The organism is Isoptericola halotolerans, from assembly GCF_003003075.1.
Classification (GTDB): Bacteria; Actinomycetota; Actinomycetes; order Actinomycetales; family Cellulomonadaceae; genus Isoptericola; species Isoptericola halotolerans_A.
Genome location: NZ_PVTX01000008.1, coordinates 172,174 through 226,792 on the forward strand (window position 1 = coordinate 172,174; position 54,619 = coordinate 226,792).

The 54,619-nt window shown below is 72.8% G+C and carries 57 protein-coding genes and 3 tRNA genes (1 of these 60 cut by a window edge); 25 read left to right on the top strand and 35 right to left on the bottom strand.

The genetic code is table 11. The features are described from left to right. Window position 1 precedes the first annotated feature (1 nt). Complete coding sequence (locus BCL65_RS12735) at window positions 2-1,186, top strand: N(5)-(carboxyethyl)ornithine synthase (RefSeq protein WP_106268593.1); 1,185 nt, start codon at window positions 2-4, stop codon at window positions 1,184-1,186. Between the two features lie 30 nt (window positions 1,187-1,216). Here the strand turns inward: BCL65_RS12735 and BCL65_RS12740 are convergent, their stop codons facing one another. The 4 genes from BCL65_RS12740 to BCL65_RS12755 form a co-directional block, all read right to left on the bottom strand. Next, window positions 1,217-1,957 (bottom strand): alpha/beta fold hydrolase, encoded by a 741-nt coding sequence (locus BCL65_RS12740; RefSeq protein ID WP_165800017.1) that lies wholly within the window; start codon window positions 1,955-1,957, stop codon window positions 1,217-1,219. Window positions 1,958-2,046: 89 nt separating this feature from the next. Further along, complete coding sequence (locus tag BCL65_RS12745) at window positions 2,047-2,562, bottom strand: SRPBCC family protein (RefSeq protein ID WP_106268597.1); 516 nt, start codon at window positions 2,560-2,562, stop codon at window positions 2,047-2,049. Then, on the bottom strand, window positions 2,559-2,927 hold the full coding sequence (locus BCL65_RS12750) for an ArsR/SmtB family transcription factor (protein ID WP_106268598.1): 369 nt from the start codon (window positions 2,925-2,927) through the stop codon (window positions 2,559-2,561). Before BCL65_RS12750 ends, BCL65_RS12745 begins: the two co-directional genes overlap by 4 nt. Beyond that, a complete protein-coding gene (locus tag BCL65_RS12755) occupies window positions 2,927-3,652 on the bottom strand; it encodes a DUF998 domain-containing protein (protein ID WP_165800018.1) in 726 nt (241 codons plus the stop codon). Before BCL65_RS12755 ends, BCL65_RS12750 begins: the two co-directional genes overlap by 1 nt. Window positions 3,653-4,075: 423 nt before the next feature. Between BCL65_RS12755 and BCL65_RS12760 the strand changes: the two genes are divergently transcribed. After that, on the top strand, window positions 4,076-5,722 hold the full coding sequence (locus BCL65_RS12760; RefSeq protein ID WP_106268601.1) for a GH39 family glycosyl hydrolase: 1,647 nt from the start codon (window positions 4,076-4,078) through the stop codon (window positions 5,720-5,722). Here the strand turns inward: BCL65_RS12760 and BCL65_RS12765 are convergent. Genes BCL65_RS12765 through BCL65_RS12775 form a run of 3 tightly spaced genes read right to left on the bottom strand, consistent with a single transcriptional unit; the run spans window position 5,712 to window position 8,923 of the window. Further along, entirely contained in the window at window positions 5,712-6,587 is an 876-nt protein-coding gene (locus tag BCL65_RS12765) for a carbohydrate ABC transporter permease (RefSeq protein WP_106268603.1), read from the bottom strand. The two genes, BCL65_RS12760 and BCL65_RS12765, sit on opposite strands and share 11 nt — an antisense overlap. Next, on the bottom strand, window positions 6,584-7,597 hold the full coding sequence (locus BCL65_RS12770) for a carbohydrate ABC transporter permease (RefSeq protein ID WP_106268605.1): 1,014 nt from the start codon (window positions 7,595-7,597) through the stop codon (window positions 6,584-6,586). The genes BCL65_RS12765 and BCL65_RS12770 overlap by 4 nt, the downstream gene beginning before the upstream one ends. A gap of 6 nt (window positions 7,598-7,603) precedes the next feature. Continuing rightward, window positions 7,604-8,923 carry an ABC transporter substrate-binding protein gene (locus BCL65_RS12775; protein WP_106268607.1) on the bottom strand — a complete coding sequence of 440 codons (1,320 nt, stop codon included), beginning with the start codon at window positions 8,921-8,923 and terminating at the stop codon, window positions 7,604-7,606. Between the two features lie 128 nt (window positions 8,924-9,051). On the opposite strand from BCL65_RS12775, the gene BCL65_RS12780 reads away from it, so the two are divergent. Continuing rightward, window positions 9,052-10,053 (top strand): LacI family DNA-binding transcriptional regulator, encoded by a 1,002-nt coding sequence (locus BCL65_RS12780; RefSeq protein WP_106268609.1) that lies wholly within the window; start codon window positions 9,052-9,054, stop codon window positions 10,051-10,053. Between the two features lie 192 nt (window positions 10,054-10,245). Here BCL65_RS12780 and lpdA read toward each other — a convergent pair whose 3' ends face one another. Then, on the bottom strand, window positions 10,246-11,649 hold the full coding sequence (lpdA, locus tag BCL65_RS12785; protein ID WP_106268610.1) for a dihydrolipoyl dehydrogenase: 1,404 nt from the start codon (window positions 11,647-11,649) through the stop codon (window positions 10,246-10,248). Window positions 11,650-11,729: 80 nt separating this feature from the next. Continuing rightward, a complete protein-coding gene (gene rnhA, locus BCL65_RS12790) occupies window positions 11,730-12,164 on the bottom strand; it encodes a ribonuclease HI (protein ID WP_106268733.1) in 435 nt (144 codons plus the stop codon). A gap of 107 nt (window positions 12,165-12,271) precedes the next feature. Between rnhA and BCL65_RS12795 the strand changes: the two genes are divergently transcribed. From BCL65_RS12795 to BCL65_RS12805, 3 genes are all read left to right on the top strand, one after another. Further along, on the top strand, window positions 12,272-13,135 hold the full coding sequence (locus BCL65_RS12795) for an LLM class flavin-dependent oxidoreductase (protein WP_106268612.1): 864 nt from the start codon (window positions 12,272-12,274) through the stop codon (window positions 13,133-13,135). A 68-nt stretch (window positions 13,136-13,203) separates the two neighbouring features. After that, a complete protein-coding gene (locus BCL65_RS12800; protein ID WP_106268614.1) occupies window positions 13,204-14,139 on the top strand; it encodes a hypothetical protein in 936 nt (311 codons plus the stop codon). Further along, window positions 14,136-14,567, top strand: coding sequence for a GntR family transcriptional regulator (locus BCL65_RS12805; RefSeq protein ID WP_106268735.1), 432 nt, complete (start codon window positions 14,136-14,138; stop codon window positions 14,565-14,567). The genes BCL65_RS12800 and BCL65_RS12805 overlap by 4 nt, the downstream gene beginning before the upstream one ends. Here BCL65_RS12805 and leuD read toward each other — a convergent pair. Both leuD and leuC read right to left on the bottom strand, forming a co-directional pair. Then, window positions 14,560-15,198: a 3-isopropylmalate dehydratase small subunit gene (gene leuD / locus BCL65_RS12810; RefSeq protein ID WP_106268616.1), complete on the bottom strand. Its 639-nt coding sequence runs from the start codon at window positions 15,196-15,198 to the stop codon at window positions 14,560-14,562. The genes BCL65_RS12805 and leuD overlap by 8 nt on opposite strands. Window positions 15,199-15,226: 28 nt before the next feature. Beyond that, complete coding sequence (gene leuC / locus BCL65_RS12815) at window positions 15,227-16,702, bottom strand: 3-isopropylmalate dehydratase large subunit (RefSeq protein ID WP_106268737.1); 1,476 nt, start codon at window positions 16,700-16,702, stop codon at window positions 15,227-15,229. A 130-nt stretch (window positions 16,703-16,832) separates the two neighbouring features. Here leuC and BCL65_RS12820 point away from each other — a divergent pair, with 130 nt between their 5' ends. From BCL65_RS12820 to BCL65_RS18350, 3 genes are all read left to right on the top strand, one after another. After that, window positions 16,833-17,552 carry an IclR family transcriptional regulator gene (locus tag BCL65_RS12820; protein ID WP_106268618.1) on the top strand — a complete coding sequence of 240 codons (720 nt, stop codon included), beginning with the start codon at window positions 16,833-16,835 and terminating at the stop codon, window positions 17,550-17,552. 101 nt (window positions 17,553-17,653) lie between these two features. Then, window positions 17,654-17,821, top strand: coding sequence for a hypothetical protein (locus tag BCL65_RS18025; RefSeq protein WP_165800019.1), 168 nt, complete (start codon window positions 17,654-17,656; stop codon window positions 17,819-17,821). Window positions 17,822-17,823: 2 nt separating this feature from the next. Continuing rightward, window positions 17,824-18,678 carry a PH domain-containing protein gene (locus BCL65_RS18350; protein ID WP_106268620.1) on the top strand — a complete coding sequence of 285 codons (855 nt, stop codon included), beginning with the start codon at window positions 17,824-17,826 and terminating at the stop codon, window positions 18,676-18,678. Between the two features lie 72 nt (window positions 18,679-18,750). Here BCL65_RS18350 and BCL65_RS12830 read toward each other — a convergent pair. The 3 genes from BCL65_RS12830 to BCL65_RS12840 all read right to left on the bottom strand — a co-directional run bounded on the left by BCL65_RS12830 (window position 18,751) and on the right by BCL65_RS12840 (window position 19,121). After that, window positions 18,751-18,823 (bottom strand) — tRNA-Glu (locus tag BCL65_RS12830). Window positions 18,824-18,878: 55 nt separating this feature from the next. Further along, window positions 18,879-18,951: transfer RNA gene (locus BCL65_RS12835), tRNA-Glu, on the bottom strand. Between the two features lie 98 nt (window positions 18,952-19,049). After that, window positions 19,050-19,121: transfer RNA gene (locus BCL65_RS12840), tRNA-Gln, on the bottom strand. 188 nt (window positions 19,122-19,309) lie between these two features. On the opposite strand from BCL65_RS12840, the gene BCL65_RS12845 reads away from it, so the two are divergent. Further along, window positions 19,310-20,074, top strand: coding sequence for a class I SAM-dependent methyltransferase (locus BCL65_RS12845; RefSeq protein ID WP_106268621.1), 765 nt, complete (start codon window positions 19,310-19,312; stop codon window positions 20,072-20,074). Here the strand turns inward: BCL65_RS12845 and BCL65_RS12850 are convergent. Beyond that, window positions 20,043-20,942: a LysR family transcriptional regulator gene (locus BCL65_RS12850; RefSeq protein ID WP_106268623.1), complete on the bottom strand. Its 900-nt coding sequence runs from the start codon at window positions 20,940-20,942 to the stop codon at window positions 20,043-20,045. The two genes, BCL65_RS12845 and BCL65_RS12850, sit on opposite strands and share 32 nt — an antisense overlap. Before the next feature lie 69 nt (window positions 20,943-21,011). Here BCL65_RS12850 and BCL65_RS12855 point away from each other — a divergent pair, with 69 nt between their 5' ends. Continuing rightward, window positions 21,012-22,094, top strand: coding sequence for a YeiH family protein (locus BCL65_RS12855; RefSeq protein WP_106268739.1), 1,083 nt, complete (start codon window positions 21,012-21,014; stop codon window positions 22,092-22,094). Between the two features lie 54 nt (window positions 22,095-22,148). Here the strand turns inward: BCL65_RS12855 and BCL65_RS12860 are convergent, their stop codons facing one another. Genes BCL65_RS12860 through BCL65_RS12880 form a run of 5 tightly spaced genes read right to left on the bottom strand, consistent with a single transcriptional unit; the run spans window position 22,149 to window position 26,419 of the window. After that, window positions 22,149-22,898 (bottom strand): HAD family hydrolase, encoded by a 750-nt coding sequence (locus tag BCL65_RS12860; protein WP_106268625.1) that lies wholly within the window; start codon window positions 22,896-22,898, stop codon window positions 22,149-22,151. After that, on the bottom strand, window positions 22,895-24,346 hold the full coding sequence (gltX, locus tag BCL65_RS12865; protein ID WP_243401039.1) for a glutamate--tRNA ligase: 1,452 nt from the start codon (window positions 24,344-24,346) through the stop codon (window positions 22,895-22,897). Before gltX ends, BCL65_RS12860 begins: the two co-directional genes overlap by 4 nt. Window positions 24,347-24,399: 53 nt before the next feature. Then, the gene (locus BCL65_RS12870) at window positions 24,400-25,050 is read right to left on the bottom strand and encodes a class I SAM-dependent methyltransferase (RefSeq protein WP_106268627.1); all 651 of its coding nucleotides are present in this window, start codon (window positions 25,048-25,050) and stop codon (window positions 24,400-24,402) included. 3 nt (window positions 25,051-25,053) lie between these two features. Continuing rightward, entirely contained in the window at window positions 25,054-25,632 is a 579-nt protein-coding gene (locus BCL65_RS12875; RefSeq protein ID WP_106268629.1) for an NUDIX hydrolase, read from the bottom strand. A gap of 1 nt (window position 25,633) precedes the next feature. Further along, a complete protein-coding gene (locus BCL65_RS12880; RefSeq protein ID WP_106268631.1) occupies window positions 25,634-26,419 on the bottom strand; it encodes a fumarylacetoacetate hydrolase family protein in 786 nt (261 codons plus the stop codon). Between the two features lie 99 nt (window positions 26,420-26,518). On the opposite strand from BCL65_RS12880, the gene BCL65_RS12885 reads away from it, so the two are divergent. Together BCL65_RS12885 and BCL65_RS12890 are read left to right on the top strand one after the other, a co-directional pair. After that, entirely contained in the window at window positions 26,519-27,019 is a 501-nt protein-coding gene (locus BCL65_RS12885; RefSeq protein WP_106268633.1) for a DUF4190 domain-containing protein, read from the top strand. A gap of 100 nt (window positions 27,020-27,119) precedes the next feature. Continuing rightward, window positions 27,120-28,034: a DUF4190 domain-containing protein gene (locus tag BCL65_RS12890; RefSeq protein ID WP_106268635.1), complete on the top strand. Its 915-nt coding sequence runs from the start codon at window positions 27,120-27,122 to the stop codon at window positions 28,032-28,034. A gap of 64 nt (window positions 28,035-28,098) precedes the next feature. On the opposite strand, the gene BCL65_RS12895 is transcribed toward BCL65_RS12890, so the two are convergent. Next, window positions 28,099-28,917, bottom strand: coding sequence for a class I SAM-dependent methyltransferase (locus tag BCL65_RS12895; protein ID WP_243401043.1), 819 nt, complete (start codon window positions 28,915-28,917; stop codon window positions 28,099-28,101). 224 nt (window positions 28,918-29,141) lie between these two features. On the opposite strand from BCL65_RS12895, the gene BCL65_RS12900 reads away from it, so the two are divergent. After that, window positions 29,142-30,275 (top strand): heparan-alpha-glucosaminide N-acetyltransferase domain-containing protein, encoded by a 1,134-nt coding sequence (locus tag BCL65_RS12900; RefSeq protein WP_106268639.1) that lies wholly within the window; start codon window positions 29,142-29,144, stop codon window positions 30,273-30,275. Between the two features lie 15 nt (window positions 30,276-30,290). Here BCL65_RS12900 and BCL65_RS12905 read toward each other — a convergent pair whose 3' ends face one another. Both BCL65_RS12905 and BCL65_RS18035 read right to left on the bottom strand, forming a co-directional pair. Beyond that, window positions 30,291-31,130: a PhzF family phenazine biosynthesis protein gene (locus BCL65_RS12905; RefSeq protein WP_106268641.1), complete on the bottom strand. Its 840-nt coding sequence runs from the start codon at window positions 31,128-31,130 to the stop codon at window positions 30,291-30,293. A gap of 30 nt (window positions 31,131-31,160) precedes the next feature. After that, window positions 31,161-31,325: a hypothetical protein gene (locus BCL65_RS18035; RefSeq protein ID WP_165800020.1), complete on the bottom strand. Its 165-nt coding sequence runs from the start codon at window positions 31,323-31,325 to the stop codon at window positions 31,161-31,163. Between the two features lie 96 nt (window positions 31,326-31,421). Here BCL65_RS18035 and BCL65_RS12910 point away from each other — a divergent pair, with 96 nt between their 5' ends. After that, window positions 31,422-32,309, top strand: a complete 888-nt coding sequence (locus BCL65_RS12910) for a 3-methyladenine DNA glycosylase (RefSeq protein WP_106268643.1) — start codon at window positions 31,422-31,424, stop codon at window positions 32,307-32,309. An 18-nt stretch (window positions 32,310-32,327) separates the two neighbouring features. Here BCL65_RS12910 and BCL65_RS12915 read toward each other — a convergent pair whose 3' ends face one another. Beyond that, on the bottom strand, window positions 32,328-32,867 hold the full coding sequence (locus tag BCL65_RS12915; RefSeq protein WP_106268645.1) for a CGNR zinc finger domain-containing protein: 540 nt from the start codon (window positions 32,865-32,867) through the stop codon (window positions 32,328-32,330). A 39-nt stretch (window positions 32,868-32,906) separates the two neighbouring features. On the opposite strand from BCL65_RS12915, the gene BCL65_RS12920 reads away from it, so the two are divergent. The 5 genes from BCL65_RS12920 to BCL65_RS12940 all read left to right on the top strand — a co-directional run bounded on the left by BCL65_RS12920 (window position 32,907) and on the right by BCL65_RS12940 (window position 38,960). After that, on the top strand, window positions 32,907-33,875 hold the full coding sequence (locus tag BCL65_RS12920; protein WP_106268647.1) for an EamA family transporter: 969 nt from the start codon (window positions 32,907-32,909) through the stop codon (window positions 33,873-33,875). 20 nt (window positions 33,876-33,895) lie between these two features. Next, window positions 33,896-34,639, top strand: coding sequence for an aminoglycoside 3'-phosphotransferase (locus BCL65_RS12925; protein WP_106268649.1), 744 nt, complete (start codon window positions 33,896-33,898; stop codon window positions 34,637-34,639). Window positions 34,640-34,775: 136 nt separating this feature from the next. Then, a complete protein-coding gene (locus BCL65_RS12930) occupies window positions 34,776-35,501 on the top strand; it encodes a lytic polysaccharide monooxygenase (protein ID WP_106268650.1) in 726 nt (241 codons plus the stop codon). A gap of 116 nt (window positions 35,502-35,617) precedes the next feature. Beyond that, window positions 35,618-38,350: a DEAD/DEAH box helicase gene (locus tag BCL65_RS12935; RefSeq protein ID WP_106268652.1), complete on the top strand. Its 2,733-nt coding sequence runs from the start codon at window positions 35,618-35,620 to the stop codon at window positions 38,348-38,350. A 106-nt stretch (window positions 38,351-38,456) separates the two neighbouring features. After that, window positions 38,457-38,960 (top strand): hypothetical protein, encoded by a 504-nt coding sequence (locus BCL65_RS12940; protein ID WP_106268654.1) that lies wholly within the window; start codon window positions 38,457-38,459, stop codon window positions 38,958-38,960. A gap of 22 nt (window positions 38,961-38,982) precedes the next feature. Here the strand turns inward: BCL65_RS12940 and BCL65_RS12945 are convergent, their stop codons facing one another. Further along, on the bottom strand, window positions 38,983-39,735 hold the full coding sequence (locus BCL65_RS12945) for a sulfite exporter TauE/SafE family protein (RefSeq protein WP_106268656.1): 753 nt from the start codon (window positions 39,733-39,735) through the stop codon (window positions 38,983-38,985). 81 nt (window positions 39,736-39,816) lie between these two features. Here BCL65_RS12945 and ybaK point away from each other — a divergent pair, with 81 nt between their 5' ends. Together ybaK and BCL65_RS12955 are read left to right on the top strand one after the other, a co-directional pair. Further along, window positions 39,817-40,311: a Cys-tRNA(Pro) deacylase gene (ybaK, locus tag BCL65_RS12950; RefSeq protein ID WP_207767719.1), complete on the top strand. Its 495-nt coding sequence runs from the start codon at window positions 39,817-39,819 to the stop codon at window positions 40,309-40,311. Between the two features lie 4 nt (window positions 40,312-40,315). Continuing rightward, entirely contained in the window at window positions 40,316-40,852 is a 537-nt protein-coding gene (locus tag BCL65_RS12955) for a putative immunity protein (protein WP_106268658.1), read from the top strand. A 6-nt stretch (window positions 40,853-40,858) separates the two neighbouring features. Here BCL65_RS12955 and BCL65_RS12960 read toward each other — a convergent pair whose 3' ends face one another. Then, window positions 40,859-41,263, bottom strand: a complete 405-nt coding sequence (locus BCL65_RS12960; RefSeq protein WP_106268659.1) for a YccF domain-containing protein — start codon at window positions 41,261-41,263, stop codon at window positions 40,859-40,861. 80 nt (window positions 41,264-41,343) lie between these two features. Here BCL65_RS12960 and BCL65_RS12965 point away from each other — a divergent pair, with 80 nt between their 5' ends. After that, window positions 41,344-42,099 carry a YggS family pyridoxal phosphate-dependent enzyme gene (locus tag BCL65_RS12965; protein WP_106268661.1) on the top strand — a complete coding sequence of 252 codons (756 nt, stop codon included), beginning with the start codon at window positions 41,344-41,346 and terminating at the stop codon, window positions 42,097-42,099. On the opposite strand, the gene BCL65_RS12970 is transcribed toward BCL65_RS12965, so the two are convergent. From BCL65_RS12970 to BCL65_RS12990, 5 genes are all read right to left on the bottom strand, one after another. After that, complete coding sequence (locus BCL65_RS12970) at window positions 42,086-43,714, bottom strand: glycoside hydrolase family 3 N-terminal domain-containing protein (RefSeq protein ID WP_243401040.1); 1,629 nt, start codon at window positions 43,712-43,714, stop codon at window positions 42,086-42,088. The genes BCL65_RS12965 and BCL65_RS12970 overlap by 14 nt on opposite strands. A 4-nt stretch (window positions 43,715-43,718) precedes the next feature. Further along, on the bottom strand, window positions 43,719-44,561 hold the full coding sequence (locus BCL65_RS12975) for a carbohydrate ABC transporter permease (protein ID WP_374956681.1): 843 nt from the start codon (window positions 44,559-44,561) through the stop codon (window positions 43,719-43,721). Then, complete coding sequence (locus tag BCL65_RS12980; protein WP_106268665.1) at window positions 44,558-45,526, bottom strand: carbohydrate ABC transporter permease; 969 nt, start codon at window positions 45,524-45,526, stop codon at window positions 44,558-44,560. Before BCL65_RS12980 ends, BCL65_RS12975 begins: the two co-directional genes overlap by 4 nt. Window positions 45,527-45,529: 3 nt before the next feature. Beyond that, window positions 45,530-46,816 (bottom strand): sugar ABC transporter substrate-binding protein, encoded by a 1,287-nt coding sequence (locus BCL65_RS12985; RefSeq protein ID WP_243401041.1) that lies wholly within the window; start codon window positions 46,814-46,816, stop codon window positions 45,530-45,532. Between the two features lie 220 nt (window positions 46,817-47,036). Next, on the bottom strand, window positions 47,037-48,113 hold the full coding sequence (locus BCL65_RS12990; protein ID WP_106268747.1) for a lipoate--protein ligase family protein: 1,077 nt from the start codon (window positions 48,111-48,113) through the stop codon (window positions 47,037-47,039). Between the two features lie 57 nt (window positions 48,114-48,170). Between BCL65_RS12990 and BCL65_RS12995 the strand changes: the two genes are divergently transcribed. Then, the gene (locus BCL65_RS12995) at window positions 48,171-49,097 is read left to right on the top strand and encodes a MurR/RpiR family transcriptional regulator (protein ID WP_106268749.1); all 927 of its coding nucleotides are present in this window, start codon (window positions 48,171-48,173) and stop codon (window positions 49,095-49,097) included. 3 nt (window positions 49,098-49,100) lie between these two features. On the opposite strand, the gene cimA is transcribed toward BCL65_RS12995, so the two are convergent. Further along, window positions 49,101-50,756, bottom strand: coding sequence for a citramalate synthase (cimA, locus tag BCL65_RS13000; protein ID WP_106268668.1), 1,656 nt, complete (start codon window positions 50,754-50,756; stop codon window positions 49,101-49,103). A gap of 260 nt (window positions 50,757-51,016) precedes the next feature. On the opposite strand from cimA, the gene BCL65_RS13005 reads away from it, so the two are divergent. Then, a complete protein-coding gene (locus tag BCL65_RS13005; protein WP_125206544.1) occupies window positions 51,017-51,583 on the top strand; it encodes a hypothetical protein in 567 nt (188 codons plus the stop codon). Here the strand turns inward: BCL65_RS13005 and BCL65_RS13010 are convergent. The 3 genes from BCL65_RS13010 to BCL65_RS13020 form a co-directional block, all read right to left on the bottom strand. Next, window positions 51,570-52,691: a winged helix DNA-binding domain-containing protein gene (locus tag BCL65_RS13010; RefSeq protein WP_106268671.1), complete on the bottom strand. Its 1,122-nt coding sequence runs from the start codon at window positions 52,689-52,691 to the stop codon at window positions 51,570-51,572. The two genes, BCL65_RS13005 and BCL65_RS13010, sit on opposite strands and share 14 nt — an antisense overlap. 23 nt (window positions 52,692-52,714) lie before the next feature. Beyond that, window positions 52,715-53,848, bottom strand: coding sequence for a branched-chain amino acid aminotransferase (locus BCL65_RS13015; protein ID WP_106268672.1), 1,134 nt, complete (start codon window positions 53,846-53,848; stop codon window positions 52,715-52,717). A 125-nt stretch (window positions 53,849-53,973) separates the two neighbouring features. After that, window positions 53,974-54,619, bottom strand: the 3' portion of a protein-coding gene (locus tag BCL65_RS13020) for a 3-isopropylmalate dehydrogenase (RefSeq protein ID WP_106268674.1). It continues 398 nt past the right edge of the window; only the last 646 of its 1,044 coding nucleotides appear in the window; its start codon lies beyond the right edge, outside the window; its stop codon occupies window positions 53,974-53,976.

Below are 54,619 nucleotides of genomic sequence, written 5' to 3' on the forward strand. Positions count from 1 at the left end.
GATGTCCGGCACCACTGGCCCGTCCGTCGCCGCCCCCGCCGGCTCGCTGCTGAGCCTCGGGCTGCTCGCCGCCTCGTCGATGGAGAACGAGCGGCGGCTGCCGATCCACCCGCACCACCTGGACCGGATCGACCCGGACCTGCGCGCGCGGATGATCGTCGAGCGAGGCTACGCCGCCGACTTCCGGCTGGAGCCGGGCTACGTCGAGTCGCGGGTGGGGCGGGTCGCGGACCGCTCCGAGGTGATCGAGTCCGCCGACGTGCTGCTGCTCCCCAAGCCGCAGGCGGCGGACGTGGCCGCGATCCCCGCGGGTCGCGTGCTCTGGGGCTGGCCGCACTGCGTGCAGGACGCCGGGATGACGCAGTCGGCGATCGACCGCCGGCTGACGCTGATCGCCTTCGAGGCGATGAACCACTGGACGTCCCAGGGCGAGTTCAGCCTGCACGTGTTCCACCAGAACAACGAGCTCGCCGGCTACTGCTCCGTCCTGCACGCCCTGACGCTGACCGGCTCGACCGGCGACTACGGGCCGCGGCTCAGCGCCGTCGTCATCGGCTTCGGCGCGACGGCACGAGGCGCCGTCACCGCGCTCAAGGCGCACGGGATCCACGACATCCAGGTGCTCACCCAACGTGGCGTCGCGGCGGTCGGCTCGCCGATCCACAGCGCGCACATCACCCAGCTCCACACCGACGACGGCGCCGCGTACCTCTCCACGGTCCCGACCGCCGACGGCGACGTCACGCTCCCGGAGTTCCTCGCCGCGCACGACATCGTGGTGAACTGCACGCTCCAGGACGTCTCCGCCCCGCTGACCTACCTGCGGACGCAGGACCTGGAGGGCTTCGCCACGGGGAGCCTGATCGTCGACGTCTCGTGCGACGAGGGCATGGGGTTCGAGTTCGCCCGGCCCACCACGTTCGACGAGCCGATGTTCACCGTCGGCCGCGGGGTGAGCTACTACGCCGTCGACCACACCCCGTCGTACCTGTGGAACTCGGCCACGTGGGAGATCAGCGAGGCACTGCTGCCGTTCCTGCGCACGGTGCTGGAAGGGCCGGCGTCGTGGGCGAGGAGCCTGACCGTCTCGCGCGCGATCGAGATCCACGACGGGACGATCAAGAACCCGAGCATCCTGAGCTTCCAAGGGCGCGAGCCGAGCTATCCGCACGCCGTGACCGGCTGACCACGGTCTCGTCCCGGATGGCCGACGCCGCTACCCCTCCTGGAGGAAGTCACTCACGTGCGTGACGATCGCCTCCGGCCGCACGGCGGGCGTGCCGTGATGGGCTCGTCGGACCGTCACCACACACCCACCGGTCGCCGAGGCCACCGCCCGCGTGCCGGCATGCGCCCATCCCTTGCTCTTCTCCCCCACGAGGACCAGCACCGGGGCGTCGATGCTCGTCCAGCGATCTTCCGGGATCGGTGCACCGTCCTGGAGACCGGTACACAGCTGGACGTCGTACGCGGCCGTGTGAGCCATCGCGGTCATCTGACGCCAGGCCGGGACCATCAGCCGCAACGCGAAGACCATGGCCGCAGGGGCTCCGAGCGCTTCGCGCATGAAGTGGGTCAACGCCTGGCTCCGACGTTCCTCACGGACGAGCTGATCCAGATCGTGGCTCAGCTCGCGGGGGACCGGTGAGCGACCGTCGTCGACGATCACCGGCGGTTCGAACGCCACGACCCGTTCGACCCTGGTGGCAAGGCTGTTCGCGGCGTCGAGCGCGAGCACGGCGCCCGACGACGCGCCGAAGAGGGCGGCAGACCCACCGTGGGCATCGATGAGGGCGGCGAGGTCCTCGACCTCACGGTCTACGGTCCACGGTGAGGCTTCGCTGCTGCTCCCTCGGCCCCGGCGGTCGTAGTTGATCACTGTCCGGTCCTGTGCCAGGAGGGCAGCGAACCGCCGGTGGTCGGTCCGGTCGGCAAGCGCCGGTGCGACCAGGACCACGGCGGGGCCACGTCCGGAGACCTCGTAGCCGATCGTCGACCCGTCGGCGGAGGCCACGGTCCGGCTCTCAGCGGCAACGGTCGGACTGCTCATGATCGTGCCTTTCCTGATCCGGGCCGGACGTACTCGTCCAGCCGGGCGAGTGCTCCGGTGAAGCCGTCGACCATGCCGGTCGGCTCCGCCTGCTCCAGCGCGTGGACCGAGGGGAACCGGACGACGATCCTGACCTCGCATCGACTTGGTGCGGATTCTTTGATCGAGACGTGCGTGGGCTGGTCGGTGCCGGGGATCGGGGTGCCGTCCGGGGTGCACGAGCCGTCGAGGAACGACAGCGATGAGTACGGGTCGACCACGTCGTAGACGGCCCTGCCCCAGTGCTCCTCGTCGGCGCCGTGCTCCCGGTCAGGACGGAGCCGGTAGCGCCACACCCCTCCCGGGCGGAGCTCGAGCTCGAAGTGGTCCGACCGCCAACCTCTCGGTCCCCACCACTGGCGCAGGTGGCCGGGCTCGGTCCAGCAGGACCAGACCAGTGCGGCAGCGCCTCGTACGGAGCGCTGGACGGTGAGCTGCTTGTTCGCGTGGTCGCGGTCGACGATCGCGGTCATGACGTTCCTTCCTGTCGGCGGGTGTCCGAGGAGTCCTCGTCGAGGTGCTCGAGGTAGTCGCCGAGCCGGTCGGCGCGCTCTTCCCAGACGGCGGAGAACGTGTCCAGCCAGTTCTCGAGCGAGGCGAACGGGGAGCGTTCCAGCCGGTAGATCCTCGACTGGGCCTCGCGCCGGGCGCTGACCAGACCGGCGTCGGCGAGGATGCGCAGATGGCGCGACGCATGCGGCTGGGCGATCTCGATGCGGGCGGCGATGTCACCCACCGCACGCGGCCCCTCCCGGAGCAGGCTGACGATCGCGAGCCGGTTCGGTTCAGCCAGCGCCGAGAGCACCGCGAGGTTCGATGGCGATGGATGGTCGGTCATCAGGCTGCTCCCGTTCTGTGGTGTGCTCGATCGGCCGATTCCGGAACATGGACGGCCGCTCGCGACGCCCTGAGCACCGCGAGCGAGCAGCCTGCGGTGATCGCTACCCACGCGGCGTCTGCGACGAGCAGCCCCCGCGCTTGCCACCCGATCGCCACCTCAGGGCCGAGGCCGCCGCCTGGGGGCATCAAGAGCCCCATGCTGACCGACAGGATGACGGCCGCGCCGACAACCAGTACCGCTCCGGCCCACAACCACCAGCGCACAGGACGCCACCCTTCGCTGCGGCGGACGAGCGAGATGCCGAGAATGACCGCAGCCACCGGGACGGCGTCCAGCAGCACCGGGGCGACGTTGTGGACCGTCCCGACCGCGGTGGGCTCGGCCGCGTCCCATCGGTCGGTCGGGAAGGCCGCCCCCAGCACGCCGCCCGCAGCAGCGAGCAGCAGGGCCCAGCGCCCGGTGCGAGCCGGTCGAGAGGCCGACTGCCCGCGGAGCGCGGCGAACAGCAGCAGGCAGGCCAGACCGAGGAGGGCGAAGCCCGCGGTCATCGCCCAGCCGGTCGCCCCCAGAGCCAGCTCGCTCGGCGGCTGCCAACTCGGGGCCACGGCCGGCTGGGTGACCTGGGCGAACGTCATCAGCAGGACGGCAGCGACGGCACACGTGATCGACAGCTTCGCCGCTCGGGGGCGGATCCGTCCGGGTTCGGTCTTCTGGAGGGCCATGGCACTTAACATACATGCATCTATATATATAGGCAATCGCATGTACCTGATTCAGGTGCCCTCAGCACGACGCGACTGCGCCGCCAGGCTCGCGACCCCGCCGACGCCGACACCGCCGAGCATCCAGGTGAGGGGGAACCGGAGGGAGCGGCCGATCGCTCCCCCGGCGTCGTCTGGGAGCTGGCCGCGTGGTGCTCGTCGCGCTCAGGGGACGCCTCCGTCGCTGTGCGCCCGCGCGGACCGGTGACCTGCACCGACGCTACGAGCGCGCGCGTCCGGGCGAATCACCCGCAGGCGGGCAGTCGGGGTAGCTCCTGCGAGGGATCGCCGGACCTCGCCCACACCGCAGATGTAACGTTAAACTCGCGTGTCGCTCGTGCACCGCGGTGCACGTCCGCCCGCCCTGCCGACCGAAGGAGCTCCATGTCTCTCAGCACGCCCTCGTCCGGGATCCTCGTCGACGGCCGGCCCACGACGGTCGTCCCGCTGCGGCACGTCTGGAACGAGTGCGTCGGCGCGGGCCGCGCGAACGAGGCGTTGCGCGCCGACTGGCAGGCCCACTTCCGCGAGGCCGTCGACGTCCTGGGGGTGCGGCAGGTGCGCTTCCACGGACTGTTCCACGACGACATGTTCGTCTACCGCACCAGCAACGGTGGCGGCTTCGGCCCTGCGGAGCAGCTGCCGGAACCGGTGTTCACCTTCGCGTACGTCGACAAGGTGTTCGACGCGATCCTCGACGCCGGGGCACGCCCGTTCGTAGAGCTCGGGTTCATGCCGCGCGAGCTGGCCACGGAGACCGAGACGGTCTTCTGGTGGGGCGCCCACTGCAGCCCGCCGAACGACATGGACCGGTGGGTGGAGCTCGTGAGCACGACCGTGCGGCACTGGATCGACCGCTACGGCCTTGAGGAGGTGCGCCGGTGGCGGTTCGAGGTGTGGAACGAGCCCAACCTGGTCCCCCACTTCTGGACCGGCACGCGCACCCAGTACTTCGAACTCTACGAGGCCACCGCCACGGCGATCAAGGAGATCGACAGCCGGCTGACGGTGGGCGGACCCTCGACGAGCGTGTTCGTCCCCGACGCGCGCTACGCCGGCGAGTACCACGCGCCGTCGCTCGAGGTCGCGACCGCCGAGGCCCCGGACCCGGACGCCCTCGACTGGCAGCCGGTATGGATCCGCGAGTTCGTCGCGTGGTGCGCGCGGCGCGAGGTTCCCGTCGACTTCCTCTCGACGCACCTGTACCCCACCGACTACGCCGCCGACTCCACCGGGCGCGGCAGGGCGATCTCGCGCCAGGTCGACGCCACCTCCCGCGACCTGCGGCTGCTGCGCGAGATCGTCGCCGACAGCCCGTACCCCGACGCCGAGCTGCACATCACCGAGTGGTCCACCTCCCCGTCCAGCCGCGACGCGATCCACGACACGCTGTTCGCGGCGCCGTACATCGTCCGGGCGTTCCTCCAGGGCGCTCCCCTGGCGCAGTCCATCGCCTACTGGACCTTCACCGACGTCTTCGAGGAGGGCGGCGCCGGCATCGGGCCGTTCCACGGCGGCTTCGGGCTCGTCAACGAGCAGGGCCTGCACAAGCCCACCTTCCACGCGATGGCGATGCTCGCCCGCCTGGGCGACCGGATGCTCCAGGAGCTGCCCGACGGCGCGATCACCCGCTCGTCGGCGACGGGCGAGATCTCCGCGATCTTCTTCAACTACCCCGCGGACCACGGTGACGCCGGGCTGGAGTCGCGGGAGTCGTACGCGCAGACACGCACCCTGGCCGACCTGGGCCCGTCGCGGAGGGTCCGCCACACCGTCGACGGGCTCGCCCCCGGCACCGAGCTCACCGTCGAGATCCTCGACTGGGAGCACGGCAACGTCGCCGAGGCCTGGTACCGGATGGGGTCACCGCTGAACCTCTCGCGCGAGCAGACCGCCGAGCTGCGCACCGCCGCCGACGACCTGCGCCGCAGCACCCTGGTCGTCGGCGACGACGGCGTGCTCGAGATCGACCTGGAGCTTCCCGCCTGGGCGGTCGCCTCCGTCGCGCCCGCCCGCCAGGTCAGCCCTTGACCGCTCCGGTCAGACCGCCCACGATCCGCCGCTGGAACAGCGAGAAGAAGACCAGCGCCGGGATGGCGGACAGGGACACGAAGGCGAGCACCCGTGCCGTGTCCGTCGAGTACTGCGACGCGAACGCCTGGACGCCGAGCGGCAGCGTGTAGAGAGCGTCGTCGCTCAGGAGGAACAGCGGCAGCATGTAGCTGTTCCAGCTCGCGACGAACGCGAGGATGCCGACGGTCACGACCCCGGGCATCGAGAGGGGCACGACCATGCGGGCGAAGAACCCGAGCCGGCTCGCGCCGTCGATGGACGCCGCCTCCTCGATGTCCCGGGGGATCGCCCGCAGGAACGGCACGAGGATGATCACCGTGACGGGCAGCGCGAACGCGATCTGCGGCAGGATGATGCCGGCGAGCGTGTTCGTCAGGCCCAGGTTCCGCACCAGGATGTACAGCGGCGTGATCGCCACAGTCATGGGGAACATCAGCCCGGCGGCGAACAGCGAGTACATCGCCTCCTTGGCCTTGAACGGGTAGCGCGCGATGACGTAGCTCGCCCCCAGCCCGAGGACCACGACACCGACGGTCGTCCCGACGCCCGCGACGAGCGAGTTGGCCATCTGCTGCCAGAAGATCCCGCCGGTGAGCACGCCGAGGTAGTTGTCGATCTGCCACGGGTCCGGCAGCCCGGCCGCCGACTGGATGATCTGCGAGTTCGTCCGGAAGCCGCCGAGCACGATGTAGAGCACGGGGGCGAGGCACACCCCGACCAGCCCGAACGCGACGAGGTACGCCGTCGGGCTGCCCCATCCCCCGCTCGCGTGCGACGTCTTGAGCTTCTGCGGCGTCGCCTGCCGCGTCGTCGTGGTCGTCACGAGGCACCTCCGGTCAGCGCGCCCGCGGTGTCGCGGCGCAGGACGAAGCGCTGGTAGACCAGCGCGATGGTCAGAGAGATCAGGAAGATGACCACGGCGACGGCGTTGCCGTACCCGTAGCTGCCGGAGATCCGGCCGTTGACGACCATGTACGTCGCCATCGTCGAGGTGCCCGCGGTCGCGGCCACGTACTGCCCCCACATCACGTACACGAGGTCGAAGAGCTGCAACGACCCGATGATCGACAGGAACGCCCAGATCCGGATCGTGGGTCCGAGCAGCGGCAACGTGATGTAGCGCTGCGCCTTCCAGTAGGAGGCGCCGTCGATCGCGGCGGCGTCGTGCAGCTCCTCGGGGATGCTCTGCAGCCCCGCGAGCATGAGGATCACGGCGAACCCGATGTACTTCCAGACCAGGACGGCCATGAGGGACCAGATCGCCACGTCCGGGTCGGCCAGCCAGTCACGGGTCAGCCCCTCCAGCCCGGCGCGCGTCAGCAGGTCGTTGATCGCGCCCGTGGTGTGCAGCATGAGCCCCCACCCGATGCCGACGATGACCTCCGAGAGCACGTACGGGACGAAGATCAGCACCCGGATGAGCGCCCGGCCACGCATCCGCTTGTTCAGCAGCAGCGCGATGCCGATCGCCGCCGGGCCCTGCAGCACGAGCGACATGACGAGGATGAAGCCGTTGTGCGCCAGGGCGTCCTGGAAGACGGGGTCGGTGAGGATGAGCCGGTAGTTCTGGAGACCGACGAAGTCCGTCGGCGGACCGTAGCCCTTCCAGCGGAAGAACCCGTAGTAGGCCGCCATGACGACGGGGAAGATCACGAAGGCGACGAAGACGACGATGCCGGGGCCGGCGAGCAGGGCGATCTCCGCCCACTTGCCCCACGGGAGGCGCCGGGTCCTCCGTGGCCGAGCGGCCGGTGAGGGCGCACGGGTGGCACCCTCACCGGCCGGCCGGGGCTCCGGGGGCACGTCGACGACGGCGGTCGGAGCGTGGTTCATGCCGGGTCAGCCCTTGGCCGCCGCGTCCGTGATCGCCTGCACGAGGCCCGCGGCGTCGGTGTTGCCCGCCAGGAGCTCGACGACGGCCTGGTTGAGCGCCGTCCCGACGTTCTGCCCGTAGTTGGTGTCGAGCCAGTCGGAGACGTAGGTGGCGCTGTCCAGCGCCTCCATCATCTGGATGTTGTACGGCTCGGTGACGGCGTCCTTCGCCTCCTTGTTGAGCGGGATGGTGCCGAACGCCTCGTAGAACGTCTCCTGGTTCTCCGGGGAGTTCATCAGGGCGATGAAGTCCGCGCAGAGGTCCTTCGGGGCGGTCGCGGAGCACGAGTAGCCACCGCCGCCACCCATGAACGCACCGGGGTCGCCGCCGCCGTCGGGCAGCTGCGGGAACGGGAACCAGCCGAGGTCCGGCAGCGGCTCCTCGTCGGGCGTGAGCGAGGTGACCACGCCGGGCTGCCAGGCGCCCATGAGCTCCATCGCGGCCTGGTGGTTGGCGAGGAGGCCGGCGGAGCTGCTGGCACCCTGCTGGGCGGAGGTGGACAGGAAGCCCTCGTTGAACGGCTCGACCGCCGCGAGGTCCGCGAGATCCTGGCCGGCCTGGAGGTAGCACTCGTCCGAGAAGTCCAGCGTCTCGTTCGTGGCGGTCAGCGTCTCCTGCGAGCATTCGCGCAGCGCGAAGAAGTAGAACCAGTGCGCCGCGGGCCACGCGTCCTTGCCGCCGAGGGCGATCGGCGTGATGCCCGCGGCCTTGAGCTGGTCGACGGCGGCATACAGGTCGTCCATCGTCTCGGGTGTCTCGGCGATGCCCGCCTCGGCGAACAGGTCCTGGCTGTACCAGATGCCGCCGGGCTGGATGAGCTGGGGGCCGGCGAGGAGCTGGCCGTCGATCGTCAGCGCCTCGTACGCGGCGTCGCCGAGCTGCTCGCGCAGCTCGGGGGCGTCGACGGCGGTGCCGGTGAGATCGGCGAGCTGGCCCGCGGCGGCCATGTCCTTCATCTTGCCGCCGCCACGCTGCATGAAGACGTCGGGTGCGTCGCCGGAGTTCAGCGCCGTCTGCAGCTTGCCGTCGACCTCCTCGTTCTGGATGTGCTGGGCCTCGACGGTGATGTTCTCGTGCGTGGCCTCGTACTGGGCGGCCACGTCGTCGAACCACGCCTTGCCGGGGCCGGTCGTGTAGTTGGTCCACACCGTGAGCGTGTAGGGCTCGCCCTCGGCGACCTCGGTACCGCCGGGTTCGGGGCTTCCGGAGCAGGCGGACAGGGCGAGCACGCCCGCGAGGACGCCGGCTGCGGTGCTGGCGGCCTTGCGGCGGTTGGTGGTGGTCATCGTTGACAATCTCCCTTGGTTGTCTGGCGAGGTGTAACGTTAAACCCTGCCGCTCCCGGGGACAAGATGTGCGCGCCCGCACCGACCTGGCAGAGTGACCCGTCGTGGGAAAGAAGCGGACGACCCAGATGAGCGACGTGGCCCGGGCCGCCGGGGTCTCCGTGATGACGGTCTCGAACGTCCTCAACGGGCGCCCCAACGTCGGGGCCGAGACGCGGATCCGCGTGCTCGAGGTCGTCGACGAGCTCGGCTACGAGATCAACCTGACCGCGCGACGACTCCGCACGGGGCGCACGGGCACCGTCGGGCTCATCGTGCCCCGGTTCGACCACCAGTACTACAGCGAGCTGGCCGCCCGGGTCTCCGACGCTCTCGCCCCCGAGGGCCTGCACCTCGTCGTCGAGCAGTCCGGCGCCACCCGCGAGCGGGAGCTCTCCGCCCTCTCGCTCGCGCGGCTCCAGCAGTACGACGGCGTCCTGCTGAGCGCGGTGGGCCTCGACTTCGCGGACCTCGACCGCATCCGCACCGACGTCCCGATCGTGCTGCTCGGCGAGCAGGAGGTGCCCGATCGGTACCACAGCATCAAGATGGGCAACGTGGCCGGGGCACGGCTCGCGACGGAGCACCTCGTGGCCCGCGGAGCACGGCGCGTGGCCGTGCTCGGGGGCCGGCTCGACACGCCGCACCATGACATGGCGTCGTCGAGGGCGCAGGGCTGGGCCGACGCGCTGGACGCGGCCGGGCTAGCGCCGGACCCCGCGCTGGTGATCCCCCTGGAGTCGTTCTCGATCGCGGAGGCACGCGCCGCGATCGCCGAGCGGGTCGCGGGCGGGCTCGCCGTCGACGGTGTCCTCGGCGTCACCGACGAGATCGCCATCGGCGCCATGGCCGGACTGCGCGACGCCGGCCGCAGCGTGCCCGACGACGTCCAGGTCGTCGGGTTCGACAACCTGCGGATCTCGGACCACGTCTCGCCCGGCCTGACGAGCGTCGACCCGGGGCACGACGCGATGGTGGCCCACGCGCTGCGCCTCCTGCGACGGCAGCTCGAGGACCGGGGTGCCGCGCCGGAACACGTCGTCAGCGACGTCGCTCTGGTAGAGCGCGGAAGCACGCGCCGTCCAAAGTGACGGCACCGCCTGAGACCCGCTGTGGGTGCACGACACGCCGCCTCCACCACCGGCACAGCGGCGTGTCGTGCACCCACAGCGTGCGGGGGCGGGGGGCGGCGGCGATGACGGAGACAACGGAGGCCCGGTCACGCTCGCGACGAGCGGGACCGGGCCTCTCAGCGCGACGGCACCAACGCCGTCGGCGGGCGATCAGAAGTTGATCATGTGCCCCGCGAGACCGTGGATGGCCTCCTGGACGGACTCGGACAGCGTCGGGTGAGTGTGCACGTTGCGCGCCACCTCGTCGGCCGTGAGGTCCCACTTCTGCGCGAGGGTGAGCTCGGGCAGCAGCTCGGACACGTCCGGGCCGATGAGGTGCCCGCCGAGCAGCTCGTTGTACTTGGCGTCGGCGACGAGCTTGACGAACCCGACCGGGTCGCCGAGGCCGTGCGCCTTGCCGTTCGCCATGAACGGGAAGGTGGAGACCTTGACGTCGTAGCCCTCGTCCTTGGCCTGCGCCTCGGTGAGGCCGAAGGAGGCCACCTGCGGCTGGCAGAACGTGGCGCGCGGCATCATGCGGTAGTCGCCCAGCGTCATCGTCTCGGCGTCGCCGATCGTCTCGGCGGCGACCACGCCCTGCGCCTCGGCGACGTGGGCGAGCATGAGCTTGGCGGTGACGTCACCGATGGCGTAGATGTGCGGCACGTTGGTGCGCATGTGGTCGTCGATGGCGATGGCGCCGCGCTCGGTGAGCTGCACGCCGGTGTTCTCGAGCCCGAAGTTCTCGACGTTCGGCGCGAAGCCCACGGCCATGAGGACCTTGTCGACCTCGAGCGAGCCGGGCTTGTCGTCCTTGACGCCCCTGTAGGAGACGGTGACGGACGAGCCCCTGTCCTCGACGGTCTGCACGGCCGTGGAGGTGAGGATCTTGACACCCAGCTTCTTGTACTGCTTGGCGATCTCCTTGGAGACGTCCGCGTCCTCGTTGGGCAGCGCCCGGTCGAGGAACTCGATGATGGTGACGTCCACGCCGTAGTTCTTCATGACGTACGCGAACTCCATGCCGATGGCGCCGGCGCCGACGATGGCGATCGACTTCGGCAGCTCGCGCGTCATGATCTGCTTCTCGTACGTCACGACGTTGTCGGAGAGCTCGACGCCGGGCAGCAGGCGCACCTTCGAGCCGGTCGCGATGATCACGTTGTCGAACGTCACCGTCTCGGTGCCGCCCTTGTTGAGGGTCACCTCGATCGTGTTGGCGTCGCGGAACGCGCCGCGGCCGTCGTACTCGGTGATCTTGTTCTTCTTCATGAGGAAGTGGACGCCCTTGACACGGCCGTCCGCGACGTCGCGGGACCGGTCGAACGCCTTGCCGAAGTCGAACGTCACGTCACCGGACATGCCGAAGAAGTCGGCCTGGTGGGTGAACAGGTGCGCGAGCTCCGCGTTGCGCAGCAGGGCCTTGGAGGGGATGCAGCCCACGTTGAGGCAGACACCACCCCAGTACTTCTCCTCGATGATGGCGACGGACTTGCCGAGCTGTGCCGCACGGATCGCGGCGACATAGCCGCCGGGGCCAGCTCCGAGGAGGACGACGTCGTAGTGGGAAGCCATGGGGCCACCCTATGAGGTCTCGGTGACCGGTGCGGCGTGATCTGTGTCGCACCGTCCGAGGACGGCGCGCAGACGTCGCCTCAGCGCACCGAGTCGACGCCGTCGTTGGCCAGCTGGTCGGCCCGCTCGTTGCCCGGGTCCCCGGCGTGCCCCTTGACCCAGACCCAGCTCACCTGGTGGCGCCCGACCTCGGCGTCGAGGGCCTGCCACAGGTCCACGTTCTTCACGGGCTTCTTGGCCGACGTCGTCCAGCCGTTGCGCTTCCAGCCGGCGATCCACGTCTTCATGCCGTTCATGACGTAGGACGAGTCGGTGTGGACGGTGACGGCGCTCGGCTGCTTGAGCGCGCGCAGCGCCTCGACCACCGCGGTGAGCTCCATCCGGTTGTTGGTGGTGAGCTTCTCGCCGCCGAACAGCTCCTTGGCGTGCTCGCCGGACTTCAGCAGCGCACCCCACCCCCCGAGCCCCGGGTTGCCCTTGCAGGCCCCGTCGGTCCACATCTCCACGATCGGCATGTCACTCACGCCGGTCACCCTATGTCCCCCACGGCCCCGCGGGTGTCAGGGGTGCGGCATAGCGTCGGTCCTGCGGCACACGTCCAGGGACGACGACGGAGGGCATCATGAAGTTCGGGTTCATCGGGAGCTACGGGAGCCCCGCGCAGCAGGTGCGGCTCGCCCAGGAGTGCGAGGCCCACGGCTGGGACGGGTTCTTCACCTGGGACGGCGTGAGCCTGGACGACGAGGGTTTCGGCGCCCAGCCCACGTGGGACCCGTTCGGTCTGCTCGCGGCCGTCGCCGCGGTGACCGAGCGGATCACGCTGGGCGCGATGATCTTCGCGCTCCCCCGCCGGCGCCCCTGGGAGCTCGCCCAGCAGGTCCTCACGGTCGACCACCTCTCCGGTGGGCGGCTCGTGCTCCCCGTGGGTGTCGGTGTGCCGATCGACCGCGCGTTCACGTCAGTGAAGGGCCAGCCCTCCACGCTGCGCGAGCGTGCGCGCGCCCTCGACGAGGTGCTCGCCTGGCTCGACCGGTCCTGGTCCGGGGAGTCCTTCGAGCACGACGGCGAGTGGGCGGGCACGGGCACGTTCCGGTTCCCCGTCCCACCCGTCCGCGGCCGGGTCCCGGTGTGGCCGGTGGCCGTCTGGGACGCGGCTCAGCCACCGCGGCGCAGCCTGGACCGTGCCCTGCGGTGGGACGGCATGGTGCCGCAGGTCCGCGGTGACTCCCCCGAGGACGCCGAGGCGGGCCCGGAGCACATCCGCGAGCTGACCGCCTGGATCGCCGAGCACCGCGACAGCGAGGCCGGGGCCTACGAGGTGATCATGCAGGGCCGGCTCGACGCCGACCCGGACAGGGCCAGGGACCAGGCACGCGCCGCTGCGGGGGCGGGCGCCACCTGGTGGATCGAGTCCTGGTGGGACCCGACCACCACCACACCGGAGAGCCTCCTCGACCGCGCCCGCCAGGGACCGCCAGCACTCTGACCCTGGACACCGCGCACCACCAATGATCCAATGCGTTGATTCATTGGTTGAGTGACCAGGAGGTGCGCATGTTCGCAAGTGCCGTCGTCGTGGTGGCGCTGGTCGCGGTGGTCCTGCCCGCGGCTCTGGTCGGGCTCGTGCTGTGGGTGGTTCGCCGCGCGCACGACGCCGACGGCGCGCCCGCGCGGGCAGCGCGGCGCCACGAGCTGGTGGTCTCCACGGTCGCCACGAGCGCCGCGGTGGTCTGCACGATCGTGCTCGTCGCCCAGCCCGTCGTCGGGCCCGGGTGGGCACCGGCCCCCGGCACGCTGCAGGCGGTGGCACCGTTCGCCGTCGCGCTGGTGTTCTGCACGGTCCGCGCCGTCGGCGAGCAGACCTGGCCCCGCCCCCGCGGGCAGGTCCGCTCGGCGCCGCTGGTCCGCCGGACCGTCCGGTCGCTCGGTGGCGTGCGCCTCCGCCTGGCGCTGGCGACCGCGGGCGGGCTCGGACTCGCCCTGATCGCCTGCGGCCTCACCGCCGACCTCACCGGCCGGGCCTTCCCCACCGGCCCCGCTGCGGTCCCCGACGGCGGCGTCGTGACGGGTGCCTCCGGCCCCTACCCGGGGTGGCCCTACGGCGTGCCGATGCTGCTCGGGCTCGTCGTCACCGTCGTCGCGACGCTGCTCACGCTGCGCACGATCACGCGGCGGCCGCCGCTCCACGGCGTCCCCGCCCCCGACGACGACGCCGTGCGCGCGACCAGCGCCGCCCGGCTCCTCGGTGCCGTCCAGCTGTGCCTCGGCGTCGCGCTCGGCTCGACCCTCGCCGTGGCCGGGAACGCGGTGCGCGTCGGCGGCGAGGGGCTGGCGATCAACGGCGCTCCGACCGGCGGCCTCGTCGCGCTCGGGGTCGCCCTGTCCCTGGCGGGCTTGGCGGTCGCCGTCGCCTCGGTCGTCACGGCGATCCTGGCCGCGTGGCCCCAGACTCCGCGCCGCGCCGCGACCTCGACGCTCGCCGCGGCATGAGCGACATCGTCGTCACGCTCGGCGCGCCCGTCCCGGTCTACGAGCAGATCCGCTCCCAGGTCGCGGCGGCGGTCGCCGTGGGCACCCTCCGGCCCGGCGCCCGGCTGCCGGCTTCGCGCGACCTCGCGCGCGACCTCGGGATCGCCGTCGGTACCGTCCAGCGCGCCTACCGCGAGCTCGAGGCGAGCGGGGTGGTGATCTCCCGGCGCCGCACGGGCACCGTGGTCGCACCCGCCGGAACCGGGACCACCCCGGCGGGTGGGAGGACCTCCGTCCCCCCACCCGCCGGGGTGGTCGCACAGGCTCGCGCCCTCGTGACCGACGCGCGCGCGGCAGGTCTCACCGACGACGCCGTGCTCGACGTCGTCCGGGGCGCCCTCGCCACCCCACGCGACCGGACCGCGGAGGTCGGGCGCGAGGTCAGCTGACCGGCCGCGCCGGCTCGATGTCGACCTTCGGCAGGTGCTTGGCGGGCAGCGTCTTCGGCCGCCACGCGGCCCGCTTCTCCTCGAACGCGGTGATGTCGGCCTCGTTCTGCAGCGTCAGGCCGATGTCGTCGAGCCCCTCCATGAGGCGCCAGCGGGTGTACTCGTCGATCTGGAACGGCACGGTGACGTCGTCGGCGTGCACGGTCCGGGTCTCGAGGTCGACCGTCACCTCGGTGCCGGGCTTGGCCTCGAGGATCTTCCAGAGCAGCTCGATGTCCTCCTGGGCGACCATGCCGGCCACGAGACCCTGCTTGCCGGAGTTGCCGCGGAAGATGTCGGCGAACCGGGAGGCGAGGACCACGCGGAAGCCGTAGTCCTTGAGCGCCCAGACGGCGTGCTCACGCGACGAACCGGTGCCGAAGTCGGGGCCGGCCACGAGCACCGAGCCGGCCGAGTACGCCTCCTGGTTCAGCACGAACGACGGGTCGCTGCGCCATGCCGCGAAGAGCGCGTCCTCGAACCCGGTGCGCGTCACCCGCTTGAGGTAGACGGCCGGGATGATCTGGTCGGTGTCGACGTTGCTGCGGCGCAGCGGCACCCCGACGCCGGTGTGGGTGGTGATCTTCTCCATGGGGACTCCTGTAGAAAGCGCGGGGTGCTCAGACGAAGGACGGGGCGGTCAGCGGTGCCAGCGGGGTGCCGTCGAACGTGGTCAGGTCGACGTCGCCCTCCAGGTCCAGGTCCGACAGCGAGGACAGCGTGCCCCGGATGGCGGTCGCGGCCGCGACGAGCGGCGAGACGAGGTGGGTCCGCCCGCCCTTGCCCTGCCGGCCCTCGAAGTTGCGGTTGGACGTGGACGCCGCGCGCTCGCCCGGTGCGAGCTGGTCGGGGTTCATGCCGAGGCACATGGAGCACCCGGCGTTGCGCCACTCGGCGCCGAACTCCTTGAAGATGACGTCGAGGCCCTCGGTCTCGGCCTGCAGGCGCACGCGGGCCGACGCCGGCACGACGAGCACGCGGACGTCCTCGGCTTTCGTGCGACCCCGGAGGACCTTGGCGACCGACCGGAGGTCCTCGATGCGACCGTTGGTGCACGAGCCGATGAACACGGTGTCGACCGTGACGTCGCGCAGCGGCATGCCGGCCTCGAGGCCCATGTACTCCAGCGCCCGCTCGGCGCTGACGCGCTCGCCCTCGTCGGCGATCTCGGCCGGGACCGGCACGTTCGCGCTCAGCGGCAGGCCCTGGCCGGGGTTGGTCCCCCAGGTGACGAACGGCTCGAGGTCGGAGGCGCGCAGGACGACCTCCTCGTCGAACACCGCGTCGTCGTCGCTGCGCAGCGTCTTCCAGTACTCGACGGCGGTGTCCCAGTCCTCGCCCTCGGGCGCGTGGGGGCGGCCCTTGAGGTAATCGAACGTGGTCTCGTCGGGCGCGATCATGCCGGCGCGGGCGCCCGCCTCGATGGACATGTTGCAGATGGTCATCCGCGCCTCCATCGAGAGCCGGCGGATGGCCTCGCCGCGGTACTCGAGCACGTAGCCCTGCCCGCCGCCGGTGCCGATCTTGGCGATGATCGCCAGGATGATGTCCTTGGAGGTGGCGCCCGGGGGCAGCTCGCCGTCGACGGTGATCGCCATGGTCTTGAACGGCGCCAGGGGCAGCGTCTGGGTGGCGAGCACGTGCTCGACCTCGGAGGTGCCGATGCCGAACGCGAGCGCGCCGAACGCGCCGTGGGTGGAGGTGTGCGAGTCGCCGCAGACGACGGTCAGGCCCGGCATGGTGAGCCCGAGCTGGGGCCCCACCTGGTGCACGATCCCCTGGTCGGCGTCGCCGAGGGAGTGGATCCGCACGCCGAACTCGGCCGCGTTGTTGCGCAGCGTGTCGATCTGCGTGCGGCTGGTCAGGTCCGCGATCGGCAGGTCGATGTCGAGCGTGGGCGTGTTGTGGTCCTCGGTCGCGATCGTCAGGTCGGGGCGCCGCACGGGGCGCCCGGCGAGACGGAGTCCTTCGAACGCCTGCGGGCTCGTCACCTCGTGCACGAGGTGCAGGTCGATGTAGAGCAGGTCCGGTGCCCCGTCGGCGCCCTGGCGCACCAGGTGCGCCTCCCAGACCTTCTCTGCCAGCGTGCCGGCCATCTCGAGCTCCTCGTTCCGCCACCGGTGGGTGGCTGTCGTCACTTGTGCTTCCGCGACCTGACGTGCTGTCCACGAACCGAAGTTTGCGTAGAACTTGCAATCTCACCAAGCGAGACGTCAGTATCGACCTATGGACGATACTAGCGGAGTCGGCGTACTGGACAAGGCCGCGTCCGTTCTCGGAGCACTCGAGGCCGGTCCCGCCACTCTGGCGCAGCTGGTCTCCTCGACCGGCCTCGCCCGCCCGACGGCGCACCGGCTCGCGGTCGCGCTCGAGCACCACCGGTTCGTGGCCCGCGACATGCAGGGCCGGTTCGTGCTGGGCCCCCGCCTCAACGAGCTCGCGACGGCGGCCGGCGAGGACCGGTTGCTCGCCGCGGCGAACCCGGTGCTCACGGCCCTGCGCGACCACACGGGCGAGTCGGCGCAGCTCTACCGCCGCCAGGGTGACCACCGCGTGTGCGTGGCCGCCGCCGAGCGGCCCGTCGGCCTGCGCGACTCGATCCCCGTCGGCGCCACCCTGACCATGCACGCCGGTTCCGCGGCCCAGATCCTGCTCGCCTGGGAGGAGCCGGACCGTCTGCACCGCGGCCTGCGCGAAGCGGTCTTCACCGCGACGATCCTCTCCGGCGTCCGACGGCGCGGTTGGGCCCAGTCGGTCTCCGAGCGGGAGCTGGGCGTCGCCTCGGTGTCGGCGCCGGTCCGTGGCCCCTCCGGGCGCATCGTGGCCGCCGTCTCCGTCTCGGGACCGGTCGAGCGCCTGACCCGCCAGCCCGGTCGGCTGCACTCGGCCTCCGTCGTCGCGGCGGCCAACCGCCTCACCGAGGTGCTCCAGCGGGCAGGCGAGTGACGGCGCGCCGTGAGTGGTGCTCGCGGCGCGACCCCGCAGGTCAGTAGGCTCCCCACCAGCGGGGCGACCCTGCCCCGTCGACCGAGAGGCGTGAGGACCCGATGCCGGCCAAGGCCAAGACCCTCCTGATCTGGCTCGTCGTGATCTTTCTGATCTACGCGATCGTCACGAGCCCGGACCGCGCTGCGGACATCGTCAAGGCGATCTGGGACGTGATCGCCAACGCGTTCGCCAGCTTCGGGGAGTTTCTCGCCAACCTGACCTCGTAACCGTGGACGCCGCCGACCGTGCGGTGCGCGCGCACCGCCACCTGCGCCGCTACGTGCTGGACCACGAGCGGGCCGTGTTCGCCTCGCGCCTGCACTGGGCGACGCTGCTCGAGCCGATCCTCACGACCGTGGCCGCGACGGTGGTCGTCGCGCTGCTGCACCAGGCCACCGGCGCCGGCGCGGTCTGGGTCCTGTGGCTGCTGCCGGCGGGCCGGCTGGCCCTGAAGTGGCTCGAGTGGAACTACCAGTGGTTCGTGGCGACGGACAAGCGCCTCGTCCTCACCTACGGGTTCGTGGTCCACAAGGTGGCGATGATGCCGCTGATGAAGGTGACGGACATGAGCTACACCCGTACCCCCCTGGGGCAGATGCTGGGTTACGGCCGGTTCGTCATGGAGTCCGCCGGCCAGGACCAGGCGCTGAGCCGCGTCGACTACGTCCCCGACCCGGACGTCACGTACCGCAAGCTGACGGACACCATCTTCTTCCCCCGCAAGCCAGCCGGCAGCGGCGCCGAGCGCCCGCGGCCGGCGCCGCCGGCCATCGTCCCGGTGGGACAGCGCGAACCCCGGCCGACGACGGCGGAGCTACCGGTGGTCGGGCCACCGACGACGGACGGTGACCGGGCCAGGACGGAGCGCGACGGCGCCGCGCAGAGCACCCGTGCCTCGCAGGGCGCCGACCATGTCGACGTCGCACCGTTCCCGCAGCCGGACGAGGCGCAGGAGCGGCCCCGGTCGCGGACCCGGTCGCGGACCCGGCTCCGTGGGCTGATCCCGACGAAGCGTCGTCAGGACCTCTACGAACCTCCGACCAGCAGCGGCGCCGGGCCGACCGTCCCCGATCCGTTCCTCTGAGCGGCTCCCTGTCGACGGCCCGTGCCGGGCACGACAAAGGCCCGGTCCTGTCGGACCGGGCCTTGTGCACTGTACCCCCAGCGGGATTTGAACCCGCGTTACCGCCGTGAGAGGGCGGCGTCCTAGGCCGCTAGACGATGGGGGCCGGACGTGGCTCCGTCGCCGGAGCCGCTGCGACGGTCCGCGAACGGACCGTTGCGTACCCCCAGCGGGATTTGAACCCGCGTTACCGCCGTGAGAGGGCGGCGTCCTAGGCCGCTAGACGATGGGGGCCTATGGTTCCTCGGCCGCAGTGGCCGATTTGCCGTGAGTACTCTAGCGCACCGCACAGGACCAGAGATCCCGAGAAAGCGGTGAGACAGAGGACTGCGCTGGGGTACCAGGACTCGAACCTAGACTAAGTGGACCAGAACCACTCGTGCTGCCAATTACACCATACCCCATAGTGTCTGGACCTACCGGGACATATCCGACTTCGACGCCGGTTTCCGTACGGCCCAACGACCCGAAACATTACCGGACCGACCGCCGGGATCCAAACCCGCGGCTCGGTGCCCTTCGTCACGTCCCACCCACGCCCGCGGGTCCGGGACGGGCTGACGGCGGGACGCGGACGTGGGACGCTGCTGGCATGTCGTCGACGCCCGACCCGCAATCGCCCGCCGACCGCGCCGCCTCCTTCTCGACGGGTGCGGACGTGTACGCCAGGGTCCGTCCCACGTATCCCGCCGACGCCGTGGACTGGATGGTCCCGCCGGACGCCGCCCAGGTCCTCGACCTCGGGGCCGGCACCGGCCTGCTGACCCGCCGGCTCGTCGAGCGCGGTCTGGACGTGGTCGCCGTCGACGCGTCCCGGCCGATGCTGGACGAGCTGGCCACCGCGCTGCCCGACGTCACCACCCACGTCGGCAGCGCCGAGGAGCTCCCGCTGCCGGACGCGTCGGTGGACGCGGTCGTCGTCGGGCAGGCCTGGCACTGGTTCGACGAGGCCCGCGCATCGGCCGAGATCGCCCGGGTGCTGCGCCCGGGCGGCGCCCTCGCCGTCGTCTGGAACGACCGTGACGAACGCATCGACTGGGTGAGCCGGTTCGGCGAGATCCTGCACACCGGGGACCAGCTCCAGCCGGACAGCGAGCAGAGCAGCGCCGCCCCCGCGCTCGGCGAGACGTTCGGCGAGGTCGAGGTAGCCGAGTTCCGCTGGCTGCACCACCTGCCGACAGCCGACCTGCGCGCCCTCGCCGGGTCGCGCAGCTACTTCCTGACGCTGCCCGAGCCCGAGCGCGACCGGCTGCTCCAGCGGGTCGACGACCTCGTCGTGACCCACCCGGACCTCGCGGGGACACAGGAGATCGCCATGCCGTACGTCACGACGGCGTACCGCGCGCGACGGCGCTGAGCCGGCGCGCCGCGGCCGACGGAGTCACCCCGTCGCGCCACACGACCCGCAGCCGCCGGGTGAGGTCGAGCCCGTCGACCCCGAGGGCGACGAGCCGGCCCGCCGCGACGTCGTCGGCCACCGTGAGGCCGGACAGCACCGCGACCTGACCCCCGTGCTGCACGGCGGCCTTCAGAGCGGACGTCGATCCGAACGTCGGCAGGTGCGCGGGCAGGGTCTCGCCGACGGCGGTGAGCGCCCGTTCCAGGATCTCCCGGGTGCCGGACCCGGTCTCGCGCAGCACCAGCCGGGCGCCGAGCAGCTCTCCCGGCCCCACCGACCGTCGGCGGGCCCAGGGATGGCCCGGGGCGACGACGGCGAGGAGCTCGTCGCGGGCCACGGTCCGGCTGCGCAGCCCTCGCCGCACCCCGAGGCTCTCGACGAACCCGAGCTGCGCTCCGCCGTCCAGCACGAGCTCCATGACGTCGTGCGAGTTGCGCACCAGCAGCTCGACGTCCGCGGCAGCGCCCTGCGCGGCCAGCTGGGCGAGCCACCGGGGCACCAGGTACTCCGCGACGGTCAGGCTCGCCGCGACCCGCAGGGCCGTCGTCGGGCCGGCCCGCAGGCCCGCGGCCGCCGTCTCGAACCGCTGGGACGCCTCGACGACCTCGCGCGCCCAGCCGGCGGCCGCCTGCCCGGTCGGGGTGAGGGCGGTGCCGCGCGCCCCGCGGGTCACCAGCTCGAGGCCCAGGCGTCGCTCCAGACGACGCAGCCCGGAGGACGCGGTCGGCTGGGCGACGCCGAGCGCACGGGCCGCGCCGCTGATCGAACCGTACGTGTCCACGGCGACCAGCAGCTCCAGCGAGGTCAGCGACGTCCGGTCCACCATAGGGCGAGTCTATGGATGGATCACGACCTCGTCCTTCCGGCCGACTCCGGGCGTGGCGAGGGTGGTCACATGCCCCGACTCCTGCCCGGTCTCGCCCTCACCGCCGGGGCGACCGTGGTGCTGCTCGGGCTCGCTCCCCTGCTGACCCGGACGGTCCCCGCCGCCTCGCCGCTGGTGCTGGCCCTGCTGACGGGCGCCGTGGCCGGTTCGGTGCTCGGGGCGCGGGGCCGGCGCTCCCCCGGCCGGCGCGGCGCCCGGTTCGCCGGTGCCGCCCGGCCGGGCGCCGACTGGGTGGCGCGGCACGTGCTGCGGGCGGGCGTGGTCCTGCTGGGGCTGCAGCTCTCGCTGGGCGACGTCGTCGCGCTCGGCTGGCGCGGCCTGACGGTCGTGACGCTCACCGTCGCGGTGACCTTCGGCGCCACCCTCGCGCTCGGTCCCCGGCTCGGCGTGCCGCGGGACACCACGCTCCTGGTCGCCACCGGCTTCTCGATCTGCGGGGCCGCCGCGGTCTCGGCCATGACCGGCGTGCTCGACCGCCTCCCCGACCGCCGCGACGACGACACCCCGCGGGACGCCGCCGCGGTCGCTCTGGCGCTGGTGGCGCTCTACGGGACCGCCGCCGTCGTCGTCCTCCCGCGGCTGGCCGGCCTGCTCGGCCTCACGGGCACCCAGGCCGGCCTCTGGATCGGCGCGAGCGTGCAGGAGGTCGCCCAGGTGGTCGCCGGCGCCGGGGGCCTGGCGGGCACCACCGCGCTCACGACCGCGACCGTGGCCAAGCTGGCCCGCGTGGTGCTCCTGGCACCGCTGGTGGCAGCCACGGGTGCGGTCCGGGCCCGCCGCGTGGCGCTCGCCGCACCCCACCGCACCGGCGCGCACGACGGCGGGACCCGCGTCGCCCTCGTCCCCGGGTTCGTGCTCGGGTTCCTCGGTGCCGCGGCGCTGCGCAGCCTCGGCGTGGTCCCCGGAACCGTGCTCGACGCGGCCGGCCAGGTCACGACGGCCCTGTTCGTCGCCGCCATGTTCGCCCTCGGCCTCGGCGTCGACGTGCCGCGCCTGGTGCGCACCGGCGGGCGCGCGCTGCTGCTCGGGGCGTGCTCCGCCGTCGTCGTCACCGGCACCGCGCTGGGCGCCGTCCTGCTGCTGGTGCCCTGAGCGCCCCGCCGGCCGGGAGCGGGCCGGGAGCCGGCCGGGTGCCTGCCGGGTGCCTCAGAGACCGAGGGCCGACGGCACCTCGGCGAGACCCGCGACGACGACGATCCCTGCCGTGCGCAGCGCACCGGCGTCGACCGCCTGCTCGTCGGCCCGGCGGGCGCCCGGCCGGTCGAGCCACACGCCCACCAGGCCGGCGTCGTGCGCCGCGCGGGCGTCGACCGTGGGCTCGTCGCCGACATAGGCGGTGCGCCCGGGCACGGAGCCCAGGCGCCGGACGCCCTCGACGAACACGTCCGGGTGCGGCTTGCCGTACCCGAGGGTGTCGAGTCCGACCAGCACCGGCAGGTCGATCCCGACGGCGGCGAGCTTGCGTTCCTGGAGCTCGACCGCCGCGTTGGTCACCACGCCGAGACGGACACCCGCGGCGCGCAGGCCGTCCACGAACGTCGCCGCGTCGTCGAACGGCCGCCACGACCGCTCGAACGTGCCCCAGAACAGCTCGTCCCAGGCGTCGAAGGCGTCCTCGCCCACCGGCGCGCCACCGAACGTCCGGTGCAGCAGGTCCGCCCGGAGCCGCCGCTGGGTGCGATGGTCCGTCTCGCCGCGCGTGTAGGCGCGGTAGTGACCCGCCGGGTCCGTCCGCCAGTGGTCGAGCACCGCCGCACGGTCGACGTCGCCCGGCAGGTGGGCCTCCGCGACGGCCGCGATCGCCGTCGCGAACGCCCCCCTGGTGTCGACCAGCGTGTCGTCCACGTCGAGCAGGACGGCGTCCACCCGGCCCGCGACGGCCCCGAAGGCCGTCACTGCGCGGGGGCCTGCGGCGGGTTCTCGGCCAGGCGTGCCAGGGCGGCGTCGACCCGGCCGAGGGTGCGCTCGCGGCCGAGCACCTCGAGCGACTCGAAGAGCGGCAGGCCGATCGTCCGGCCGGTGACGGCGACGCGCACCGGGGCCTGCGCCTTGCCGAGCTTGAGGCCGTGCTGCTCGCCCGTGGTGGCGACGGCGTCCTTCAGGGACTCCGCCTCCCACGGCTCGAGGTCCGCGAGGACGGCCCGGACGTCGGTGAGCAGCTCGACGGCGCCCGGCTTCATGGCCTTGTTCCAGGACTTCTCGTCCTCCACCGGCGCGTCGAGGAACAGGAAGTCGACGTTGTCGGTGATGTCGCTGAGCAACGCCACCCGGGACTGCGCCAGCGGCGCGACGGCGGCGAAGGCTGCGGCGTCGAACCGCTCCTCGGCCCACGGTGCGTGGGGAGCGCGCAGCCACGGCCCGACGGCGGCGACGAACTCGTCCACCGACATGGCGCGGATGTACTCGCCGTTGAACGCCGCGAGCTTCTTGAGGTCGAAGAACGCCGAGGCGCTGTTGACGTCCTCGATGCGGAACCGGGAGATCATCTCGTCGAACGGCAGGATCTCCTCGTCGTTGCCCGGCGCCCAGCCGAGCAGCATGAGGTAGTTGACCATCGCGGCGGGCAGGTAGCCGTCGGCGAGGTAGTCCTCGAGGGCCACCTTGTCGCGGCGCTTGGAGAGCTTCTGCCGCTTCTCGTTGACGATGACGGGCAAGTGCGCCCAGACCGGGGGCTGCGCGCCCAGCGCCTCCCACAGGAGCTGCTGCTTGGGGGTGTTGGGCAGGTGCTCCTCACCCCGGATCACGTGGGTGATGCCCTCGTCCAGGTCGTCGACGACGTTCGCCAGGAGGAACACGGGCGAGCCGTCACCGCGCGCCACCACGAAGTCCTCCATCGCGGAGTTCGGGAAGCTCGGGTTCCCGCGGATCAGGTCCACGACGGGCGTCTCGCCGTCGTCCGGCGTCCGGAAGCGCAGCGCGCGGCCGGGCGCCTCCTCGAGGCCGCGGTCGCGGCAGAAGCCGTCGTAGCCGGTCTGCTTGTTGCCGGTGCGCTCCGCGACGTCGTCACGGGTGCAGTCGCAGTAGTAGGCGCGCCCGGCCTCGCGGAGGCGGGCCGCCGCCTCGTGATGCTTGGTGACGTTCTCGGACTGGAAGTACGGCCCCTCGAACGTCGGGTCGTCGGCGTGCATGCCGAGCGCCGCGTGGGCGGCGAGGATGCCGTCGACCCACTCGGGCTTGTTGCGCGAGGCGTCGGTGTCCTCGATCCGCAGCACGAAGGTCCCGCCCGTCTGCTTGGCCACGGCCCAGTTGAACAGCGCGGAGCGCGCGCCGCCCACGTGGAACATGCCCGTCGGCGACGGGGCGAAGCGGACACGGACGTCGGAAGTACCAGGTGCGGGGATCACGGGCACAGCCTAGTTGCCGAGCGCCGCGGCACGTGCGTGGCGTAGGCCCCGGTCTACCGCCGGGTGAGGACCAGGTGCTCGTCGAACCGCAGCCGCTCGGCGTGCGCCACGACGAACCCGGCCGCAGCGACGGCGTCGTGCACCACGGAGGACGGGTGGACGACGAACCGCCAGTCGCTCCCCCGCAGACGCGGGTAGACGTTGACGAGCGGCGCCCAGGCCCGGACGGCCCAGGAGTCGCGCGGGTACGACACCACGAGGTGACGGCGGGCCTTGCTCGCCGCGGCGGTCAGGAGGCGCCGGGCGTCGGGATAGCAGCACACGACGCTGTGCAGGGCGACGACGTCGGCCGGGCCGACCAGCTCGGCACGGGTCACGATGTCCCCGGTCGCCCGGGTGACGCGGTCGGCGAGGCCGGCCTCGACCGCCAGGCCTCGGGCCGCGTCGTCGTAGGCGCCCGACAGGTCGACGCAGGTCGCGTGGCGCATGCCGGCCCGCAGCATCTCGAGGGAGAAGTCGCCGACGCCGCTGCCGACCTCCAGGAGCGTGCTGCCGGAGAGCACGCCGGCGCGGTAGAGCTCGACGGTGCGCCGCGGCAGGACCGTCAGCCCCGAGCGCCGGTACCTCCGGGCGGCGACGCGCGCCGCCCGCGAGTCGAAGACCCGGTCGTAGCCCTGCGGCTCGGGCTGGCAGCAGGACGACATGCGCTACCCGACCCGGGCCTGCACCCGGGCGCGGGCGAGCGCGACGGGCTCGGCGAGATCGGCGTCCGGCAGCCCGTCCACGGGCCACCAGCGCACGTCGAGCGACTCGTCGCTCACGGCGTGCCGGACGCCGGACGGCGCGACGGCGACGAACCGCACGTCGAGATGGCGCGCCCGGCCGTCCGGCCCGCAGAACGGCACGGCGTGCTCGTCGAGGTGCACCGGGACGGGGTCCAGGACCAGATCGAGGCCGGACTCCTCGACGGCCTCCCGCGCGGCCGCACCGACCAGGGAGGTGTCGCCCTCCTCGAGGTGGCCGCCGAGCTGGAACCAGCGCCGGGCCTTCGCGTGCAGGGTCAGCAGCACCGACGAGGCATCGGCGGACAGCACGATCGTCGACGCGGTGAGGTGGTCGGGCCGGCAACCGCGCAGGAGCCCGTCGACGTGCCGGTCGAGATGGGCGGTGAACCGGTCGCGCAGGGCCGCCTGCGCGACCGACGGCGGCTCCCAGGCGCGCAGCGCACCGAGCGCGTCGGGACGCGCCGCGCTGATCGCGGCCGGCGCGAGCCCGGTCGACACCATCTCAGACCTCGCGCCGCACCACGGGGTTGGCGAGCACACCGACCCCCTCGACCTCGCACTCCACGCGGTCGCCGGCCTCGATCGGGCCGACCCCGGCCGGGGTCCCGGTGAGCAGCACGTCGCCGGGCAGCAGCGTCATCGCCTTCGAGGCGTAGGACACCAGGTACGCGACGTCGAAGATCATCTGCGACGTGCGGCCGTCCTGCTTGGGCTCACCGTTGACGCGTGACCGCACCCCGACGTCCTCGGGGTCCAGGTCCGTGTCGATCCACGGGCCGAGCGGGCAGGAGGAGTCGAAGCCCTTGGCGCGCGCCCACTGGTCGTCGGTGCGCTGGGCGTCGCGCGCGGTGACGTCGTTCGCGACGGTGTACCCCAGGACGTAGGCCCGGGCGTTCTCCGGCTCGACGTCCTTGCAGACCTTGGAGATCACGACGGCGAGCTCCGCCTCGTAGGAGACCTCGCTGGTCCAGTCGGGCAGCACGATCGGGTCGTCCGGCCCGACGACCGCGGTGTTCGGCTTGAGGAACAGCAGCGGCGCAGCCGGCGCCTCGCTGCCCATCTCCTGGATGTGGTCCAGGTAGTTGCGGCCCACGGCCACGACCTTGGAGCGCGGGATCACCGGCGCGAGGAGTCGGACGCCGTCGCCGAGCTCGACCCGCTCCCCCGTCGGCATGGCGGGCATGTAGAGCGGGTCCCCGCTCAGCACGGCCAGGTAGGTGGTGTCCCCCTCGGACTGGACGAAGGCGAAGCGGGGGTCGTCGCCGGTGGTGAATCTCGCGATGCGCACGGGTCCAGGCTAACCGGCCGCGGTAATGTCACCATGCACAGCGCGGTCGTTGGCGACTCCGGGCGGCCGTCCCCGACGACCCTCCACGAAGGAGACCCCATGAGCACGCCTCCTCCCGAGCAGCCTGGTCAGGACCCCTACGGCCGGCAGCCTTCTGGCCCGCAGCCCTACGGTCAGCAGCCCGGTCAGCAGCAGCCCTACGGTCAGCAGCCGTACGGTCAGCAGCAGCCCTACGGTCAGCCCTCGTACGGCGGGCCCGCGTACGGCCAGCCGCAGCCCGCCTCCGAGAAGCGCGGGCTCGCGATCGCCGCGCTCGTGCTGGGCATCCTGGCGCTCCTCGGCGCCTGGATCCCGATCCTCAACGTCGGCTCGATCCTCCTCGGCATCGTCGGGCTGATCCTCGGCATCGTGGCCGTCGTCAAGGCGTCGAGGGGCGAGGCCGGAGGCAGGGTGATGGCGATGGTCGGCGCCGGCCTCTGCGCCCTGGCGATCGTGCTCTCGATCGTCACCAACGTGATCGCGTTCAACGCCGGCACGACGTTCATCGAGGAGAACCCCGAGATCCTGGAGGAGCTCGAGCAGAACATGGAGAACGGCTGACCGTCGGGGACAGTCGTGACATTTCACCCGTGGCGTTCGGCTGCTGCCCGGGTGAGCCCCGCTATGGTCGCGGCTTCCATCCCCCGACGAAGGACGACGCATGAGCACGCCCTCCGACGACGCGCAGACCACGGGTCAGCCCGCCGCACCGTTCAGCCACGCCACCGACCACGGCACACCGACGCCGTACGGGAACTCCCCGGGCGCCCCCACGCCACCGCCCGGCCAGCCGCCGGTCCCGGGCTCCTACGGCCCGCAGCAGCCGCGACCCGCGGCCGAGAGGCGGGGCCTGGCCATCACGGCGCTCGTGCTGGGCATCGTGGCACTGCTGGGCTGCTGGATCCCGTTCCTCAACATCGGCTCGGCGGTCGTCGGGATCGTCGGCGTCGTCCTCGGCATCGTCGCGATCGTCAAGGCCTCGCGAGGGACCGTCGGCGGCAAGGTGATGGCGATCGTCGGCACGGCGCTCTCGGCGCTGGCGATCGCGCTGTCGATCGTGATCTCCGTGGCGACTGCTGCGTTCGTGACCGCCACCGTCGAGGAGCAGTCGGACGTGATCGAGCAGAGCCTGCAGGACGCCGGCGTGGACCCGCAGGACCTCGAGGCCATCGCCTCCGGCGAGGCCACCAACGCCGGCGGGGTCGTCGGCTTCGCCGAGACGTACACCTACGCCGACGGCCTGGCGATCAGCGTCTCGGCGCCGGAGGAGTTCACGCCGGGCGAGTACGCCGTCGGTGTCGAGGGCGAGGGCACCCCGGTCGTCTTCGAGGTGACGATCGAGAACGGCACCGGAGCGGTCTTCGACCCGTCGCTGATGTACCCGGTCGTCGCCTCCGCCGGGACGGAGTCCGAGGCCGTCTACGACGACGGCATCGACATGCTGCCGAGCTCGAAGGTCCAGCCCGACAAGTCCCTGACCTACACGGTCGCGTACATGGTCGCGGACCCCAGCGACGTGCAGGTGGACCTCGAGCCGGGCTTCCTCGAGTACGACACGCTCACCGTCACGAGCTGACGCCTCCACGCAGCAGACCGCCCCCGTCGAGCTGCTCGGCGGGGGCGGTCTGCTGTGCAGGGTCTCAGGCCCGGGCGAGGACCTCGCCGTGGAGGATCGCGAACCAGCCGTCCGGCGAGTGCGCCCAGCCCAGCCAGTCCTGCGCGAGCTGCTCGAGCGCGACGTCGTCGGCCAGGTTCGACTCGACCGCCTGCCGCGCGAAGTTCGACTCGACGCAGCGCTCGGCCCAGAGCTGCCCCCACCACTCGCGGTCCGTGGGCGTGGCGTAGCACCACGACGAGGCGCTGGGCACGGCACCGGAGACGTCGAATCCGGCGTCGAGCACCCAGGAGAAGAGCCGCCGGCCCGCGTCGGGCTCGAACCCGTAGGCGTGCGTGACCTCGTGGTAGAGCGTGTTCCACTCCGTCAGCCCGGCGGACTCCGGGTACCAGGCCATGGCGGCGTAGTCGGCGTCGCGCACCGCGAGCAGCCCGCCGGGCTTGGCGACGCGCTTCATCTCGCGCAGCGCCGCGACCGGGTCCGACAGGTGCTGCAGGAGCTGGTGGGCGTAGACCACGTCGAAGGTGTCGTCGTCGAACGGCAGCTCGTAGGCGTTGGCCTGCTGGAACCGGACGTTGTGCGCACCGATGGCCTCGGCGTGCGAACGGGCCGCTTCGAGCACCGTCTCGGAGGCGTCCACGCCCACCACGTCCCCGCCCGCGACGATGCGGCCCAGGTCGGTCGTGACCGTGCCCGGCCCGCAGCCGACGTCGAGCACGTGCATGTCGTCGCGCAGGTGGGGCAGCAGGAAGCCGGCGGAGTTCTGCGCCGTGCGCGCCCGGTGGGCACGCAGCACCGACTCGTGGTGCCCGTGCGTGTAGGACTCGGACTCCTGGCTCGGCACCGTCTGGTGGGTGCTCGGGGCCTCGATCGCGTCGGAGAGCGCGGCGCCGTGCGGCTCGTCGGAGGCGCTCCCGTTCGGCCCGTCGGACGGGCTGCCGAAGCTCGGCGCCTCCGGGAACTCGGGCTCGGACTCCATCGGCAGATCGCTCATGAGCACAACCTAGTGAACGCGCCGCGCCGAGACACGCTGTTCTCACGAGACGGACGCTGCGGGATCATCGGCGCATGACCTTCGACGACGGCGCCCCGGCCCCGGACGCACCGGCGACGTCCCACGGGATCGCCGCGGCACTGCGCCGGGCCGGGACGCGCCTGCGAGGCGGTCCCGGCCGGGTGGCCGGTCTCGACGTCGCGCGCGGTCTCGCGGTGATCGGCATGTTCACGGCCCACGTCGGCGTGGTCGAGGGGCCGACGGCGTGGCTCGCCGTGGCGGACGGCCGCTCGTCGATCCTGTTCGCCCTCGTCGCCGGCGTCTCCCTCGCCGTGGTCACCGGCGGACCCCGGCCGATGACCGGCGACGCACTGGTGCACGCCCGCGCCCGCCTCCTGGTCCGGGCCGTGCTGCTCCTGGCGCTGGTCGGGCTCCTGGACCTGCTCGGTACCCGCGTGCTGCTCATCCTCGGGTTCTACGCCGCCTGCTTCGTGATCGCGCTGCCCTTCCTGCGCTGGGGTCCGCGGCGGCTGGCGCTCGCCGCCGCGGTGGTCGCCGTCGTCGGCCCGCTGCTCGCCTACTGGGTGCCGGAGCTCCTGGGCCTGGCAGGTCTGCGCCCGCCCCGCGACGGTTCCGGCGCGCTGACGGACTTCGTCGTCACGGGTCACTACCCCGCCGCGGTGTGGATGGCGTACGTCTTCGCGGGGATGGCCGTCGGGCGGTGCGACCTGCGCTCTGCCCGCCTCCGCGGCTGGCTGGTGCGCGGGGGTCTCGCGGCGACCGCCGTCGGGTACCTGGCGTCGTCGTCGCTCGTGGGGGTGTTCGACGGAGGGTCCGCTGCGGCATACCTCGTGCGCGCCGAGCCGCACGACAACACGTTCTTCGAGGTGGTCGGCTCAGGAGGCTTCGCCCTGACGGTGCTCGGCCTGTGCCTGTACGCCGGGCGCATCGGGTCGGTCGTGCTCGCGCCGCTGGCCGCCGTCGGATCCATGGCCCTGACCGTGTACTCGCTGCAGATCGTCGCGATCTGGCGGTGGGACCTGCTCGACTCGACGACGAACGGCCCGCTGGTGGCGATGATCCTCGTGACGCTCGCCGCCGCGAGCGCCTGGCGGGCGTTCCTCGGCCGCGGACCGTTCGAGCGGGTCGTCGGCGCCGTCGCGCTGCGGACGGCCCCGCCGCCGACGGCGGACCGTGCGGCGACCTGAGTCCCCGCCGGCGCGTCAGAGGGTCAGCTCGCCGCGCACCGCCGTGACGGTCGCCCCGCCCACCCACACGGTCCGGTCCGGCGCCCGGCGCACGTCCACCCGTCCGCGCCGGCCGATGGCCGTACCCTGCGAGGCCACGTACGCCTCCGGGAGCACCGACCCGGCGAGCCACTCGCCCAGCCCGGCGTTGAGCGACCCGGTCACCGGGTCCTCGGGCACACCGATCCCCGGCACGAAGGCGCGCACCTCGACGTCGGCGTCCCCCGCCCCCGGTGCGTGGGACCCCACGGCCCCGATCTTGAGGTCGCCGATCGCCTCGTGGTCGGGTGCGAGCGCCAGCACCGCGGCGGCGTCGACGAGGCGCACCGCGACCCACCCCGGCCCGTTGTCCACCCAGGCGGCGTCGACGACCTCGGAACGCTCGATCCGCAGCGCGCGGAGGACCCGTTCCAGGTCGCCGTCGGCGACGGGGCCGGAGCGGATCAGCGGCGGGCCCGCGAACGCCAGACGCCCACCGGAGGCGTCGACGGTGACGAGACCGACGCCGCACTCCTGCACGACGACGCCGTCCGAGGCGGGTCGCCCGCCGGCCTCCAGCCACGCGTGGGCGGTGCCCAGCGTGGGATGGCCGGCGAAGGGCAGCTCGCCCCCGGGAGTCCAGATGCGCACCCGGTAGTCGGCCGCCGGGTCCGTGGGACGTAGCAGGAAGGTGGTCTCCGACAGGTTCGTCCACCGGGCGAAGGCCGCCATCTGCTCGTCCGTGAGGGCGTCGGCGCCGTGCACCACGGCGACCGGGTTGCCCGTCAGGGGGCCGGAGCCGAAGACGTCGACCTGGCTGAACGCGTAGCTCGTCATGCGAGGCACCCTAGCGGCCCCGGCGAGGGCTCAGCCGGCGTAGCGCAGCAGCGTCCAGACGAGCGCCGAGAGCCCCACGAGCAGTCCCACGGCGGGGCCGTGCTGCTGGATCCAGGTGTCCTGGGGCACGTGCGGCGTGGGCTTGACGCCGTCCTGCTCCGCCTCGAGGTCCGACTGCGTCCCGATGGTGGCCATCGTCACCACCTCCCGTCCCTTCGAGCATACGCCGCCCCGTCCTACCCTGGCAGGGTGAGTCCCCCTGCCCCCGGCACCGTCGACGCACCCGAGCGCGTGCCGGGTATCGCCGTCGTCCGCGACTGGCGCGACCGGGCCACCGGGCACGCCGAGCGGGCGGACGCCCTGACGGCCGTCTGGCGCGACGCCCGCGACCGGGGCACGAAGCACGCGGTCGAGGACTTCCTCTTCACGTACTACCCCACCCGCGTGAGCCACCTGCGGCGGTGGCACGCCGGCGTGGGCGCCGCGGTTCCCGTGCCCCGCGACGACGAGCGGCACGGATGGCGCTGGTACCGCACCACGATGCTGCCCGACGGCGAGGACGGCGTCACGCTGGACGTCCCGGCGTTCCTCGCCGACCGGGGCGACGCGGTCCGCTACGTCCGCGCGCTCGTCGGCGCGACGGCGGCACGCCCCGGCACGTTCGGCTGCTTCGGGCTGCACGAGTGGGCCATGGTGTACCGGGACGCGGCCGCCGGCCGCGACCACCGGCACCCGCTCCCCCTGCGGCTCGGCCACGACGGGACGGACGCCGTCGTCGAGTCCCACCGCATCGGCTGCTCGCACATCGACGCCTACCGGTTCTTCACGCCCGAGGCGCGCGAGGCCAACGAGCTGCGCCCCACCCGCGAGCGCCAGGTCGCCATGGAGCAGCCGGGCTGCCTGCACGCCAACATGGACCTGTACAAGTGGGCCTCGAAGCTGGGCCCCGCCGTGCCCGGCGAGCTGCTGCTCGACTCCTTCGAGCTGGCCCGCGACATCCGGTACACCGACATGGCCGCCTCGCCCTACGACGTCTCCGCCGACGGCGTCGAGCCCGTCGCGATCGAGACCCCCGAGGGCAAGGCCGAGTACGTGCGCCGGCAGCGCGGGTTCGCCGCGCGCGCGAACGCCCTGCGGCACCGGCTCCTCGAGGTCTGCGACGCGCTGCTGGCCGGCTGAGCCGAGCCGCGCCGCGGCTCAGGCGGCCCCGGCACGGCGTGCGCGGTGCGCCGCCTGGGCGTTGCGGTTGGTGCAGGTGACGGAGCAGTAGCGGCGCGACCGGTTGCGGGACAGGTCGAGCACGACGCCGGAGCAACCGGCGTCGGCGCAGACGTCCAGCCGGGAGTGCTCGTCGGCCCGGACGACGTCGACCATCGCCATCGCGGTCTCCGCGAGGATGCGGTCCGCCAGCGGGGCGTCGTCGTCCACGGCGTGCAGGTGCCAGTCCTCGTGCTCGTGGCGCACGAGGCGGGGCACGGCCCCGACGTCGGCGAGCATCGCGTTGACGAGCGGTGCGACGGCGTCGCGGTCGGCGAGCAGCAGCGCCCGTAGCCGCGGGGCGAGGGCGAGGACGGCGGCGAGCTCGTCGGCGGTCCGGTCGTGCCGCCCGGTGTACCCGTGGCGCCGGAAGAACGCCTCGAGGTCGGCCACCGTGGTGAGGGTGACGGGCGGTTCGACGGCGTTGACGAGCTCGGCCGCCGACTGCAGCGCCCCCACGGTGTCAGGCGTGAAAGACATGTTGACACGTTATCAGGGACGCCCGTAGTGTCATGAGCCATGAATCCGATGACGCATGACGACGCCGTCCGTCGCTCACGGACGAGCGCGGGGCTCGCCCTCGCCATGGTCTCGGCCATCAGCTTCAGCCTGTCCGGACCGCTCGCCGGGGCCCTCTTCGCCACCGGCTGGACCCCCGGCGCCGTCGTCCTCGTCCGGATCACGATCGGCGCGGCCGTGCTGCTGCCGTTCGGCGTCGTCGCGCTGCGGGGCGACTGGGGTGTTGTGCGCCGCAACGCCCGGCTCATCACCCTCTACGGGCTGCTCGGCGTCGCAGCCACGCAGTTCTGCTACTTCGCCGCGGTGCAGCACATGCAGGTGGGCCCGGCGCTGCTGGTCGAGTACTCGGCGCCGGCGGCCGTCGTCGTCTGGCTCTGGCTGCGCCACGGCCAGCGGCCCGCCCCCGCCACGTTCGGCGGCATCGCGCTCGCTCTCGCCGGCCTCGCCCTGGTCCTCGACCTCACCGGGGCCCGCGTCTCGCTCGTCGGCACGGCCTGGGCGCTCGGCGCCATGGTCGGGGCGTCGGCCTACTTCCTGATCAACGCGCGCGCGGACACCGGCCTGCCGCCCCTGAGCCTGGCCGCCGGCGGGCTCACGGTCGGAGCCGTCGCCCTCGGAGCGCTCGCCGCCGTCGGGCTGCTCCCCGTGACGGCATCGACCGCTCCGGCCTCACTCGGCGGGTCGGACGTGCCCTGGTGGACCGTCCTCGCCGTCCTCGGGCTCGTCACGGCCGGGGTCGCGTACGTGACCGGCATCGCCGCCGGGCGTCGCCTCGGCGCCCGCGTGGCCGCTTTCATGGGCCTGCTCGAGGTGCTCAGCGCGGTGCTGCTCGCCTGGGCGCTGCTCGGCGAGCTGCCGAGCCCCGTCCAGCTGGTCGGCGGAGCGCTGGTGCTCGCCGGCGTCGTCGTGGTCCAGCAGGGCGAGGCCGCGACGGCACGCCGCGCCGCCCTCCTCGCCGCGAGCGCCTGACCTCGGCGAGGATGGCCCGCATGCCCCTCCCTCTCGCCGCCGCGCCGCGAGGTCCTGTCGAGGTCCCGCCCGCCGTCCGGGCGCTCGCCGCGGGCGCCGCGGTCGACCCCGTCTGGCGCAACCAGCTCGGCGGACTGACGTTCCGCCTCACCGGCACCTCCGGGACGCGGTACGTGAAGTGGGTGGCGACCGGCACCCCGGAGCTCGACCTCGACGCCGAGGCCGCGCGGCTCGCCTGGGCGGGCCGCTACGCCGTCGTGCCCCGCGTGCTCGGCAGCGGGCACGACGAGGACGGCTCCTGGCTGGTCACGGCCGGCTTGCCGGGCCGGTCCGCCGTCGACCCGGCCTGGCTGGCCCGGCCCGAGACCGCCGCCCGCGCGATCGGAGCGGGGCTGCGGTCCCTGCACGACTCCCTGCCCGTCGACGAGTGCCCGTTCACCTGGAGCGTCGAGGAACGTGTCGCCCGGCTCGACGGGTCCGCGCGCGGGCAGGCCGGTCCGGCCCCGGCGATCGACCGCCTCGTCGTCTGCCACGGTGACGCGTGCGCCCCCAACACGCTCGTGGCCGACGACGGCGCGCCGGCCGGGCACGTCGACCTCGGCACGCTCGGGGTGGCCGACCGGTGGGCCGATCTGGCGACGGCGAGCATGAGCCTGGGCTGGAACTACGGCGAGGGGCACGAGGCAGCCTTCTTCGCGGCGTACGGCATCGCCCCCGACGCCGAGCGGATCACGTTCTACCGGCGGCTGTGGAACCTGGGCTGACCGCGCCGCCCTACGGGGGAATGCGTAGAGATCCGGGGTGGGAGCCGCGACGTTGACGGGTTTCACCCGATGTGCGGATCGTTGCCGCGGCCTAGCGTCGAATTTGTCCAGACACCTGACGAACAGGAGACGCACGATGCGATGGCGCACAGCACTGGTCGCGGCGGTCACCGGCCTGTTGGCCCTGCTCGCCCCCCTGGCGGTGGCCCCGACGGCCAACGCGCACGGGTGGATCACCAACCCGCCCAGCCGGCAGGACCACTGCAGCAACGGCAACCTGTCCTTCGACTGCGGCGGGCTGCAGTACGAGCCGCAGAGCGTCGAGGCCCCCAAGGGCTCGATGCAGTGCTCAGGCGGCAGCGGGTTCGACATCCTCGACGACGAGAGCAAGCCCTGGCCGCGCACCACCATCGGCTCCTCGGTGACGATGCGCTGGCAGCTCACGGCCATGCACTCCACCAGCACGTGGGAGTACTTCGTGGACGGCGTGCTGCACCGGACGTTCGACGACGGCGGCGCACGCCCCGACGCCGTCGTCGAGCACACGCTCGACAGCCTGCCGGCCGGTGACCACACGATCCTCGCCCGCTGGAACGTGGCGGACACCGCGATGGCGTTCTACGCCTGCGTCGACGTGACGGTCGGCAGCGGCGGCGGCCAGCCGGACCCGGACCCCGAGCCGGACCCGGAGCCGGAGCCCGGCGACTGCCAGGCGGCCGCCTGGGACCCCGCGGCGGCCTACCTGAACGGCGACCAGGTCTCGCACGAGGGCCGGGAGTACCAGGCCAAGTGGTGGACCCGTGGCGAGGACCCCTCGACCGCCGGTGACTGGGGCGCCTGGAGCGACCTCGGCGCCTGCTGACCCTCCGCCACCGTCTGATCGGCACGTCGTGCCCGGTTCGGCAGTTCGAACTGCCGAATCGGGCACGACGTGCCGATCAGACGTCCAGTGCGGACAAGGCTGGGACAATGAGCGCGATGACTGCCACCGACGCTCCCGCTGCCTCCTCGACCACCCCGCGTCCCGCCGGCACGCTGCTGCCCTACCTGCCCGCCCCGACGGGCCGGGCGCCGGAGCCGGACGTGCTCTTCGAGGGCTTCGGCGAGTGGGCGACGTCGACCGGCCGGAGCCTCTACCCGCACCAGGAGGAGGCGCTGCTCGAGCTCATGACGGGCTCGCACGTCGTCCTGGCGACGCCGACCGGGTCCGGCAAGTCCATGGTGGCGATGGGCGCGCAGTTCGCGGCGCTGGCCGCCCGGCGTTCCGGGCTCGGCGGGCGGACCTACTACACCGCGCCGCTCAAGGCGCTGGTCAGCGAGAAGTTCTTCGACCTGGTCGCGGCGTTCGGCTCCCGCAACGTCGGGATGATGACGGGCGACTCGGCCGTCAACGCGGACGCGCCGATCATCTGCTGCACCGCGGAGATCCTCGCCAACCTCGCACTGCGCCGGGGCGCCGGCACGCCGGGCGACGAGGACTTCATCGCCCAGGTCGTGATGGACGAGTTCCACTACTACGGCGACCCGCAGCGCGGCTGGGCGTGGCAGGTACCCCTGCTCGAGCTGCCGCACACCCAGTTCGTGCTGATGTCCGCGACGCTCGGCGACACCACCCGGCTGCGCGAGGACCTCGAAGAACGCTCCGGCCGTCCCGTGGCGGAGGTCGCCGACGCCGAGCGGCCCGTCCCGCTGACCTTCTCCTACGTCCAGGACCCGCTGCCCGAGGTGATCGAGGAGCTCGTCACCACGCACCGGGCGCCCGTCTACGTGGTCCACTTCACGCAGAAGGACGCCGTCGACCGCGCCCAGGCGCTGCTCAGCAGCAAGCTCGCCTCCAAGGAGGAGAAGGCCGCGATCGCGGCGGAGATCGGGGCGTTCCGGTTCGGCACCGGGTTCGGCAAGGTGCTCAGCAAGTACCTGCGCGCGGGGGTGGGTGTCCACCACGCCGGGATGCTGCCCAAGTACCGCCGCCTCGTGGAGCGCCTCACGCAGCGCGGGCTGCTCAAGGTCGTGTGCGGCACGGACACCCTGGGCGTCGGCATCAACGTGCCCATCCGCACCGTGCTCATGACGTCGCTGGTGAAGTTCGACGGCGAGCGGATGCGCCACCTCACCGCACGCGAGTTCCACCAGATCTCCGGCCGAGCCGGGCGCGCGGGCTACGACACCCTCGGCGAGGTGATCGTCATGGCCCCCGAGCACGTCATCGAGAACCGCAAGGCCGTCGCCAAGGCGGGGGACGACCCGAAGAAGCTCAAGAAGCTGGTCCGCAAGAAGGCCCCGTCGGGCTCCGTCAACTGGACGGACTCCACCTTCGAGCGCCTCCGCGACGCGCCGCCCGAGCCCCTGGCCAGCCAGTTCCACGTCAACCACGCGATGGTGCTCAACGTGCTCGCCCGCACCCGCGACGAGCGCGCGTCGGACGAGGCCGGCTCCGTCGACCCGGTCGAGGCGATGCGGCACCTGCTCACCACCAACCACGACAGCGCCGCGCAGCAGGCCGAGCACGTGCGCCAGGCGCTGCGCATCTACCGCTCGCTGCGGGTCGCCGGCGTGGTCGAGCGGGTGCGCGTCCCGGACCCGGCACGCCCGGCCGGCTATCGGCCGAGCGTCCGGCTCGAGGTCGACCTCCCCCGCGACTTCGCGCTCAACGCCCCGCTGTCGCCCTTCGCCCTGGCGGCCATGGACCTGCTCGACGTCGACTCCCCCACGCACGCCCTCGACGTCGTCTCCGTCATCGAGGCGACCCTCGACGACCCGCGCCAGATCCTCTACGGCCAGCAGCGCAAGGCCCGCGGCGAGGCGGTCGCGGAGATGAAGGCCGAGGGCATCGAGTACGACGAGCGCATGGAGCTGCTCGAGGAGGTCACCTGGCCCCGCCCCCTGGCCGAGCTGCTCGAGCCGGCGTTCGCGCAGTACAAGCAGACCAACCCGTGGGTCGCCGGTGCCGAGCTCGCCCCCAAGTCCGTGGTGCGGGACATGCTCGAGCAGGCCATGACGTTCGGCGAGCTCGTCAGCGTCTACGGCCTCGAGCGCACCGAGGGCGTGGTGCTGCGCTACCTGGCCGACGCGTTCCGGGCGATCCGCCAGGTGGTCCCGGAGGAGCACCGCACGGAGGACGTCCACGAGGTCGTCGAGTGGCTCGGTGAGCTCGTGCGCGGCGTCGACTCCTCGTTGCTCGACGAGTGGGAACGGCTCCAGAACCCCGTGGACGACGACGCCGACAGCGTCGTCGACGGCGAGCTCGCCGAGGCCGGTGCCGAGGCCCCCGCCCGGCCGGTGACCGGCAACCCGCGGTCCTTCCGCCGCCTGGTGCGCAACGCCATGTTCCGCCGCGTCGAGCTTGCCGCCCGCGAGGACTACGACGGTCTGGAGGCCCTCGACAAGACCTCCGGCTGGGACGGCGACGCCTGGGCCGACGCCCTCGAGGACCTCTTCGAGTCCCAGGGCGACGACGCGATCGGGTTCGGCGCGAACGCCCGCGCCACGGCCCTGCTGACCATGCTCGAGCCGGGCGCCGAGCTGCCGTCCGGCGCTCCGCCGTCGGACACCCGCACCGTGCCCGCCGGCGCCTGGTGGGTGCGCCAGGTGCTCGACGACGCCGACGGGGACCGCGACTGGGCGATCACCGCCCTGGTGGACCTCGCCGCGAGCGACGAGGCGGGCGCACCGGTGGTGAGCATCCTGCACGTGGGCCGCTTCGGGTCGTAGGTCGCAGACGTCCGGGATGTCCACGGGCGGGTTGCGGGCACCCGGCGGCAGCCGTTCAATCGGCGCAGAGGGAACAATCCCTCGCTCGACGAGTCGGGAGGCTGCCATGGACAGCTCGACCATCATGTGGATCGTCGTCGCGGTCGTCGCCGTGATCCTGCTCGCGCTGCTGGTGTGGTTCCTGGTGCGGCGTTCGCGGACGGCCGCAGCGGAGCGGCACGAGGCCGAGCGGGCGGAGGCCGCGGAGCTGCGGCGCGGCGCCGAGCGCGAGCGCATCGACGTGCAGGAACGCGAGGCGTCCGCCCAGAAGCTGGACGCCGAGGCGCGACTCCAGCAGGCCGAGGCCGACCGCAAGGCGGCCGAGGCCGCACGGCTCCAGCAGGAGGCCCAGGACCGCAACGCGAAGGTCGGCGAGAGCCGGGCCGACGTCGAGGAGCGGCTACGCCGCGCCGACGAGCTCGACCCTGAGCACCGGGCGACCACGGGTACCGTCTACGTCCACGACACCGACGAGGGCCACCGCCCGGAGCACCGCCCGGAGCACCGTGCCGACGCACCGCCGGACACCCGGACGGACCGCGCCGAGGGTGAGGGCCGGCACCACACCTGAGCGCCGCGCGGACGCCCCGCCGTCACAGACCGGTCAGACCCCGGGTCAACGTCGCCAGCCCGCCCACGTAGGCGAGGACGATGAGCACCCGGCGGGTGGCGTTCGCCGAGACGCGCGGGGCGAGCACCTCGCCGATCGCGAGCCCGCCGACGATCGACACCATGAGCAGCACCCACTGCCACGCGTCCATGGCGGGGAACGACGCGTCCGCCAGGACCAGCTTGGCGACCAGCGCCGCCAGGGCGTTCACCGCGAAGAACGGTTGGGCCGTCGCGGCGAACCGCTTCGCGTCCCAGCCGCTGAGCACGGAGTAGACCGCCACCGGCGGTCCCCCGATGCCCGCCGCCACGGACCCGAACCCGCTGGCCACGCCCGTCACGGCGAGCGGCCAGCGCGACTCGCCGTCGAGCGGGTGCGCCCCCTCGCGGCGCAGCCGCGTCGTGACGACGGCCAGCGTCATCGCCACGATGACGACCGCGCCCACCGTCGCCTCGAGCGCCGGTGCGCTCACGTCCCGCAGCAGGAGCGCGGCGGGCACCGTCACCACCACCGACGTCAGCGTGAGCCAGGCGAACTTGCGCCACTCGACGTCGCGCACCACCCGGCCGAGGATGATCGTCGAGGCGATCGCCCCGGAGAGGTTGACGAAGAGGACGCCCTCCAGCGGGCCGACGATCAGCACGATGAACGGGCCGGCGACCAGCCCGAAGCCCATGCCCGTCACCCGCTGGAGGATCCCGCCGACGAGGATGGCGAGGACGAGGAGGGTGAGCACCGCCCCACGGTACGCCGCGGCCCGGCTCGTCCCCGCCACCGGTGGCGCGCACGGGCTGCGAGGTCGGGCACACTGGGCGTCGTGGCCCGGAAGAGGACGGCGAGCGGCGGCACCCCCGCCGTGCTCGCGCTGGAGAAGGCAGGCGTGCCGCACACGCTGCACCCGTACACCCACGACCCGGCGAGCGGCCTGAGCTACGGCGCGGAGGCCGCCGCGGCCCTCGGCGTCGCGCCCGAGCAGGTGCTCAAGACCCTGATGGCAGACGTCGACGGCGCGCTGGTCGTCGCCGTCGTCCCGGTCACCGGATCGCTGGACCTCAAGGCGCTCGCCCGCGCCGTCGGCGGCAAGCGCGCCGCGATGGCCGACGTCGCCCGCGCCGAGCGAGCGACCGGCTACGTGGCGGGCGGCATCTCGCCGCTCGGTCAGCGCGCCCGGCACCGCACCGTCCTGGACGCCTCGGCTCAGGAGTTCGAGACAGTCTACGTCTCCGGCGGACGCCGTGGGCTCGACCTGGCGCTGGCGCCGACCGACCTCGTGCGGCTCACCGGCGCGACCGTCGCGACGATCGGTCGCTGACCCGGTGGACGCACGGCGCGAGGTCCCGCTGACCACGGACGAGCTGCGCACGGTCACCGCCTACGGCATCGAGTGCGCCCGGACGGTCCTGGAACACTTCACCGCCGCGCACCCCGAGGACCTTCGGCCGCTCGAGGCGCTGACGGCGGCCGAGGCCTTCGCGCAGGGCGGCCCGCGGCGGGCGGCGCTCCGGGCCGCCGGCTGGGCCGCTCATCGCGCGGCCCGCGACGCCGGTCCGACCGCTGCGGGGGAAGCCGCCCGCTCCGCCATGAGCGCGGCCGCCGCCGCGTTCCTGCACCCCCTCGCCCAGGCCCACCAGGTCAAGCACATCCTGGGGGCGGCCGCCCATGCCGCCCGCGCCGTGGAGCTCGCCGCCGGCGACTCCCACCGCGCCGGGGAGGACCACCTCGCACGGCTCCGGGCCCTGTCCGACGCCGGCGTACGAGGGGTCCTGCTGCGCTACCCCGAGGCGCCTCCGGGCGGCGGACGCGTCGGCGAGCTGCTGCGAGACCTCGACGCCGCGCTGCGCGAGGAGGCCTGAGGCCCGCTACGCCGTCCGCTGGTACGTGGGGTACCGCGCGTCGCTGGGCACGATGTCCTTGCCGAGCGGCAGCAAGGAGATCGGGATCATCTTGAGGTTCGCGATCGCGAGCGGGATGCCGATGATCGTGATCGCCTGGGCGATCGCCGTCAGCACGTGACTGATGGCCAGCCAGATGCCGGCGACGACGATCCAGATGATGTTGCCCAGCACCGACCACGCGCCCGCCTGCGGCTTGTCCACCACCGTCCGTCCGAACGGCCACAGCGCGTACCCGGCGATGCGGAACGACGCGATGCCCCACGGGATCGTGACGACGAGCACGCAGCAGATGATGCCCGCGACGGCGTAGCCGAGCGCGAGCACGAGCCCGCCGAAGACGAGCCAGATGATGTTGAGCAGTGCCTTCACCCCTTGATTCTCGCACCGCAGGCCACGGCGCGGGACCCGGGATTCCCCTGAGCGCACCCTGGCCTTCGTAGACTGGCCGCATGCCCACTCCCCCGGTCCACGACCGGCTCGCCGCGGTGCGCGCGCGGGTCGACGCCGCCGCGACCGCCGCCGGACGCGACCCGGCCGACGTCCGGCTGCTGCTCGCCACCAAGACGCAGGACGCCGGGACGGTGCTCGCCGCGGTCGAGGCTGCCGCCGCCCTGGCCGCGGCCAGGGACGACGACGCCCCGCCGCTGATCGGCGAGAACCGCGTGCAGGAGCTCGTCGCCAAGGCTCCGGCGCTGGCGGACCTCGTGGCGGCCGGCCGCCTCGAGGTGCACATGATCGGCAACCTGCAGCGCAACAAGATCAACCAGATGCTGCCGGCGGTCACCGGCCTGGAGACCGTCGACCGCGCCTCCCTGGCCGACGCGCTCTCCGAGCGGGCCGTGCGCGCCGGCCGCACGCTCGACGTCATGGTCCAGGTGAACGTCTCGGGCGAGGAGAGCAAGTCCGGGGTGGCGCCGTCGGACGCCGTGGCGCTGGCCCGCCACGTGGCCGCGCTGGACGGGCTGCGGCTCACGGGACTCATGACGATCGGGGCCCGCTCCGACGACGACGGCGTGGTGCGGGCCGGTTTCGCCCGGCTGCGAGCGCTCCGGGACGAGGTCCTGGTGAGCGGCGCGCCCGGCACGGACGAGGCACGCGAGCTGTCCATGGGGATGTCGGGCGACCTGGAGCTCGCCGTCGCCGAGGGCGCGACGATCGTGCGCGTGGGGACCGGGGTGTTCGGCGCGCGCCCTACCCCGGCGTAGGCGGGCTCTGCGCGGGCCCGCCGGTCCCGCGGGCGAGCAGGTCGACGGCGGCCTCCGCGTTGGCACGCCCCGTCCCGCAGGCGAGCACGACCCCGGCGCCGGGGCGGCTCCGGAGCACGGGGTCGACGAGGTGGTGCGCCGCCGGGGTGCCGGTATGCACCACGTGCACCTCGCCGCGGCACGCCAGGATCGCGGTCAGCCGGTCCCCCTCGGGCGTGCCGGGCACCGGTTCGCGCGTGACGACCACGAGGGGCCGGCGCAGCCCAGGCGTCTCCTCCCGCCAGGCGGCCAGCAGCCCGGCGAAGCGTTCGTCGTCCAGCGGTGGGTGCACGACGGCGTCCGGCCACCGCCGTGCGACAGCATGCTGCACCTGCTCCGACCGGCGGCCCGCGGCGTGGTCGAGCCGCAGACGCAGGTCGACCACCTCGGGGGCGGCAGAGAGCGGCTCCAGCCCGACGCCGAGCGGACGGACCGCGGCGACCGCGGCCCGACGCCCGACCTCGCCGAGCTCCCTCAGGGCCGCCCGGGCAGCCTCCGGTCCGGTCTCGGCGCCGGCCCGGCGGCGCCGGGCACGGATGGTGGCGACGGCTGCGGCGGTGCGTGCCGCGGAGTCCTGCAGCCGCTGGACTCCGATCCGCCCTGCGGCGACGGCGTCGGCCAGGGCTCCGACGGCGTCGCGGAACAGCCCCTCGTCGTCGCGTCCCGCGGTGGTGCCGAGACACAGCAGGTCGGCCCCCGCCTCGACCGCTCGGACGGCCGCCTCGCCGACGTGGGCCCCGTCCGAGACGGCCCCCATGTCGAGCGCGTCGGTGATGACCGGGCCGTCGAACCCCAGATCACGGGCCAGCCGCACGGTGGCGGGCTCGAGGGAGGCCGGGCCGGGACCGAGGTCGGGAACCACGACGTGCGCCGTCATGAGCGCGTCGACGCCCGCGCGGCCGTCCGCGTCCGGTGCGAACGCCTCGACGAACGGCAGCAGGTCCCGACGGCGCAGCGCGTCCAGCGAGGCGGTGACGACGGGCAGCTCGAGGTGCGAGTCCGTCGTCGTGCCGCCGTGGCCCGGGAAGTGCTTGGCGCACGTGCCGGCACCGCCCCGGTGCAGGCCGCGGGCGAACGCGAGCCCGTGCCGCGCGACACGCTCCGGCACGTCGCCGAACGCCCGGACGCCGATGACCGGGTTGCCCGGGACGTCGACGTCGAGCACCGGTGCGAGATCGAGGTCGACGCCGACGGCGGCGAGCAGCCGGCCGAGCGCCGCTCCGGCCTCGTGGGTGAGCCGCTCGTCGTCGACGAGCCCCAGGGCGGCCGCGCCCGGCAGCGACGAGCCGGAGCCCGCCTCGAGGCGGGAGACGTCGCCACCCTCCTCGTCGACGGCCACCAGCAGACCCGGCGAGGCCTCGTGCAGCCGCGTGGTCAGCCCGGCCGCCGTCGCGACGTCGGGCGTGTTGTGCGCGAACAGCACCACACCGGCCAGGCCGTCGCGCGCCGCGTCGAGGACCCAGGAGGGCGGCTGCGTCCCCGTGAACCCGGGCAGCAGCACGCCGAGCACGGCCCGGCGGACGCCGGGGTCGGTGGGATCTACGGGGTCGGCGGTACCGGCGAGACGTGGCGCCACCGGCTCAGCCCTTCACGGCACCGGCGGTCAGGCCGGAGGCGAGACGGCGCTGCACGAGGATGAAGAAGATCATCACGGGCAGCGTGATCAGCGTCGACGCCGCCATGATCGCTCCCCACTGGTTGGAGAACTGCCCGAAGAACGAGCGCAGGCCGATGGCCACGGTGTAGTTCTCCGTGGCCGCGCCGAGCAGCGTCATCGCGAACAGGAACTCGTTCCAGGCGGTGATGAAGCTGAAGATGCTCGTCGCGACGAGACCGGGTGCCACGAGCGGGAACAGGACGGAGCGGAACATCCGGCCCCAGGTCGCCCCGTCGAGGTAGGCGGCCTCCTCCAGCTCGACCGGGACCGCGGCGACGAAGCCGCGCAGCATCCAGATGCCGAACGGCAGGGCGAGCGCCACGTAGACCACCACGAGCCCGAGGAGCTGTTCGAGCAGCCCCAGGTCACGCACCTGCACGAACAGGGGGATCACGAGGGCCTCGAGCGGGACCATCTGCACGACCAGCACCATGAGCAGCACCTGGGTGCGGAACCGGAACCGGAACCGGGCGACCGCCACCGATGCCAGCAACGCCAGCAGCGAGGACACGACGACGGTCACCAGGGCGACCACCACCGAGTTGCGCAGGAAGACGTCGAACCCGCCCTCGGTGAGCACGAACTCGAAGTGGTCGAGCGTCGGCTCGGCCGGGACGAACGACGAGCCCCGCCCCGCGCGCGCGTCGAACGCGCTGACCAGCATCCAGTACGCCGGGAACAGGGTGAAGAGCAGCAGCCCGGCGACAGCCAGGCCCTTGCCCGCCCGCACGGCGGGCGTCGGGCGCCGTGTGCTCAGCAGGCTCACAGCTCGTCCTCCTTCAGGATGGTGCGGACGTAGACGACCGTGACGACGAGCAGCATCAGCGTCAGGAGCACGGCGATGGCCGAGCCGAACCCGTAGCGGTTCTGCCCGAAGGACTCGACGTAGGACCACACGCCCAGGTTGAGCACCTCACGGTTCGTCCCGGCGCCGCCGGGCATGAGGAAGACCTGGGCGAAGACCTTGAAGTCCCAGATCGTCGACAGGATGATCACGACGGCGAACACCTGGCGCAGCTGCGGGACGATGATCGAGAAGAACCGCCGCCATGCGCCGGCACCGTCGACCTCGGCCGCCTCGAGCAGCTCCTTCGGGACACCGAGGAGGCCGGCCAGCACCGTGACCGCCACGAACGGGAAGCCGTGGTGGACGATGTTGATCAGCACGATGGCGTAGAAGGACCAGCGGTCGGTGAACCAGTTCACCGCCTGGTCCTGCAGCCCGAGCGACTGCAGGACGTGGTTGAACACGCCGCGGTCGGCGTCGAAGATCCACACCCACACGTACGTGCCCGTCACGGCGGGCATCGCCCAGGCCGCCATGATCGCGCTGGACACGATGGTGCGCCACACCGTGCCGAGCGACGCCAGGAGCACCGCGACGGCGGTGCCGAACGCGACGGTGCAGGAGACCGCGAGCACCGAGAAGCCCACGGTGTTCGGCAGCACCACCTGCCACAGCTGGGCCGAGGTCAGCACCTCGGTGTAGTTGTCCAGGCCGATCCACACCGTCTCGCCCGAGACGATCTGGGGCAGCCCGTAGTCCTGCAGGGAGAAGAGCAGGACCCGGATCAGCGGCCACAGCATGAGGACCGCCAGGACGACCAGCGCCGGCGCGAGCAGGAGCCAGGGCCGGCTGCGGGCGACGAGGGAGCGGCCGCGGACGCGGTCGGCGCCGGCAGGTGCGTTGCCGCGCCCTGCCGGCGCCGAGACGCGAGTGGTGCTCGTCATGCGTCAGCTGCCGCCGTTGAGCAGGCTGGTCATCTCCTCGGCAGCGGCGCTGCTCGCGGCGGCGACGTCGGCGTCGCCGGACAGGATCGACTGCATCATGGTCGAGGTGGTCCCCTTCGCCTGCACCGCCCCGAAGTGCGGCGAGACGGGCACGGACGCTCCGCCGTCGACGAACTGCTCCGCGAACGGGGCGACCAGCGGGTCGGTGCTGGCCAGCGTCTTGTCGAGCAAGGACTTCTGCCCCGGGAAGTAGCCCGCCTGCTCGCCCCACTTCGTCGCGAGCTCGCCCGTGGTCATCATCTCGATGAACGCGAACGCGAGGTCCTTGTTCTCGGCGGTCTCGAACATGCTCAGGTGGGAGCCACCGAGCACCGACGGGGAGATCCCGCCGTCCTGGCCGGGGATCGGCACGGCGGCGAACTTGCCCTCCATGTCCGCGTTGGCCTCGACGATGGCACCCGGGGTCCAGGACCCCATGATCGCCATGCCCACGTCGCCCAGGGCGAAGGCGTCGAGGACGTCGGTCTCGCGCCAGGTCGTCGCCCCGGCGGACGACAGGCCCTGCTCGGCCAGGCCGGTCCAGAACGACAGCCCCTCCTGCGCCGCGGGGCTGTCGAGCTGCGACGTCCAGGTGTCACCCTCGAGCGTGGCGACGTCTCCGCCGGCGCCCCAGACCCACGGGTAGACCGTGAACTCGGCGTCGCCGGGGACGGCGACGGCGATCTTGTCCGGGAACTCGGCCTTGATGGCCTGTGCGGCGGCCTCGAGCTCGTCCCAGGTGGTGGGCGGCTCGACGCCTGCCTGCTCGAAGATCTCCGTGTTGTAGACCAGCGAGCGCACGCCGGCGTACCACGGCATGCCGTAGAGCTCGCCGTCGTAGGTGCCCGCCTCGACGAGCCCCTCGACGAGGTCGCCGTCGAGGCCGGCCTCCGCGACGTGGTCACCGAGCGGTGCGAGCGCACCGGCGTCGGCGAACTCGGGCGTCCACGTGGTGCCGGTCTCGGCGACATCCGGCGTCGTGCCGCCGGCGATCGACGTGACGAACCGGTCGTGCGCGTCCCCCCACTCGACGAACTCGACGTTGAGCTCGGCCCCCGTCTGCTCGGTGAACGCCGTGCCGACCTCCTCGAAGAAGGCGTCCGCGCTGGGGTTGGTGCCCTGCATGATCCACACGTCGAGGGTCTGCCCCTCGGCGTCGGTCGCGCCGCCGGTGCTACCTCCCCCGTCGTCGGAGCCGCAGGCCGAGACCGCCAGCGTGACCGCCGCCGTCGTGGCTACCGCCGTCGCCATCCTGAATGTGTGCCGCCGCATCGCTACCTCCGTCGCTCGCGGTGCAGGCCGGGCCGTGGAACCTCTGCGTCCCGACCCGAGACCTCGTTGTCCGTAGCGGCGCTGTTCGGGCAGATAACAAACGTGAAGAATAGTTTCCCCCACGCCGCTTGCCCTGAACCATAGTGTCCTCGACCGACGGACGAAAGTCCGCTCCCGACTTCGTGACCGGACGGTGACCTCAGGGGACCCGGTGGATCCACTCCCGCGTCGCGAACTTCGTGCGCACCAGCTCCTCCGCGCGCTCGAGCTCCTCGGGCCGCAGCTCCGAGTCGGTCGTCCGGTAACGGCTGCGGAAGTGCTTGTCGAACGCGTCGAGGATCGCCTCGCGTGCCAGGCCGGTCTGCGAGCGCAGCGGGTCCACCCGCTTGTTCGCGCTGCGGGTGCCCTTGTCCGACAGCTTCTCGCGGCCGATGCGCAGCACCTCGAGCATCTTGTCCTGGTCGATGTCGTAGGCCATCGTCATGTGGTGCAGCACCGCTCCCCCGGCGAGGCGCTTCTGCGCCGACCCGGCGAGCTTGCCCACCGGCGACGCGACGTCGTTCATGCCGGCGAAGTGTGCCTCCACCCCCACGTCCGCGAGCGCACCGAGCACCCAGTCGTCCAGGAACGCGTACGACTGCTCGAAGCTCAGTCCGTCCACGAGCGAGGCCGGCACGACCAGGGAGAACGTCACGCAGTTGCCGGCCTCCATGAACATCGCCCCGCCCCCGCTGATGCGCCGCACCACCGTGACGCCGTGCCGGTCCACGCCGTCGTCGTCGATCTCGTTGCGGTAGGACTGGAAGGACCCGATGAACACCGCCCGCTCGTCCCACTCCCAGAAGCGCAGCGTCGGACCGCGGCGACCCTCCGCCAGCTCCTCGGTCAGCACCTGGTCCAGCGCCGCCAGGGTGCGCGGTGGCAGCGGCCCCGGACGCAGCACCTCGAACGTGTGGTCCTCCCAGGACGAGGCGCGGCCCAGGGCACGGCGCACGGCGACCGCCACGGACCACGGGTCGAACCCGACCAGCGCGACGGGGCCCGCCAGCGAACCGTCCGCCTCGGCGGCGCTCAACCCCTGCTCGACGGCGACGGCCAGGTCACGGGGTGACGTCCCCTCGGGGAGGCCGGTCAGCGCCGCGTCGATGACGCCCAGCGCCTCGTCCGGCTCCAGGAAGAAGTCGCCGCTCAGCCGGACGTCGGTCAACCGGCCGTCCGCGACCTCGACGTCGACCGCCACGAGCTTGCCACCGGGGACCTTGTACTCTCCTCGCACGGGTCCACGGTAGCCCGCCGTCAGCGTGGACGGGGCCATCGATGAGACGCTGTGCGCGTGACCTCGAGCGGTGCACCACCAGGACGACGCGGACCGGGAGCGACGACGGACGGTGACGTGCTCGTCCGGCTCCGGCAGGCACGCCCCACGCTGCCCCCGGCCGAGGCGCGCGTCGCCGACGTCGTCCTCACCGACGTCGCCGCCGCCGTCGGCGCCACGATCTCCGAGCTGGCGGTCCGGGCCGGAACCTCCCAGGCGACGGTCGTGCGCTTCTGCCGGACCGTCGGGTACACCGGCTACGCGGAGTTCCGCATCGACCTGGCGCAGGCGGCGAGCCGCCGGGCGGTCGAGCTGGAGCGCTCCGGCGTCGCCCAGGGAGAGATCAACCGGACCGACGACGCCACCGACGTCGTGCGCAAGATCGCCTTCCACGAGGCGCGCGCCATCGAGGAGACCGCGCGCCTCCTGGACCTCGACGCGCTGGAGAGCGCGGTGGGCGCCGTCGCCCGGGCCGACCGCATCGACGTGTACGGCGTCGGGTCGTCGGGCCTGACCGCACAGGATCTCGCGCAGAAGCTGTCCCGGATCGGGCTCGTGTGCCTCGCCCCCGTGGACTCGCACCAGCAGCTGCAGTCGGCCGCGCTGCACGGCAGCGGCTCCGTCGCCGTCGCGGTGTCCCACACCGGGCGCACCGTGGAGCCGGTCCAGGCGCTGACCCTGGCCCGCGCACGCGGGGCGGCGACGGTCGCGATCACCAACTCCCCCGCCTCGCCGCTGGCCGAGACCGCGGACGTCGTGCTGACCACCGCCGCGCGCGAGACGCAGTTCCGCTCGGGCGCCCTGTCGAGCCGGATCGCCCAGCTCGCCGTGGTCGACTTCCTGTTCGTGCGCGTCGCGCAGCGCCGGTTCGAGGCGACGACGGCCGCCCTGGCGGTCACCTACGACGCCGTCCAGCAGCACCGCATGGACCCCGGCTCCCGCTGAACGTCAGCGAGGGTCGACGCCGGCGTGCACCAGGCCGTACACGTGCGCGTCGATCAGGGCCTCCCAGGCCGCCTCGATGATGTTCGGACCCACGCCGACCGTCGACCACGTGTGCTGGCCGTCCGTGGTCTCCACCAGGACGCGGGTCGTCGCGTCGGTCCCGTGCTCGGCATCGAGGATGCGCACCTTGAAGTCCACCAGGTCGAACTTCTCGATCTGGGGGTAGACCCTCGTCAGCGCGTGACGCAGCGCCTGGTCGAGCGCGTTGACGGGACCGTTGCCCTCACCGGTCACGACGATCCGCTCGCCGCCGGCGTGCAGCTTCACGGTGGCCTCGGCCAGCGCCTCGGCGTCGCGCCGGTCGGCGTTCGGCGTGCCGCCCGACCGGCCGCCCGAGGTCTCGACGATCGCGCGCCAGGACTCGATCCGGAAGTAGTGCGGCCGGTCCCCCGTGAGCTCCTCGCGCAGGATGAGCTCGAACGAGGCGTCGGCCGCGTCGAACGTGTACCCCTGCGCCTCGGCGTCCTTGACCCGCGTGGTGACCCGGGTGAGCAGCTCGCCCTGGCCCGCGAGGTCGAAGCCGAGCTCGCGGCCCTTGAGCTCGATCGACGCCCGCCCGGCCATGTCGGAGACCAGCATCCGCATGTCGTTGCCCACGGCCGTCGGGTCGATGTGCTGGTACAGGTCCGGGTCCACCTTGATCGCGCTGGCGTGCAGGCCGGCCTTGTGGGCGAACGCGCTCGCCCCGACGTAGGGCTGGCGCGCGTGGGGTGCGATGTTGGTGATCTCCGCGACCGCGTGCGCGATCCGGGTGGACTCGGCCAGGCCGTCGCCCGGCAGCGTCCGGATCCCGCTCTTCAGCGCGAGGTTCGCGACGACGGCCACCAGGTCGACGTTGCCGGTGCGTTCGCCGTACCCGTTCACGGTGCCCTGGACGTGCGCGCAGCCCGCGTCGACGGCAGCCAGCGTGTTCGCGATCGCGCACCCGGAGTCGTTGTGGGCGTGCATGCCGAGCAGCGCGTCGCCGGGCAGCGCGTCGCGGCCGTGGGCCATCCCGAGGGACTCGCGCAGCTCCGTGACCACGTCCCCCACCCAGGACGGGAGCATGCCGCCGTTCGTGTCGCACAGCGCCACGACCTCCGCGCCAGCCTCGAAGGCCGCGACGACGGCGGAACGCGTGTAGCCGGCGTCGTACCGGTAGCCGTCGAAGAAGTGCTCCGCGTCCACCACCACCCGGCGGCCTTCGCCGACCAGGAACTCCACGGTGTCGCGGATCATGGCGATGCCCTCGTCCGGCGTCGTGCGCAGCGCCCGCTCGACGTGGCGGACGTCCGACTTGGCGACCAACGTGACCACGGGCGCCTCGGAGTCGAGCAGCGCGCGCACCTGCGGGTCGTCCCAGGCCCGGGTACCGGCCTTGCGCGTCGAGCCGAACGCGGCGAGCACCGCGTGACGCAGCTCGATCTCCTTGGCGGCACGCCGGAAGAACTCCGTGTCCTTGGGGATGGCGCCGGGCCACCCGCCCTCGATGAAGCCGACCCCGAGCTCGTCGAGGAGCGGTGCGATCGCGAGCTTGTCCGCGACGGAGAGGTTCATCCCCTCCTGCTGCGCACCGTCGCGCAGGGTGGTGTCGTACACGTGGAACGGGGCGGTGGCCATCGGTGGCTCCCGTGGGATCGATAGGACAACGGCTCTGGACAACAAAAAAGACCCTCCGGGTACGGAAGGTCTGCGCGTCCGGTCAGGTGGACCGGACGCGCTAGCTAATGAGGCAGCGGCAGCGCGAGTGGCGCCGGGATGCACGAGTCATGGCTCACATAGTGCCACAGCACTTCTGCGAGGTCACCCGTGTGTCCAGCGGGTGGGCGAGGGCCAGGTGTGGTCGGCTAGGGGGCGTTGACCACACGAGGAGGACGACCGTGAGCGATCCCCAGCGGCCCTACGGCGCGGAAGACCCCACCCGGAGCATGGGTAGGGTGCCCTCCGACGAGCAGCCGCCCGGCGTCGTCCCCGTGCCGGGCCGGCCGAGCTGGTCGCCTGCCCAGCCGCTCCCGCCGCAGCGGCCGCAGCTCGACGTCGGCCGCTACTGGGCCGGCGCCGCCGCGACCGTCCTGGTGTGCGCGCTCCTCGGCCTGGCCGCGTCCGTCATCTTCGACGAGGTGTTCGACATCGGGCTCTACGCGCCGCCCGACGTGCTCGGTGCCGGCGACGACGCCTCGTGGGCCGGCGCCGGCGCCGTCTTCGCCCTGCTGGGCGCGGCGGTCCTGCACCTGCTCGTCGTCATCGCGCCCCGGCCGCGCATGTTCTTCGGGTGGCTCGTGGGCCTGACGACCGTGATCCTCGCCGTGCTGCCGTTCACCGGGAACCCCGACCCGCTCGCCGGGGCCATGACGGCGCTGGTGTGGGTCATCCTCGGCCTGGCCGTGTCGTCCATGCTCGGGTCGGTGCTGGGGCGCACCCTGTCGGTGCCCGTCACGACCACCTGACGGACGTGCCGGCGGTGCCGGTGCCGAGGTGGGTGGCCAGCGACGCGGCCTCGGCCTCGATCGCCTCGCGGCGCTCCGCGGCAGCAGGACCGATCGCGGTCAACCGGATCTCGGCACCCTCGTCGGAACGCACCACGCTCCACGTCCCCGCGACCCGGCCGTCTGCCCAGAAGGTGGGCAGGACGTCGCCGTTGCGGCGGTACACCGCTGACGCCCCGGCGTCGTCGAGGAAGCGCCGCCGGTCCTTCAGCGCGACGAGCAGGTGCTCCCACCGCGGCAGGAAGCGCACGGGTACGGGGACGTCCGCCGGCACGACCTCGCCGTCGGGCAGGTCCAGCAGCTCCGCCCCGCCGGGACCGCCGAGCACACGAACGCCGATCCCGGTGAGCGCCGCCTTCAGCGGCGTGGCCCGGCGGATGCCGAGTCCGTGGCCGATGTCGGCACGGGTGGCGGGGCCGAACGCCCGCAGGTAGCCGACGACGGCGCGCACCCGGGCGGCGTCGACGTCGGGCCGCTCCGTGACCTCGCACCAGGTGGCGCCGTCGGCGTAGGAGGCCGGGACGTCGGCCTCGCCGGTGCTGCTGGGCGGCACCCGGACCAGACCGCCGCCTGCCGAGGCGAGCCGCCACCACGGTCGGCTCACGCCGTCCGGTACCGCGGCGGTCACGTCGACGCCGGGATACCGCTCGGCGGCGAAGGCCTCGATCTGGTCCACGGTGCGGGCCGTGGCGCGGCAGAGCTCGCGCACCTCGGCGTTGAGCTCCACCAGGTCCACACCCGCTCGGCGGGCGCTGGCCCGCCACGTCGCCAGGCGCTCGGCCGCGCTGACGGCGTCGAGATCCGCCCAGCGCGCCGCGGGGACCACGTGCAGGGTCGAACGCATGACGGTCGCCCGGACGACCTCGCGGTCGGCGAGGGCGTCCCGGAGGTCGGACGTCCGTCCCGTCCGCCGCGCCCAGAGGGCCGTGGCCGGCATGTCGGGATGCTGCGCCTGCAGCCCGCCGACCGCGCCGACCACCTCGGCGACCGCGCCGTCCGCGCGCGCGAGGAGGAGCTGCCGGGCCAGCGTCGTCCGGCCGAGCTCGTCGAGCGTGACCTCCGTCGTCATCGTCGATGGGCCGCCGTGGGCACTCAGGCCAGGCGACGCATCCAGCCGTGGCGGTCCGCGGCGCGACCGTACTGGATGTCCGTGAGCTCGGTGCGGATCTGCATGGTCAGGTCGCCAGGCTCGCCGTCGCCGACGGTGTGGTCGAACGTGCCCCCGGCCAGGCGACCCACGGGCGTGATCACGGCCGCGGTGCCACAGGCGAAGACCTCCCGCACGCTGCCGTCGGCCAGCCCGGCCACCAGCTCGGCGAGCGGGATGCGGCGCTCGACGACGTCACGCCCCCGGTCGGAGGCGAGCTGCAGGATCGACGAACGCGTCACGCCCTCCAGGATGGAACCGGTGAGCTCCGGCGTGTGGACGCTGCCGTCGGCCATGACGACGAACACGTTCATGCCGCCGAGCTCCTCGAGGTAGGAGTTCGTCGTGGCGTCGAGGAAGCACACCTGGTCGCAGCCGTTCTCCTGCGCCTGCGTCTGCGGCAGCAGGCTCGCGGCATAGTTGCCGCCGCACTTGGCATCACCCGTGCCGCCGGGGCCGGACCGGTGGTAGTCCTCGGCGACCCAGATCGACACCGGCCGCACGCCCCCGGCGAAGTAGGGGCCGACGGGCGAGGCGATGCACAGGTACTCGACCTCGGCCGCGGGACGCACCCCGAGGAACGCCTCGGAGGCGAACATGAAGGGACGCAGGTACAGGCTGGAGTCCTCGCCCGAGGGCACCCACGCGCGGTCCGTGCGGACGAGCGCGGCGATGGACCCGATGAAGTCGTCGACCGACAGCGCGGGCAGCGCCAGCCGGTGGGCCGAGCGGGCGAACCGCGCGGCGTTCGCGTCCGGCCGGAAGGTCCACACGGAGCCGTCCGCGTGCTTGTACGCCTTCATCCCCTCGAAGATCTCCTGCGCGTAGTGCAGGACGGCGGTGGCCGGGTCGAGCTGGAGGGGCCCGTACTTCTCGATCCGGCGGTCCAGCCAGCCGGTGTCCCGGCGCCAGGTGATGCGCGCCATGTGGTCCGTGAAGACCGTGCCGAAGCGCGGCTCGGCGAGCGCGGCCTCGCGTTCGGCGTCGGGCGTCGGGGCGTCGGACTGCTCGACGTCGAACAGTGCGACGAGGTCCTCGAGCTCGGCGGGGAGGATGGCGGAACTGTCGGTGCTGGTCATGTCTGCGGACCCTTTCACGTGCGGACCTGTGTAGTCTTCCACGGCTTCGCCACCGTGACCTACGCGAGCACCGGTCCGACCCGGGGAAGATGCACCCTGCGGCCCCTCCCCAGCACCGACCGGGCTCAGCCCGCTACTCGTGCGGCGAGGTCCCGGCCGACCTCCGCCGTCGTACGCACCGTGTCACCGCGGCCCGCGAGGTCCGCCGCCACGGCCGCCTCCACGCGCCGCGCCTCGTCGGCGAGCCCCAGGTGCTCGAGCAGCAGCGAGACCGACAGCACGGTGGCCGTCGGGTCCGCCTTGCCCTGGCCGGCGATGTCCGGAGCCGAGCCGTGCACGGGCTCGAACATCGACGGGGCGGTGCGGTCGGGGTTGATGTTGGCCGACGCGGCCAGGCCGATACCGCCCGTGATCGCAGCCGCCTGGTCCGTGAGGATGTCGCCGAAGAGGTTGTCCGTGACGATCACGTCGAACCGCGACGGGTTCGTCGTGAGGAAGATCGTGGCCGCGTCCACGTGCAGGTAGTCCGTGGTGACGTCCGGGAAGTCGGCGTTCACGGCCTCGACCGTGCGGCGCCAGAGGTGCCCGGCGTGGACCAGCACGTTGTGCTTGTGCACGAGCGTCAGGTGCTGGCGGGGACGCGCCTGGGCGCGCGCGAACGCGTCGCGGACGACGCGCTCGACACCGAACGCGGTGTTGACCGACACCTCCGTGGCGATCTCGTGGGGCGTGCCCGTCCGCACCGATCCCCCGTTGCCGACGTACGGCCCC

Bases quoted from the DNA above. Each gene is read 5' to 3' on its own strand.
- BCL65_RS12735 (WP_106268593.1), top strand. From the start codon at position 2: ATGTCCGGCACCACTGGCCCGTCCGTCGCCGCCCCCGCCGGCTCGCTG.
- BCL65_RS12745 (WP_106268597.1), bottom strand. From the start codon at position 2,562: ATGACCGCGATCGTCGACCGCGACCACGCGAACAAGCAGCTCACCGTC.
- BCL65_RS12750 (WP_106268598.1), bottom strand. From the start codon at position 2,927: ATGACCGACCATCCATCGCCATCGAACCTCGCGGTGCTCTCGGCGCTG.
- BCL65_RS12755 (WP_165800018.1), bottom strand. From the start codon at position 3,652: ATGGCCCTCCAGAAGACCGAACCCGGACGGATCCGCCCCCGAGCGGCG.
- BCL65_RS12760 (WP_106268601.1), top strand. From the start codon at position 4,076: ATGTCTCTCAGCACGCCCTCGTCCGGGATCCTCGTCGACGGCCGGCCC.
- BCL65_RS12770 (WP_106268605.1), bottom strand. From the start codon at position 7,597: ATGAACCACGCTCCGACCGCCGTCGTCGACGTGCCCCCGGAGCCCCGG.
- BCL65_RS12775 (WP_106268607.1), bottom strand. From the start codon at position 8,923: ATGACCACCACCAACCGCCGCAAGGCCGCCAGCACCGCAGCCGGCGTC.
- BCL65_RS12780 (WP_106268609.1), top strand. From the start codon at position 9,052: ATGAGCGACGTGGCCCGGGCCGCCGGGGTCTCCGTGATGACGGTCTCG.
- lpdA (WP_106268610.1), bottom strand. From the start codon at position 11,649: ATGGCTTCCCACTACGACGTCGTCCTCCTCGGAGCTGGCCCCGGCGGC.
- rnhA (WP_106268733.1), bottom strand. From the start codon at position 12,164: ATGCCGATCGTGGAGATGTGGACCGACGGGGCCTGCAAGGGCAACCCG.
- BCL65_RS12795 (WP_106268612.1), top strand. From the start codon at position 12,272: ATGAAGTTCGGGTTCATCGGGAGCTACGGGAGCCCCGCGCAGCAGGTG.
- BCL65_RS12800 (WP_106268614.1), top strand. From the start codon at position 13,204: ATGTTCGCAAGTGCCGTCGTCGTGGTGGCGCTGGTCGCGGTGGTCCTG.
- BCL65_RS12805 (WP_106268735.1), top strand. From the start codon at position 14,136: ATGAGCGACATCGTCGTCACGCTCGGCGCGCCCGTCCCGGTCTACGAG.
- leuD (WP_106268616.1), bottom strand. From the start codon at position 15,198: ATGGAGAAGATCACCACCCACACCGGCGTCGGGGTGCCGCTGCGCCGC.
- leuC (WP_106268737.1), bottom strand. From the start codon at position 16,702: ATGGCCGGCACGCTGGCAGAGAAGGTCTGGGAGGCGCACCTGGTGCGC.
- BCL65_RS12820 (WP_106268618.1), top strand. From the start codon at position 16,833: ATGGACGATACTAGCGGAGTCGGCGTACTGGACAAGGCCGCGTCCGTT.
- BCL65_RS18025 (WP_165800019.1), top strand. From the start codon at position 17,654: ATGCCGGCCAAGGCCAAGACCCTCCTGATCTGGCTCGTCGTGATCTTT.
- BCL65_RS12845 (WP_106268621.1), top strand. From the start codon at position 19,310: ATGTCGTCGACGCCCGACCCGCAATCGCCCGCCGACCGCGCCGCCTCC.
- BCL65_RS12850 (WP_106268623.1), bottom strand. From the start codon at position 20,942: ATGGTGGACCGGACGTCGCTGACCTCGCTGGAGCTGCTGGTCGCCGTG.
- BCL65_RS12855 (WP_106268739.1), top strand. From the start codon at position 21,012: ATGCCCCGACTCCTGCCCGGTCTCGCCCTCACCGCCGGGGCGACCGTG.
- BCL65_RS12870 (WP_106268627.1), bottom strand. From the start codon at position 25,050: ATGTCGTCCTGCTGCCAGCCCGAGCCGCAGGGCTACGACCGGGTCTTC.
- BCL65_RS12875 (WP_106268629.1), bottom strand. From the start codon at position 25,632: ATGGTGTCGACCGGGCTCGCGCCGGCCGCGATCAGCGCGGCGCGTCCC.
- BCL65_RS12885 (WP_106268633.1), top strand. From the start codon at position 26,519: ATGAGCACGCCTCCTCCCGAGCAGCCTGGTCAGGACCCCTACGGCCGG.
- BCL65_RS12890 (WP_106268635.1), top strand. From the start codon at position 27,120: ATGAGCACGCCCTCCGACGACGCGCAGACCACGGGTCAGCCCGCCGCA.
- BCL65_RS12900 (WP_106268639.1), top strand. From the start codon at position 29,142: ATGACCTTCGACGACGGCGCCCCGGCCCCGGACGCACCGGCGACGTCC.
- BCL65_RS12905 (WP_106268641.1), bottom strand. From the start codon at position 31,130: ATGACGAGCTACGCGTTCAGCCAGGTCGACGTCTTCGGCTCCGGCCCC.
- BCL65_RS18035 (WP_165800020.1), bottom strand. From the start codon at position 31,325: ATGGCCACCATCGGGACGCAGTCGGACCTCGAGGCGGAGCAGGACGGC.
- BCL65_RS12915 (WP_106268645.1), bottom strand. From the start codon at position 32,867: ATGTCTTTCACGCCTGACACCGTGGGGGCGCTGCAGTCGGCGGCCGAG.
- BCL65_RS12920 (WP_106268647.1), top strand. From the start codon at position 32,907: ATGAATCCGATGACGCATGACGACGCCGTCCGTCGCTCACGGACGAGC.
- BCL65_RS12925 (WP_106268649.1), top strand. From the start codon at position 33,896: ATGCCCCTCCCTCTCGCCGCCGCGCCGCGAGGTCCTGTCGAGGTCCCG.
- BCL65_RS12930 (WP_106268650.1), top strand. From the start codon at position 34,776: ATGCGATGGCGCACAGCACTGGTCGCGGCGGTCACCGGCCTGTTGGCC.
- BCL65_RS12935 (WP_106268652.1), top strand. From the start codon at position 35,618: ATGACTGCCACCGACGCTCCCGCTGCCTCCTCGACCACCCCGCGTCCC.
- BCL65_RS12940 (WP_106268654.1), top strand. From the start codon at position 38,457: ATGGACAGCTCGACCATCATGTGGATCGTCGTCGCGGTCGTCGCCGTG.
- BCL65_RS12965 (WP_106268661.1), top strand. From the start codon at position 41,344: ATGCCCACTCCCCCGGTCCACGACCGGCTCGCCGCGGTGCGCGCGCGG.
- BCL65_RS12980 (WP_106268665.1), bottom strand. From the start codon at position 45,526: ATGACGAGCACCACTCGCGTCTCGGCGCCGGCAGGGCGCGGCAACGCA.
- BCL65_RS12985 (WP_243401041.1), bottom strand. From the start codon at position 46,816: ATGGCGACGGCGGTAGCCACGACGGCGGCGGTCACGCTGGCGGTCTCG.
- cimA (WP_106268668.1), bottom strand. From the start codon at position 50,756: ATGGCCACCGCCCCGTTCCACGTGTACGACACCACCCTGCGCGACGGT.
- BCL65_RS13010 (WP_106268671.1), bottom strand. From the start codon at position 52,691: ATGACGACGGAGGTCACGCTCGACGAGCTCGGCCGGACGACGCTGGCC.
- BCL65_RS13015 (WP_106268672.1), bottom strand. From the start codon at position 53,848: ATGACCAGCACCGACAGTTCCGCCATCCTCCCCGCCGAGCTCGAGGAC.